The 44,527-nt window shown below is 49.9% G+C and carries 34 protein-coding genes and 1 pseudogene; 17 read left to right on the top strand and 18 right to left on the bottom strand.

The window, feature by feature from the left end; translation table 11 throughout:
• Positions 1–126: 126 nt before the first annotated feature.
• Together DEF47_RS00175 and DEF47_RS00170 are read right to left on the bottom strand one after the other, a co-directional pair.
• On the bottom strand, positions 127–567 hold the full coding sequence (locus DEF47_RS00175) for a PaaI family thioesterase (RefSeq protein WP_012189037.1): 441 nt from the start codon (positions 565–567) through the stop codon (positions 127–129).
• 91 nt (positions 568–658) lie between these two features.
• Complete coding sequence (locus DEF47_RS00170; RefSeq protein WP_012189036.1) at positions 659–1,921, bottom strand: MFS transporter; 1,263 nt, start codon at positions 1,919–1,921, stop codon at positions 659–661.
• A gap of 551 nt (positions 1,922–2,472) precedes the next feature.
• Between DEF47_RS00170 and DEF47_RS00165 the strand changes: the two genes are divergently transcribed.
• From DEF47_RS00165 to DEF47_RS00150, 4 genes are all read left to right on the top strand, one after another.
• Entirely contained in the window at positions 2,473–2,964 is a 492-nt protein-coding gene (locus tag DEF47_RS00165) for a hypothetical protein (RefSeq protein ID WP_012189035.1), read from the top strand.
• Between the two features lie 101 nt (positions 2,965–3,065).
• Complete coding sequence (locus DEF47_RS00160) at positions 3,066–3,452, top strand: MerR family transcriptional regulator (RefSeq protein ID WP_287044896.1); 387 nt, start codon at positions 3,066–3,068, stop codon at positions 3,450–3,452.
• Between the two features lie 109 nt (positions 3,453–3,561).
• Positions 3,562–3,951: a hypothetical protein gene (locus DEF47_RS00155; protein WP_012189033.1), complete on the top strand. Its 390-nt coding sequence runs from the start codon at positions 3,562–3,564 to the stop codon at positions 3,949–3,951.
• Positions 3,952–4,015: 64 nt separating this feature from the next.
• Positions 4,016–4,765, top strand: coding sequence for a DsbA family protein (locus tag DEF47_RS00150; protein WP_287044895.1), 750 nt, complete (start codon positions 4,016–4,018; stop codon positions 4,763–4,765).
• Between the two features lie 46 nt (positions 4,766–4,811).
• Here the strand turns inward: DEF47_RS00150 and DEF47_RS00145 are convergent, their stop codons facing one another.
• Both DEF47_RS00145 and DEF47_RS00140 read right to left on the bottom strand, forming a co-directional pair.
• On the bottom strand, positions 4,812–5,591 hold the full coding sequence (locus DEF47_RS00145; protein WP_012189031.1) for a hypothetical protein: 780 nt from the start codon (positions 5,589–5,591) through the stop codon (positions 4,812–4,814).
• 157 nt (positions 5,592–5,748) lie between these two features.
• Positions 5,749–6,936: an MFS transporter gene (locus DEF47_RS00140; protein ID WP_012189030.1), complete on the bottom strand. Its 1,188-nt coding sequence runs from the start codon at positions 6,934–6,936 to the stop codon at positions 5,749–5,751.
• A gap of 98 nt (positions 6,937–7,034) precedes the next feature.
• Between DEF47_RS00140 and DEF47_RS00135 the strand changes: the two genes are divergently transcribed.
• Positions 7,035–8,123 carry a LacI family DNA-binding transcriptional regulator gene (locus DEF47_RS00135; protein WP_012189029.1) on the top strand — a complete coding sequence of 363 codons (1,089 nt, stop codon included), beginning with the start codon at positions 7,035–7,037 and terminating at the stop codon, positions 8,121–8,123.
• A gap of 57 nt (positions 8,124–8,180) precedes the next feature.
• Here the strand turns inward: DEF47_RS00135 and DEF47_RS00130 are convergent, their stop codons facing one another.
• A complete protein-coding gene (locus DEF47_RS00130; protein ID WP_012189028.1) occupies positions 8,181–9,053 on the bottom strand; it encodes a slipin family protein in 873 nt (290 codons plus the stop codon).
• Between the two features lie 18 nt (positions 9,054–9,071).
• The gene (locus tag DEF47_RS00125) at positions 9,072–10,382 is read right to left on the bottom strand and encodes an NfeD family protein (protein ID WP_012189027.1); all 1,311 of its coding nucleotides are present in this window, start codon (positions 10,380–10,382) and stop codon (positions 9,072–9,074) included.
• Between the two features lie 264 nt (positions 10,383–10,646).
• On the opposite strand from DEF47_RS00125, the gene DEF47_RS00120 reads away from it, so the two are divergent.
• Positions 10,647–12,137, top strand: coding sequence for a serine hydrolase (locus DEF47_RS00120; protein WP_012189026.1), 1,491 nt, complete (start codon positions 10,647–10,649; stop codon positions 12,135–12,137).
• A 25-nt stretch (positions 12,138–12,162) separates the two neighbouring features.
• A complete protein-coding gene (locus DEF47_RS00115; RefSeq protein WP_012189025.1) occupies positions 12,163–12,396 on the top strand; it encodes a hypothetical protein in 234 nt (77 codons plus the stop codon).
• On the opposite strand, the gene DEF47_RS00110 is transcribed toward DEF47_RS00115, so the two are convergent.
• Together DEF47_RS00110 and DEF47_RS00105 are read right to left on the bottom strand one after the other, a co-directional pair.
• A complete protein-coding gene (locus DEF47_RS00110) occupies positions 12,383–13,420 on the bottom strand; it encodes an HD domain-containing phosphohydrolase (RefSeq protein WP_012189024.1) in 1,038 nt (345 codons plus the stop codon). The genes DEF47_RS00115 and DEF47_RS00110 overlap by 14 nt on opposite strands.
• Positions 13,413–17,555 (bottom strand): PAS domain S-box protein, encoded by a 4,143-nt coding sequence (locus DEF47_RS00105; protein ID WP_012189023.1) that lies wholly within the window; start codon positions 17,553–17,555, stop codon positions 13,413–13,415. Before DEF47_RS00105 ends, DEF47_RS00110 begins: the two co-directional genes overlap by 8 nt.
• 167 nt (positions 17,556–17,722) lie before the next feature.
• Here DEF47_RS00105 and DEF47_RS00100 point away from each other — a divergent pair, with 167 nt between their 5' ends.
• Positions 17,723–19,894 (top strand): putative glycosyltransferase family protein, encoded by a 2,172-nt coding sequence (locus DEF47_RS00100; RefSeq protein ID WP_012189022.1) that lies wholly within the window; start codon positions 17,723–17,725, stop codon positions 19,892–19,894.
• Here the strand turns inward: DEF47_RS00100 and DEF47_RS00095 are convergent, their stop codons facing one another.
• The 3 genes from DEF47_RS00095 to DEF47_RS00085 all read right to left on the bottom strand — a co-directional run bounded on the left by DEF47_RS00095 (position 19,895) and on the right by DEF47_RS00085 (position 22,457).
• Complete coding sequence (locus DEF47_RS00095) at positions 19,895–20,353, bottom strand: hypothetical protein (RefSeq protein ID WP_012189021.1); 459 nt, start codon at positions 20,351–20,353, stop codon at positions 19,895–19,897.
• Positions 20,354–20,464: 111 nt separating this feature from the next.
• Positions 20,465–21,100: a lysophospholipid acyltransferase family protein gene (locus DEF47_RS00090; RefSeq protein WP_012189020.1), complete on the bottom strand. Its 636-nt coding sequence runs from the start codon at positions 21,098–21,100 to the stop codon at positions 20,465–20,467.
• Between the two features lie 19 nt (positions 21,101–21,119).
• Entirely contained in the window at positions 21,120–22,457 is a 1,338-nt protein-coding gene (locus DEF47_RS00085; RefSeq protein WP_012189019.1) for a DnaJ domain-containing protein, read from the bottom strand.
• A gap of 167 nt (positions 22,458–22,624) precedes the next feature.
• On the opposite strand from DEF47_RS00085, the gene DEF47_RS00080 reads away from it, so the two are divergent.
• Genes DEF47_RS00080 through DEF47_RS00070 form a run of 3 tightly spaced genes read left to right on the top strand, consistent with a single transcriptional unit; the run spans position 22,625 to position 27,369 of the window.
• On the top strand, positions 22,625–23,326 hold the full coding sequence (locus DEF47_RS00080) for an ABC transporter ATP-binding protein (RefSeq protein ID WP_012189018.1): 702 nt from the start codon (positions 22,625–22,627) through the stop codon (positions 23,324–23,326).
• On the top strand, positions 23,323–25,872 hold the full coding sequence (locus tag DEF47_RS00075) for an FtsX-like permease family protein (RefSeq protein ID WP_012189017.1): 2,550 nt from the start codon (positions 23,323–23,325) through the stop codon (positions 25,870–25,872). The genes DEF47_RS00080 and DEF47_RS00075 overlap by 4 nt, the downstream gene beginning before the upstream one ends.
• A gap of 33 nt (positions 25,873–25,905) precedes the next feature.
• Positions 25,906–27,369 (top strand): potassium/proton antiporter, encoded by a 1,464-nt coding sequence (locus tag DEF47_RS00070; RefSeq protein WP_012189016.1) that lies wholly within the window; start codon positions 25,906–25,908, stop codon positions 27,367–27,369.
• Positions 27,370–27,419: 50 nt separating this feature from the next.
• Here DEF47_RS00070 and DEF47_RS00065 read toward each other — a convergent pair whose 3' ends face one another.
• The 4 genes from DEF47_RS00065 to DEF47_RS00050 all read right to left on the bottom strand — a co-directional run bounded on the left by DEF47_RS00065 (position 27,420) and on the right by DEF47_RS00050 (position 31,224).
• A complete protein-coding gene (locus DEF47_RS00065; RefSeq protein ID WP_012189015.1) occupies positions 27,420–27,926 on the bottom strand; it encodes a YbjN domain-containing protein in 507 nt (168 codons plus the stop codon).
• 294 nt (positions 27,927–28,220) lie between these two features.
• Positions 28,221–29,309, bottom strand: a complete 1,089-nt coding sequence (dusB, locus tag DEF47_RS00060) for a tRNA dihydrouridine synthase DusB (protein WP_012189014.1) — start codon at positions 29,307–29,309, stop codon at positions 28,221–28,223.
• 82 nt (positions 29,310–29,391) lie between these two features.
• Entirely contained in the window at positions 29,392–29,970 is a 579-nt protein-coding gene (locus tag DEF47_RS00055; protein ID WP_012189013.1) for a sugar O-acetyltransferase, read from the bottom strand.
• A gap of 81 nt (positions 29,971–30,051) precedes the next feature.
• A complete protein-coding gene (locus DEF47_RS00050) occupies positions 30,052–31,224 on the bottom strand; it encodes an FAD-dependent monooxygenase (RefSeq protein ID WP_012189012.1) in 1,173 nt (390 codons plus the stop codon).
• Positions 31,225–31,405: 181 nt separating this feature from the next.
• On the opposite strand from DEF47_RS00050, the gene DEF47_RS00045 reads away from it, so the two are divergent.
• The 3 genes from DEF47_RS00045 (at position 31,406) to DEF47_RS00035 (ending at position 35,070) form a co-directional block, all read left to right on the top strand.
• Positions 31,406–32,734: a hypothetical protein gene (locus DEF47_RS00045; RefSeq protein WP_041304274.1), complete on the top strand. Its 1,329-nt coding sequence runs from the start codon at positions 31,406–31,408 to the stop codon at positions 32,732–32,734.
• 254 nt (positions 32,735–32,988) lie between these two features.
• A complete protein-coding gene (locus DEF47_RS00040) occupies positions 32,989–33,570 on the top strand; it encodes a dihydrofolate reductase family protein (RefSeq protein ID WP_012189010.1) in 582 nt (193 codons plus the stop codon).
• 48 nt (positions 33,571–33,618) lie between these two features.
• Positions 33,619–35,070, top strand: coding sequence for an MDR family MFS transporter (locus tag DEF47_RS00035; RefSeq protein WP_012189009.1), 1,452 nt, complete (start codon positions 33,619–33,621; stop codon positions 35,068–35,070).
• A gap of 80 nt (positions 35,071–35,150) precedes the next feature.
• On the opposite strand, the gene DEF47_RS00030 is transcribed toward DEF47_RS00035, so the two are convergent.
• Together DEF47_RS00030 and DEF47_RS00025 are read right to left on the bottom strand one after the other, a co-directional pair.
• A complete protein-coding gene (locus tag DEF47_RS00030) occupies positions 35,151–38,966 on the bottom strand; it encodes an adenylate/guanylate cyclase domain-containing protein (protein ID WP_012189008.1) in 3,816 nt (1,271 codons plus the stop codon).
• A 122-nt stretch (positions 38,967–39,088) separates the two neighbouring features.
• Positions 39,089–39,748: an SOS response-associated peptidase gene (locus tag DEF47_RS00025; protein ID WP_012189007.1), complete on the bottom strand. Its 660-nt coding sequence runs from the start codon at positions 39,746–39,748 to the stop codon at positions 39,089–39,091.
• A gap of 196 nt (positions 39,749–39,944) precedes the next feature.
• Here DEF47_RS00025 and DEF47_RS00020 point away from each other — a divergent pair, with 196 nt between their 5' ends.
• Positions 39,945–40,670, top strand: coding sequence for a glycosyltransferase family 2 protein (locus DEF47_RS00020; protein ID WP_012189006.1), 726 nt, complete (start codon positions 39,945–39,947; stop codon positions 40,668–40,670).
• A gap of 75 nt (positions 40,671–40,745) precedes the next feature.
• On the opposite strand, the gene DEF47_RS00015 is transcribed toward DEF47_RS00020, so the two are convergent.
• Positions 40,746–42,005 carry a cysteine desulfurase-like protein gene (locus DEF47_RS00015; RefSeq protein ID WP_012189005.1) on the bottom strand — a complete coding sequence of 420 codons (1,260 nt, stop codon included), beginning with the start codon at positions 42,003–42,005 and terminating at the stop codon, positions 40,746–40,748.
• A 235-nt stretch (positions 42,006–42,240) separates the two neighbouring features.
• On the opposite strand from DEF47_RS00015, the gene DEF47_RS00010 reads away from it, so the two are divergent.
• Positions 42,241–43,620, top strand: a complete 1,380-nt coding sequence (locus tag DEF47_RS00010; RefSeq protein WP_012189004.1) for a hypothetical protein — start codon at positions 42,241–42,243, stop codon at positions 43,618–43,620.
• Between the two features lie 135 nt (positions 43,621–43,755).
• A pseudogene (locus tag DEF47_RS00005) lies at positions 43,756–44,493 on the top strand (isocitrate/isopropylmalate dehydrogenase family protein); the annotation flags it as partial.
• Positions 44,494–44,527: the final 34 nt, after the last annotated feature.

Here is a 44,527-nt window from a genome sequence, read left to right as displayed (position 1 = left end):
GATTAAAGCCCCCTGCGTCTCCCGCCTTGAGGCGGGACGGAAGGGTGGTGATCAACAATTCATGGTGATTGATCGATGATGTGGGTAAAACCTACCCTTGATCAGCAAAAAGGGAATATGGCGAAATTAATAACCTTCAGCAATTTGCTCGGAGAGCGTTGCCCGCAGTTCGGGCGAAACCCGCATATACAAACCAGTTGCCTCAGCCACAATCGTACCATCAGGCAATTGGGCAAAACCTTCGACCTCAAGCGCTCGCCCGCGATCACGCACCATGCTGGCAGTAAAGGTAATTTCTTGATCAATCGGGGCTGGCTGGCGATAGCGAACCTCAAAACGCCCAGTCATCGTCCAAGCATCGATCAAAAATCCCACTCGACCGAGCGTTTCATCAAGAATTGTCGCGATAATGCCGCCATGCACAAAACCGGGCCAACCTTGATGAAGTGCGGTTGAGACAAATCGCGTGATCACCGTTTTCTCTTCCTCAAAGAAATCCAATTGCAAGCCACTGGGGTTATTTTTGCCACAGACAAAACATGCCTGTGAATCTAATTGGCGATTCATGAATGCTCCTTTTGCAAATATAGGCGATTATAGCGCAAAAAAACCACGACTCGCGGTGAGCCGTGGTTGCTGTTTATCTGTAGATTTAGGCTTAATTTAATTTGCGGACTACTGGATGGAAGCTAAACAGAACCGTCATCACCAGCATAATCACGCCACAGGTTGCAAACAAGGCTGGTGCACCAAATTTGTCAGCGACTAACCCAGCCACCCCATAGCCAACTGGCAATAAGGCGATTGAGCCAAGCAAGTCGATGCTGGCAACCCGCCCAAGTTGTTCGCGCTCAACCATTTCTTGCATGGTATGCGTCCAAATCAAGCCAAAGGTTGCAATCCCGATCCCGCGGAAGACCAATACGCCCAGCAAAGCTGCCAAGGCCATGGTTCCCCCAAGCATACTCACATTGAAACCAATAATCCCGACCAAGAGCGTAGCCAAACCAGCAAGAAATAAAGCTCCATAGCCCATCAAGCCACGGCGGCGCAAGCGATTACCTTTGCTCAGCCAGATCGAGGCCGAAACCGCACCCAACGCAATGCTGGCATGCGCCCAACCTAATCGTTCGCTGGGTAAATTCAAAAATTTATTAATCAAAATTGGCAGGGCGGTTTGAGCAGGAGCAGCCAGCAGCAAGTTAGCTAACGACGAAAGAATAATCGTCATCCAGAGCCATGGATTAGTGCTGACGGTTTTCAAGCCAGCCCCAACATCCTTTAAAATGCCACTCGAGCGTTTGGCCTTGGCTCGGCTGGCATCAGTCGATAACAGCGGAATCAGACACAAGCCCGAAACCAAAAATGAAACACTGTTGAATAAAAAGGCGGTTGCCGATCCACCGAAACCAACAACCAAAGCGGCAATCAATGGCCCCAAAATCAAGGTCATTTGGGCGCTCAGAGCTGTCAGTGAATTAGCTCCAGGCAGCGATTCAGCCGGCACAACATCGGGCACTAAGGCGCTATAGGCTGGTTGGAAGAACGAATCAAAAAACCCAAAGGAGATACTCGCCGCATAAATATGCCAGAGTTGCAGCGTATTCGTTAGGGCCAGAATTCCAACCCCACCCACAATCAAGGCTCGCAACATATCCGAGCTAAACATCAGCCAACCACGTGAAAAGCGATCAACCGCTGCGCCGCCAAGTAGCAAAAACACGATCATCGGCGCAAATGAGCAGATCAAAACCAAGCCCATGGCCGTTGCCGAGCCAGTTTTTTCCAAAACCCAAAGCGAGAGCGCCACTTGATACATCGTATCGCCCAAACGCGAAATCGTCTGGCCCGTCCAGAGCAAAGCAAACAAGCGTTGTTGTAAGGGTCGAAATAGGCTATTCTCCGAGGTTCGTGAGGTCATGCTTCCTCCTACAATTTCGCGCTACGATGAGCAACATCCCAACTGTTGGCTTGCTCACCTTAAATATTGTGCATGGGAGATTCAGCGTGGAACCCTTAGCCCAACAATCTTGTACTAGCTACGCCGCTCTGCGTATGATCGGCTATCGTAAGCATTGGCAGGCCAGCTACTGGCACAATTGGCAAGTATTGGCGCTTGAAAGCAGTTATCGGCGTGGATGGCTGTTCTCTCTGCCCTAGTATGCTCTTAATTCAGAAGCTGGGATGTAGGCTATGATCGCGTGGCGAATTATACCAATTTTTAACTTTTCCTGCAAGGTGGTTTTTTATCCAAGCATGGTATAGAAGTAATATCCTAAATGAAATCTGTCAGATTTATCTAGCGGCAATATTTTTATGATTAATTCATAACATGTTTATACAGCGTACAGCAATTATTTTGTTAAATGCGGTTATTTAAGCTTAATCGGCCCTGCGAACGAAGCCAAATTGGCCCACCAACCCTACAATCGAGCCAAGCAAAGCAGCTTCATAGTTCAAGGATACAAACCTATGCCATGGCAGATTGTTGAACGGAGGATCGGACGAGCGGGCACACCGCAACAACGTCAGCAGCGCCAACGCCGTTGGGATCAACGCTATGGAGTCGATCAGTGGGCAATTGGCTACCAGATTGCTGGCGAATTTGTGCTTCAAGAACATGCCATCGAATCGATTTATAATGCTAGTTATGCCGCTCATTTTGAGCAAAATCCCGCTGACTTGGCTGAACTACTGGCACTCGCCAAAACGATTTACAACCCACACGCCCAAGCAACCAATAATGTCGATCTGCAAGTGCCAGCAATTCTGGCCTATCTCAAACGTCAAAACTTGCAGTTCCAAGGCCACGAGCGCTTAGCAATTGGTTCATGGCAAGGCCAAGCTAGCCATCCCCTGAGCATTCGGCTTAGCCCATTGCACATTCAGGTGATCAACGACCCCGACACCACGCTTGAGCAGTTTTGGCAGGAGCAAAAATGTTTGGCCCAGTGGGTCGATTAGGACTTGTACATAAACATAATCAATTGCCACTTGCTTTAGAGCATACTCTAAGCTATATCATACAATCAGTAGATGTTGATATTTGTGCAGGAGTTGAATGTATGGTGATGCAACAGGTCGTTGAACAAAGCTTAACCATCCAACAGATGGCCGAAATTACTGGCCTCAGTGCCCACACCTTGCGATATTACGAACGTGCAGGCTTGCTGCACGATTTGGTTGATCGTAATCAGCAAAATGGCTATCGCTCCTATACCCAACGCCATATCAATTGGATTCATTTCATCAAATGCCTACGAGCCACGGGCATGCCAATTCGTGATATTCGGCGTTACACCGAATTGCTGCATCAAGGCGACCATACCGTGCGCGATCGTTTGAACTTGTTAAAAGCACATCGACTACGGGTTGAGCAGCAACTAACCGAGGTGCAACAACATCTTGAGGCGGTTAAACGCAAAATTAGTTATTATGAAACGCTTGATTAATGGGGATTAAACGTTCAATTAATCGCCTTAAAAATCAGCGCTTAACCTGATCTTTCATTCTCAAACTATGGTATGATCGGCGTAAGTTGATCGATTTTAGGGTTTGCTTGTGGTTAAGTTGCGCCAAATAACCAGTGTACTGGGCATTTTATGGCAGCAATTGCTCTGTTGGGCGATGGTGCTGCATCTTGGCGTGGGCTGCCCAGTCGGCTGTGTGGTTAATTGCGAAGCCCAAGCACAGCTTAAAACTCCAGTCATTGAACAACCAATCGTCTTAGAATGTACCACTGAACACTCGGTGATCCCAAGCTATGCGGTTGAGCCAAGTAGTCCTGCCAACACCGTTGTGCAGTTGGTCGCTTGGTTTCCAATGGTGTTAATTCTGCCCTCCTTTAGCCGCAACCTAGCCAGCCAACGCCAGCAATGGCTGATTCCGCTGCAACAGGCTTGCTCGTATATTGTGCTGCCCACCGCACCGCCTCCTCGTCCAACAAGCTGAGTCCATCGTTCGATTCAGATTTTGTTGATGCTGTAGATCTACAGCTTTTTCGAGGATGTGCATGATGAGTAACTCAACCCGTTCAGCCAAAGGCCACCGCCGCAACCAGCCAGCCCGTTCGTTCAAAATGTTTTATCTCGCCCTTGGGGTCATTGGCATTCTTGGAATTGGCTTTGTGCTCGTTCAATCGCTGAGCAAGCCCGCCAGCGTCAGCAATACTGGGCCAATGCCCAACCAAGCTGGTTTAAACGCGCCCGTTGGCAAAACTGCTGATAACTATTGGTACAAAGGCCAGTCCGATGCCCCAGTCAAAGTCGAAATTTACGCCGATTATGAATGCCCAGCCTGCCGCACGCTGGAACTCGAATTAGCTCAAGCCGATTTCGATGGGTTGTATGTCGAAACTGGCAAAGCTCAAGTGATCTTCCGTGAGTTTCCGCTGAAAACAATCCACAAATCGGCCCAACTAACCGCTGAAATCGCCCGCTGTGCTGGCGATCAAAATCTATTTTGGCCAATTCACAACGCCTTGTTCGATAGCCAAACTCAATGGGCGCAAAGCCTTGGGCCAAAAACTCAAATTATGGCCGCCGTCGAACAAGCAGGCGCTGACCGCCAAAAAATTGAAAGTTGCGTCGATGCCGGAACCTATACTGATGTGATCAACACTGCTTACGATGCAGCACTAGAACGTCAACTACAACAAACGCCCACGGTATTTGTCGATGGTCAACAAGTTAACTTCGAAACCGACTTTGCCAAAACCTTGATGGCAGCGGTCGATGCTAAATTGCCAGCCAATAGCAGCAATTAATTAAAAAGGCGAGCGATCCAAGCATGTTGGATCGCTCGCCAATATTTTAGGCCTGCTTGAAGAAACGAATTAGCTCGCGGGCATGCTCCAAAAATTGGCCATCGGTCGAGATTTGGGCGACAGCATGTTCAATTTCGCGGCTAATTTGGCGATGTGCTACCTCGTTATTGGTGCTCAAGCTTTGCAATTCGACGTTTAATTGCTCGATGCGGCGCTCTAAACGTTCAGCCTGTTTGACCTGCTCGCTGGCCCATGAATCGGCTTCTTCAAGGTTCAATTGCTCAATTTTGTATTCGAGTGTTGCTACTTTATCTTTGAGCAACATAATATCATCGCGGGGAAAACGCACTTCCTCATGAATCGTGGCTAGCCGTTGGGCCACATATTCATAGCCTCGTAAGGCTGGCCGCAACCCAGTTAGCAAAATCGCAGCGCCAGCTGCAATATAGCCAACGCTGCTAATATCGCTGGCGGCAACGCCATATAAGGCCACCGCCGAAACCAGATGCAACAACACTGCCCCAACTAATGATTTTTTGGCAATCGACTTGGCATAGTGCTGTTGGCTGGCTTGAACGACAATACCGCGTTGCTGCGAAATTTCAGCATCGGCCATCACCGTGCGAGCATCAAAATAGATATTCCAAGGAATGACCGTAATTGCCAAGAGCCACCAAACGCTAACAATGCCCACCAACCAATCGGTCACGTCGCCAGCCGGAATATCAAACCAGCGAGTCATAGCAAAGAGCACAATCAACAAACCTGTTAGCAGGCTGCTCATCAACAAAAAGCGGCTAAAACTTGGGCGTTGAGCAGTAATCATGGCAAACCTCCAGCGCAGCAATCAAGCGAGATAGGCTCATTCTAGCAGGCTGAAGGCTTGCCGCAATGCATCATTCGATACAGATTAAGGTGCATTTGGCGGCCAACAAAATCACCAAGCAGCAGCTGATACTTGGTGATTGAAAAACAACAAAGGTTTATTCTGCTGGTTTAAGTCGATTCAAGCCCTCAAAAATCAAGGCCATCGCCAAAGCCACCACAAACAGATAAGTTCCCAGCATTTCGAGGCCCAAGCCATCGGCCAATAAACCAAAGCTACTGGTAATCGAAGCGCCGCCCAAGGTTGCCGCAGCAATTTGAAAACCAATCGTATTAGCCGAGTGGCTTGGCCCCATGCGAGCTGGCGTTAAGGCAATAAACGAAGGGAACATTGGGGCTAGTGCCAAACCTAGCAAGGCAATCCCAATCAAGGTCAGCCAAGGAGCAACATTCAACCAGAATAACACCACGCCGATAATCGCCGCCAGCATGCTCAAACGTAACAAACTCAAAACACTGATCCGACCAACGATCACGCCCGAAAGCAACCGCCCAACCGTCAAGCTGCCCCAATAGACACTCACCCAAACCCCAGCAATGCCTGGCGGCATACCACGCGAGGTTGTGAGTAGGGTATACAACCATTGGCCTGCACAAAATTCCAAGCCCGTGTACAGGAAAAACAGCAGAATGCTCAGCCATGTCGCTGGTAAACCCAAGGTTTGCAGCATTGTGGCGCTTGCAACCGGTTCCACAGCAGCCTCAGAATGTTGGGTTTGCCATTGTTTGCGGGTAATTGCAAAGGCACTGGCTAGTAATAGTTGTGCAATCCCGACCACCACATAGCCAACCCGCCACGATTGATTGGCGCTAATAATGCTACTCATAATGACTGGGCCGCTAGCAGCGCCCAAGCCAAACGAAGCATGTAACCAGTTGAGTGTGCGTGGGTTGAAATTATCAGCAGCGTAGGTATTCAAGCCCGCATCAATCGCGCCTGCGCCCAAACCTGCTAAAATACCCAAACTCGCCATAAAAATCCAAGTTGGGGCATAACCATAGCCCAGCAAACTCACAGCGGTCGCCAGACAACTCAAGACCAACAGCCAACCAACGCCAATTTTGGTCAATACTCGCCCACTGCTAAAACTGGAAATCAAATAGCCAATCGTGCCGCTCGTAACTAACGCACCCAAGGCATCAAGCGATAAACCAAACTCTGCGCGAACCGATGGCCATGCAACCCCAGTTAGGCCATCGGGCAACCCTAAACTGATAAATGCTGCATAGGCCAAGCCAACTAAAAGCGTCGAATGCCGCCGAAGCGAAGGTGTAGAATGCGCCACGATTCAACCCATTACCTTTCTGAAACGTTTTTTCTGTAACGATTCAGAAGTATAGCATGTATAATAAAGGCTGACAATCAGTCCAAAGGAGCAGATCTGTGGCACATGATCACGAACCCGCAAAGCCCCATCGGATCACCATTAGCACCGTTGCCGCTGCTTTAGGGGTCGCTGTCTCGACCGTTTCTAACGCCTACAATCGACCCGACCAACTTTCAGCAGAGCTGCGTGAACGAGTGCTGGCAGTCGCTACCGAGCTTGGTTACCCTGGGCCAAACCCAGTTGCTCGCAGTTTACGCCAACAACGGGCTGGCGCGGTCGGGGTGCTGTTTGCCGAGCGCCTGCCCTATGCCTTTCGCGATCCGGCGGTGTTGATGGTGCTTGAAGGGATTGCTACCACGCTCGAACAGGCTGGTCTCGGCTTATTACTCGTGCCAGGTCGCGACGACGACACCACCACCGTTCAACAAGCCTTGGTCGATGGCTTTATTGTCTATTCGATGATGGAAACTGATCCCTTGGTTCAGGCTGCTCTGAAACGTCGGCTACCGACAGTGCTGCTTGACCAACCGCCCCGCCCTGATGTACCGTCGATTATCGTTGATGATGAGGCTGGCGCACGTATGGCCACCGAGCATCTATTAAGCCTCGGCCATCGCCAATTTGCAATTATCACCGATCGCTTGGTCGAAACCAATCTACGACCATCGAGTGCGCCAATAAACGTTCATGATCAGAGCAAACCAACCTTTTTCGTCACCCAATTACGCTTGCAAGGCTATCGCCAGCCACTTGAAGCAGCAGGCATCGATTGGCGCAGCGTGCCAATTTACGATTGCAACGATAACAACGAAGCCGATGGTGCAGCAGCCATCCAAATTTTACTCGCCCACAACCCACGTCCAACTGCCATTCTCTGTTTAACCGATCGTTTGGCGTTGGGGGCAATCGCTGGAGCGCAACAAGCGGGCTATCAGGTTCCGCAACAGCTTTCAATCGTGGGCTTTGATGATATTCCTCAAGCCAGTCAAAGCGTGCCGAGCTTAACCACCATTCGCCAAGATCATCGCCAAAAAGGCTTATCAGCAGGCCAAGCCTTGATTGAACTGCTGGCTGGCCAAAGCCCAACCAGCTATCAACGGCTGGCAGTCGAGTTGGTAGTCCGCGATTCGACCGCAGCAATTTAAACAGAAAACCCTGATCCTAAAGCAATTAGGATCAGGGTTTTCTGCACTATGTCAAATTTATTCGAGCGGTAAACCGGTCATTGGGTCGAACAAGCCACGGCGTGGCTCAGCAGCCGTGCGGGGTTCGTTTGGCTTTTTACCACCTTCAGAATAGTGATCATTCTGAACACCACTGTAGGCCCGATCAATAAATGGGCGAATTAAGTCAATTGGCAATGGGAAGACCAAGGTCGAATTCTTTTCGACCGCGATTTCGGTCAAGGTTTGCAAATAGCGCAATTGCAAAGTCACTGGCTCGCGTGAAATCACATCGGCAGCTTCAGCCAAACGCTTGGAAGCTTGGAATTCACCGTCGGCGTGAATGATCTTGGCGCGTTTTTCGCGCTCGGCTTCGGCTTGTTTTGCCATCGCCCGTTGCATTGATTGAGGCAATTCAACGTCTTTAATTTCAACGATATTAACTTTGATGCCCCAAGGCTCAGTTTGTTCGTCGATAATTTGCTGCAAACGATGGTTGATTTGCTCACGTTGCGAAAGCATTTCATCAAGCTCAAACTGACCAACAACTGAACGCAGGGTCGTTTGGGCAATTTGCATGGTTGCGCGAATGTAATCCATCACATTCACTACCGCCTTGCCTGGATCAATCACCAAGAAGTACAACACCGCATTCACCCGAATGGTCACATTATCACGGGTAATAACTTCTTGGGCTGGCACGTCCATCGTAATCACGCGGGTGTCGATCCGAAACATACGCTCAAGCATGGGAATCACAAAGAATAAGCCAGGCCCGCGCACGCCAACCAACCGTCCTAAGCGAAAAATCACGCCTTTTTCATATTCTGGGATAATTTTGATTGCCGAGATCAAAAAGAAAAATAAGATCACCGCAATGAAAATTAAGGCAATTCCGCCAAACTCACCCATTGTAATCACCTCCGCGCATTAGCGCCCACTATGCGCCACTCGACGCACAATCAAGGTTAAACCATCTAAACCAACAATTTCAGCCTGATCGCCTACGGTCAATACATCATCGGAACGGGCTTGCCACAAGGCTCCTTCAACAAATACCGTGCCTTCAGGCGCAACTGACGAACGAACTTTAGCAATTGTGCCAACCAAACGATCGCCGCTGGCTCCACGACCAACGCGCTTGCTGCGGCGAATAATCCAAATGCTTAGCCCAATCACGCTTGCCAGCCCAAGGCCAAGGCCTGTAATCAAGGCGCGTGAGACGATAATCCCAGGTGCTTCGGCTGGATCAACCAGCAACAAGGCACCAATCACAAATGAAGCTAGGCCACCAACCGTCAAAGCTCCGTGTGCGGTCGCAAAAATATCAATCCCAAATAGCACAAAAGCCAGAATCAGCAGCACCACCCCAACCGTGTTGAGCGGCAGTACACTGAGGCCATACAAGCCCAAGCAAATCGCGATTACGCCCAAGAAACCACCCACGCCTAAACCTGGGTTGGCCGCCTCGAAATAAATGCCCAAGCTACCGAGGCTAATCAACATTGTGGCAATCGTGGGGTCGCCCAAGAAGTGCAAAAGCCGTTCGAGCCACGTCATTTCAATTGGTTGGAAAGCACTGGTTTGGGTTTGCAGCGTCACCTGATTACCATTGGCCAAGGTTACTTCGCGGCCATCAAGCTGACGCAATAAATCAGCATCATCTTGGGCAATCAGATTAATCACACCGAGTTCAAGTGCCTCGTTGCTACCAATCGAAACACTTTGGCGCACTGCTTGCTCAGCCCATTCAGCATCCCGATCATTCGATTCGGCCCAAGTGGTGATTCGCGCAACGGCATCGTTGGTAATTTTATCGCGCAGATCACCTTCCATATCTACGCCGCTCCCATCGACTGGATGGGCCGCACCAATGTTGGTATTGGGCGACATTGCGGCAATATGGGCAGCATAGGTAATAAAAACTCCAGCCGAACCAGCATTCGCACCTTGGGGCGTAACATAGACAATCACTGGCAATTTGGCATTGAGTACAGTCTCGCCAATTTGCCAAGTTGAGGTTGTTAGCCCACCAGGCGTGTTTAATTTAATCACTAAACCTTGACATGCTTGCTGTTCAGCTTGGATCACGCTCCGTTGCAGATAATCGGCAACCGCTGGATTGATAATGCCACTGACCGAAGCCACACACATAGCATCGTCAGTCGCAGCATAACTCAAGCTTGGTAGGGTTACCAAACTTAGCCAAACAATTAAAGCTAGGATTCGCAGCTGTCTCATCGTACCTCCCTTGGCGATGCCATACAGCCTATACGGGGCAACATTCAAAATGATGCAACATTGCTTAATCCTATTGTAGCAGGCTTCGCAAGGGCTAGGCCACCCCAAGCGAGATTAACTCGATTTAAGAATTCTCACAAAATGTTCATTTTAAACAGCGAACTCTCGCTATCCGCGAAACCTGAACCTGCGGTATACTTAGTGGGTTCTCTGTGTGCTGGTTAGCCGAATCGTTCAAATCATATTATCAAGCTACATGCATCAATGAAAAAAGCTTTTTTGCTCTTTTGGGTGATGATGCTGGCAGTTCTTGCCTGTGGAATAGCGATTTACTATCTCCCAGCAAGCGCGGCAGTCACTCCCTCCAATTCATATCTTGAACGCACTGCTGCTGTTACTTCCGAGGCTGATGTTCCACCGTTGGTTTCCTCGATGCCACCAAGCGTATGGTTTTTTCCTGAACGCGCCAAAATTGGTAGTGTTGAAATTGGCGGTATGAGCGAGGATGAAGCCTTAGCCGCCTTGCAAGCAGCCTATCCCAACCCCACCTTGACTTTGACCAACCCAGTTTTGCTTGAGCCAATCAAACTCGATGGTCAACAACTTGGCTATCAGCTCGATTTTGCCCAAGCCTTACGCGATGCTCACGACCTAGCTGAAAAGCAAATTCCAATTCGCTTAGCAGTCAATGCCTCGTTCGATCAGCAATTGCTCAATCAGACGCTTGGCGAAATTGAGCAGGCGCTAGCTATCTCGCCCACGGTTGGCTATGATCGGGTGGTCTATGCCTTTGTGCTGACTCCTGGCTTGACGCTTGATCGAACAGCCTTGGTAGCCGAAATTACCCAAACCTTGCAACTGAGTCAAACTGATCCACTGTTGATTCCAACGAGTCCAGTCACGGCGAATTTGCAAGCGAGCACCGAACAACTAACGGCAGCCTTGGCCGATCGCGAGGCTGAGTGGGATGGCGTGGTTGGCATCTCAGTTTACGATATGGAAACCAAGCAATGGTTCGATTATCAAGCCAATACGGTTTTTTCGGGCATGAGCGTGCTGAAAATTCCAATTTTGCTGCAATCATTTCTTAGTCGCGAAAGCTTCACCAAAAATCAATATGCCATGATCGATCTGATGATTGGTGATAGCGATAACGAAGCTTCCAACGATCTGCTAGCCATGATCGGCGATGGCGATAGCTTAGAAGGCGCATACATCCTTGATCAAACATTAACTGATATTCTAGGCCTAGAATATACAACCTTGGCCGCCCCATTTGAGTCGATCGATTATCTTTCAAATGTCCAGGGCGTAGAAATTCCCCAACGAGGTCAAGAGGGTGCTCGGCCCTACACCGACGCAGATCCCTATGTCCGTTCATCGCCACGCGAGATGGCCCAAGTCGTTTTGGCGATTGTCGAGTGTAGCCAAGGCCAAGGGGTTTTGCTAGCAATCAAAGATAGTTTGCTCAGCCCTGAACGCTGCGCTGAAATGTTGGAGATCTTAAGTCGGAATAAAGATACCAACAAAATTGTGGCGGGTGTCGCTGAAGGTAGTTTTGTGGCCCATAAAAGCGGCTGGATCGATGATGCTCGTGCCGATGCAGGCTATGTGCGCGATCCCAACGGTGATGAATATATTGTGGCCATGTGGATTTGGCAAGACACCGACTATATTGATACACCAGTTTCTGATCCACTACTCGCCGATCTTTCGCGGATCATCTATACTGCACGCCATCCACAAATTCGCTAGTCGTCGTTTGGAAAGGGCTACTGGGATGATTGGAACAGAACCGCTTTACATTGAACAGTTGAAGGTTGAAGCCGAACGCTTGCAACGCCGTTTTGAGCAAGCAACCGATGTTGATGAATTTATTCGCGTTAGCCAAGAAGCTAGCCGCCGAATTGCTGTGCTTGCCCCGATTGCCAGCATTATTCAGCGCTATATGCTCATTTCCGAGTTGGCCCACCGCGAGTACGAAGCTCACAAGCCCCAACCTAGCGAAGCGTAGCTGGGGCATAGTGTTGCAATAATACGGGCTGTGGAGCTTCTTCAACTAATTGTAGAAACAGTGGCACTAAGGCTGGGTCAAAATGGCTGCCCGCCAAACCAGCAATATGTTCACGAATTTGTTCGACCGGCCAGCCTGCACGGTATGGTCGGTCGGACCGCAAAGCATCCCACACATCAGCCAAGGCAAAAATTCGCGCCGCTAAAGGAATTTCCTCACCTTGCAACCCACGCGGGTAGCCGCTACCATCCCATTTTTCGTGGTGACAATAGGGAATATCTAAGGCTGGCTCTAAATAATGGATTGGCCGCAACAGCTCATAGGCATAGGTTGGGTGTTTTTGCATAATAACCCACTCTTCGGCAGTCAATGGGCCAGGCTTATGTAAAATCGCATCGGGAATACCCATTTTACCGATGTCGTGTAGCAACGCCCCACGCCAAATTTGGGTCAGATCGTCGCCAGTAATTCCCAAGGCCTCAGCAATGCGCACCGTCATTTCAGTCACGCGCTTGCTATGGCCCTCGGTTTCTTTATCACGCAAATCTAAAGCCCGCGACCAAGCCTCAATGCCCGCATTATAGGCATCGATAATTTCTTGATTCAGCCGCTCGACTTGGCGGCGCTCATCTTGCAAACGTCGATAACGATTCAAACGCGTAATCGTTTGCAAACGGGTTTTTAGTTCAAGGCTATCAATTGGTTTGCTCAGAAAATCGTCGGCTCCAGCGCGTAAGCCTTGCAAACGCGATTCACGATCATCCAAGGCGGTCACCATAACCACCGGAATTTCGGCGAGCAATGGGTTAGCCCGAATTTGGCGGCAAACTTCAAATCCATCCATATCCGGCATCATTACGTCAAGCAAAATAGTATCTGGCAATAATTCGAGGGCTTGGGCAATCCCCGATAGGCCATTTTCAGCAAAAACTAAGTGATAACCCTCACCTTGAAGCACAGCATTCATACTAGCGCGTGCAACTGCGAGATCGTCAATGATGAGGATTGTTGCAGGATTATTCACGATCAAGACTCCTTTGTTGGTTGCACAAGGTATTAATTAATTGTTCAAGTTCAACTAAATTAAGTGGTTTATATAAAACTGTATCGGCTTGCTCGGCAAGCTGTGGTTGATCAAGAATTGCTAAAGCGCTTAAAGCTATAATCGGCAGATCATAATAACGCTTATGTCGTCGAATTGTATTAACCATCTGGAGTGCATCACCGCCAGCTAATTGTAAATCGAGCATCAATAAATCAATTGGCTGATTGGCAATTGCTTCATAGATATCGTGTTGGTTGTAGACTAAGTTGACATTCCAGCCAAATTCACTCAAGAAATCGCGAATCAATAAGCTATTAGCCAAATTATCGGCAGCAAACAGAATCTGCTTGGCTTGATTAATCGGCAATTTTTGCGGCAGCTGATAGCGCGAATCGATATATTGCAATGCATTCAACAAACGAGCCTGATTTAACGGCTGATACATGCAATGCCAATGCGCAGGAATCGTCAGATCAAGCTTGAAATCTTGATCACAGAATAAAATGACTGGATGAGCGGCAGTTTGATGGCGAAGTTGCTCAAAAAGCTGTTGTGATAAGCTTGTTTGGCGTAAATCATAAATGAGCGTTTGATTGGGTTGTTGTAAGTAAGCTTGTACATCGAAATATGGTTTGCAAAAACGTAGCGCTAAACCCAATTGTTCGGCATAGGCCGCCAATTGCATATTCAGGGTGCGATCTTCGGTCACCGCCAGTAGCATCGGTTGCTCGGTTGGCTCAACAATTTCAGCATTGCCATACCATGGCAGCACTAGGCGAAACTGACTACCAACCCCAACTTCACTTTGTAATTCAACTCGTCCACCATGCAAATTGGCCATATGGTACACTAAGGCCAAACCTAAGCCAGTTCCTGCATATTGGCGTGAAAGTTTGCTATCAAGCTGTGAAAATGGCCGAAATAATTTTGGGATATCCTGAGTATTGATGCCAATCCCAGTATCCCAAACGGTTAATTCAACCTGATGGAATTGGCTATCCAACTTGACTGATAAACCAATTCGGCCACCAGCAGGTGTAAACTTCACCGCATTGCTTAATAAATTGACCAACATTTGTTTCAAACGACGTGAATCGGCGCAAAGCATCGCATCGGCGGCACATGGTTCATACAATAATTCAAGTTGTTTATTCTGAGCTAATTTTTGCACCATGCGAATGCTGGCTTGGCAAATTTCATCAATCAGCATTGATTGATGATTAATTGTAAGTTTGCCAGCTTCAATTTTGGAAAGATCAAGAATATCGTTGATCAAATCGAGTAAATGGCGGCTATTTTCATCAATTTGTTGCAATGCTTGTGCTTGAGCTTGGTTTAATGCTCCATATTGGTCGTAGCGCAAGGCTTCAGTAAAGGCTAAGATTCCAGTTAAGGGTGTACGCAGTTCATGGCTCATACTAGCCAAAAATTCATCTTTAAGCCGTGCTGCTTTGGCTAGTTCAGCATTGGCAATGCTCAATTCATCGGTTTGTTGCTGCAAGGTTTGTTCAATCCGCTTGCGCTCGGTAATATTGCGAATCACCATCACGACCTCATCATTAGCACTTGGCGCAATCCGCGCCTCAAATACGGTATTCCCCTTGGGCAAGGTCAGTTCATACTCAACATTTTGGGTGCTATTGGTCTCAATCGCCCGTTGAGTAGCGCTCATAATATTCAGAATTTGCGGTTGCGGCTGATGATTATGGGCATTCGCCCCAATCATGGCATCTTGGGGCAAAAAGAGATCCGAGGGATCGTTGGTGTGATAATCTAAAATCTCGCCCTTGAGCGTAAATCGAATCATCAAATCGGGCATGGCTGCTAGCAACGCTCGATTTTTGGCTTCGCTCTGGCGCAGTTGCATTTCGGCATGCTTGCGTTGAAATAACGTGCCCAATTGGGTGGCAATCACTGAAATCAAATTAGTGGTGCGTTCGTGATCAACCCCACGACTACTGCGAAAAAATTCCAAAATTGCCACAACTTGATCATTAGCCAAAATTGGCACAGCAACCGCCGATTGAAGCCCAACTTGCTGGGCTAATTCGTAGCCACGTTGATTAAGATTGCCTTCAGTCCAATGATCGTGCTCAATCGCATAATTGGCTGAGTGTTTGGTTTGCCAGACCCGCCCAGCCAAACCAGCACCTTGCGGTAATTCCAAGCTTTGAAGATACGTATAAAAATGTTGAAAACGTTCGTTGCTGCTCCAGCGAATCGGGGCAAGCGCCAAGAAATCTTGGTTGGCATCTGGAACCCAGGCTACACTCAAATCCCAGCCAATTGCTGCACAGATGTTGCGCAACACCACTTCAAGCGCACTATTAAAATCAGCGGCCTCACTGACCGAGCGGGTTGTACGATAGAGCAAATGAAATTCTTCTTCGGTGCGTTTGCGGGCAGCGATATTATTGCCAATCAGCAAAAAGCCTTCGAGCACATCGGCATGCAACAGTGGCGTGATGGTTAATTCAAGCGGAAAGCGTGAGCCAGAACGGTGGATAGCTTGCCATTCGTGAGGCTCAGCCACACCACGCCGCGCCTCGGCCAGCAAAATATCCAAATCGGAATAGAACAAGCCACGATTACGATGTTGCTCGGTCTCCCAGCGATACCTCAAATCGGAGCGATCAAATAATTTAGTCGGGAAGGGACGGCCTAATAATTCAGTTTCTTGATAGCCAAACTCAAATTCAGCCGCGCGATTAAAGCCGCGCACCACGCCTCCAGCATCAAGCGAAATAATAATTGAAGGTGCATGTTGAATCATAGTGCGCTGAAACCGATACGATTGAGCTAACTCTTGGGTTCGTTCGATAACACGTTGTTCAAGCTGCTCGTTCAATTGCCGAATTTGCTGCTCTTGTAATTTACGTTCAGTAATATCGCTTGCCACGCCCAATAATTGTGAAACTGTACCATCAGCATCGATTACAAAAGGGGTCATACGTAGAGCAAAATAGCGATAGATGCCTTCTGGTGAGCGTAAGCGACATTCAAAATCAACAATTAATTGGGGATCGCTGCTAGTAACTGTACGTCCTTGTAGGACTTTGCGGATGATAGCATGATCGTCAGGGTGGAATAGGGGCCGAATGGTGTTCATATCACTAGGATCAATGTTGAAGCTTTTGAACCATTGGCGGCTCACTTCGTTGGTATAGATCAACGAGGCCGAAGCACGATCGTAAATAAACAGTTGCGATGGCAAGGTATCGGCAATTTTTTGAATAAAATGCTGCTTGGCTTGGGCCGCCGTTTCAGCTTTTTTCAAGGCACTCAGATCATCAGTGATGCCAACAAAGCCACAGAGCACGCCAGCTTCAATTACTGGCGAAATGCGCAACCGCAGCCAAATTAATTGATTCAGCTTGGTATGCAAACGCACCGTTTGATCAAACAAAACGCTAGGAATCGGCTGTTGATTGACTGAAAGCGCCAAATTGTGCCAAAAACTCTCGCTATCTGAGGCATCTTTAGGGTGTAAAAATTCCATCCAAGCATCACCCAGTACATCTTCGAGCTTAACTTCAAGCATATGCAAGAGCGCAGTGTTGGCATAGACACATTGGCCTTGGGTATCGCAGAAAAAGACCCCATACGGAGCGGCCTCGTTAATTGCCCGATAGCGAGCCTCGCTGCTGCGCAACATCACTTCGGCCAAACGGCGGCTGCTAATATCGCGGCCCGAAATATTAACCCCTTGCACCACTCGCTGTTCATCGAGAATTGGCGCAAAGTGAAATTCATAGTAACGAGTGGCCCCAGCATAGTGATGCACGAATTCTTGAGCAAACGCCTCACCTTGCAACGCGCGGCGATAGGCTTCATTCCACGGCTTAGCAATTGGTTTAGGCAGATGCAACATGCTCATTGGCTGGCCCAGCTCAATATGTTGGTCGTACCATTGATGCAAATAATCATGAAAGGTGCGGTTGCTCATAATTAAATGCTGACTACTATCAATCGACCAAATCAGGCTCTCAGTATGGTCAATCAAGGCTTGGAGTTTGGCAGTATGGCTGCGAACATGCTGAAGTTCGGTTTCAAGCAGGCTGACTTGTTGCTTTAATTGGAGTTCCAGCAGCGATTCATTGGCATAACAGGTCATGACAGCAATTCCTCTACAAGCTCTTGATGTCAGTTTCTCAGGCCACAATCAAGCAAACTTCCATTTCTATCGCTAGAGTACGTTTGTAAACCAACGGAGAACCTTACGAATACACATTGATGAAAACGATTTCAGTCCTATTATAGCTAGTGCTAAATGGGTAGAACATGGTACAACCATGGGTGACGTTCAATGCCAATTCAGCTTGGCTCTGGTATAATCGCGCAGTTATTTTGGAAATCGAGGCACACTACATGGGGCGGCGTGTTGCAAGTTGGGTCTGGGTTTTAGGGCTGTATAGCATTTTAGCGATCGGTTTAACCTGGCCGTTGATCACAGTTTGGGATAGCCAGATTCCAGGCCAAGCCCATAAAGACGGCTTAGAAGATGCCTATCAGAATATTTGGAACCTGTGGTGGATGCGTCAGGCGATCAGTCAGCCCACGAATCCATTAATAACCGATCGATTTTTTCACCCTGAAACTCCTAATTTGTACTATCACACCCTCTCACCGATCAATACCATCTTAGCCACCCCGATCACGGCGATCTGGGGGCCAATTGCTGGGTTTAACAGTTTAGTACTACTATCGTTCATCGTTGGAGCATTTGGCGCTTGGAAGTTGGCCTATGATCGGGTTGGTTCTGCTTGGATCGCCCTCCCAGCAGGGGTGATCTTTGCTTGGAACCCTTTTCATGTAGCCTCGGTGGTTGAAGACGGCCAGCTGCAAATTTTCTGTTTGCAATGGATACCATTTTATCTTTTGTATGCTTGGCGATTGGCCGAACGTGGCGATCGCCGTTCGTTAGGCTTGGCGGGGCTTTTTCTCGGCCTAACCATTTGGACTGATTGGTATTTTAGTTTGTTTTTGTTGCTTTGGACACTGGGCTTTGGGCTTTGGCAGTTTTGGCGCAGCGAATGGCCACAACGCAAACGCTTATTCATACAATTTGGCCTGCTGGGAATAATTGGGATGCTCACAGCTCTGCCGTTATTAGTGCCAATGTTAATCGAGGCCAGCCGCGCCGATTATATGCAACTCTACCCTGAAAATGATCCGGTGCGGCTTTCAGCAGATTTGGCGGCGTTTGTGGTTCCAGCTCGCTTACATAGCCTTTGGGGCCGCTTCTTCAGCGACTTGCCGAGCGCAATCAATCGACGCTTATATTTGGGGGTTGTGCCACTTAGCTTGGCACTCATAGCAACGTGGAAAACAGCCAAAGCCCGGCCTTGGCTGATTATGACGTTAATTCTGGCAATTTTAGCCTTGGGGCCAACGCTTAAACTTGCGGGCACAACCACGACGATTCCGCTGCCCTACCGTTTAATTCAGCAACTACCATTTATTAGTTTGGCTCGCCAACCTGATCGCTTTATGGTGCTAGGAATGCTAACCTTGGCAATCGCTAGCAGCTATGGCTTGGTTTGGCTCAGCAGCAAATTAATCTGGCAACGCACATTGGCGCTGGTGATCGTCGTTATGATTGGGATTGAATATCTGCCAACGCCCTTTGACATGCGCCAACCACCAATGCCCCAAAGCTTAGCCCAATTGCCCAAAACCGACGATGCTGCCCTGCTCGAATTGCCGTTTCATGAGGATTTGCCCTATCGTGATGCAGAGCGCATGTTGTTTCAAACCGTGCATGGCCGCCCAATCAGCGGTGGCTATCACTCGCGGCTGTATCCACAGCCACAATATCAATTGCCAGTGCTCCGCGATTTAGCCACGCTGAGCCAGCACCCAGAAATTGTACAAACCGCAGGCAATTGGCAACAACAATTAGCAACATTGAATTTTGGCTATATCGTGGGCTACAAGCAACAGGCAAACGGGCCACGCAACTATAGCCCCGCACAAATTGCCGAGTTTAAACAATTTGTCGAGGCTAATTTAGGGGTGACGCAACCGCTGGCCGAAGATAATTTTGTGGTGATCTATCAAGTGCCACAGGCTCAAGGCGTGCCAATTATCAATCTACGTGATGGTTGGGGCAAGTTAGAGCCAAGCGCAACTGGCAATTATCGCTGGATGGGCCAGGCAGCCAGTTTGGGCTTGATCGTGCCTGAGGCTGGTTTTTATCGTTTGCGTTGGCAGGCAACCCCGGCTGCAATTGCCCGAAGCTTACAACTTTCTTGGCACCATAATCAATTAAGCATCCCGATCAGCCTTGAGCCACGCCAATACGAAGTGCTGATTGAGCTGCCTGCGGGCCAAACCATCGTGCAATTACAAACACTTGAACCAGCGACAACCGGCGACGCAATTGCCAACAACGGCGATCAACGGCTAATCAGCCTGCAATTGAGCAATCTGCAACTGATCAGCACTAAATAATTATGGCAAGTTCTTTTTGATCATGGCATAGATTGCAGGTTGGAGCTGTGGGCGAGCTTGTTCGAGCAGCCAGCGCTCAAAAACGTGATTCGGATCGTTCAAATAGTGGGTTGAAGCGCCTTGTTCTACGGCAATGACTTCGCCAAAAACCGTCAATCGCAGCGGCATGCCAGTGCTCATAAGCTCTAGATACATACCGCTATAGCCTAAACCTGGTGGTTCGGGGCGGGTGGTAGCTGGCGTAGCGGTTTGGAGTACCTGTTGAATCGCATCAACAGCATTCGCATTCAAAAGCCAACTTGGATTAGGCATGCCTGAAAATATTTGAATATAGCCTGTGCCAGCGGTAATTGCCGATAAATCACCAAAGGCAGTTGGGGTTGGTTGATCAGGGGTTTGGGAGGCACAACTCAGCAAGATAATGCTCAAACAGCTCAATAATCCAAAACGCCAGCGCATCGTTAATCCTCACAACGTGATTAATTAAGCTAAGCCTACCAGAATCACATGAGTTAATAATTAATGCAGGGCAACAAAAACCCTCTCGCAAATGCTGCGAGAGGGTTTGATTTAGACGCTCAAAGCTTGTTTATAGAAGCCTTGCATGGTTGGCGGCAGCATCGAGGCAATTTGATGCATGGTCGTGTCCAAGGCGAGTTGGCGGCCTTCGTGGCCCTTAATTTTACGATCAACCACAATTGGCGCAGCATAACGCACAATCACCGTTGAGCGTCGCCATGGCCAACCCAGCGTTTTAGTGCCAATCACGGCGGCTGGCACAATCGGCACATTCGCCAGTTGGGCCATGGCGATAATGCCATGTTTGCCTTCTAAAAGCTCGCCAGAACGCGAACGCGTGCCTTCAGGCAAAATAATTAATGGCTGACCCGATTGCAAGACGGCTTTACAACGGGCTAAAGCCTCGCGATCAGCCTCACCCCGCCGCACGGGAATGCCGCCAACCGCCGTGGCAATTCGCCCAAGAATCGGCAATTCAAACAATTCTTGCTTACCGAGCGCTCCAATCAGATGGCCAGGCGAACCTAAGGAAAGCGCCACAGGGTCCCAATTGCTCACATGATTCGAGGCCAAAATATAGCCACCAGTCGCCGGAAGATGCTCTTGACCTTCGACAACGAGACGAGCACGCATCCCCAACAGCACACGGCAAACAAACCGTACAATTTGATAAATTAATGGCACCACGGCGCAAACCTTCTAGCAGCTAGGGCAAAGCACGAAGTCGTAAGTTATCAAAGTAGACATCGGCACTACTGTTGCCAGCTAACACAAAACCATACGCTCCACCCGGGAACGCAGGCAAAACAACTTCTCCAAGATAGGTATCATTCCAATAGAGATGGGTTACTGCACCACGCTGGGCAATCACCAAGCGACCTGGGCCGAGGCCTGAACCAGAAGCCAAGAGCGTGGTCTGAGCCGCAAAGCGTTGTTGAAAAGCCCATGTTCCATCGGCGGCAATAATAAAGCGATAGTAATTATTGCCATCAATAAAGCCCATCATCAAGCCACCACTACCACTGACCGCCTCAACATCCACTGCCAAAACGACATTTTGGGCAGGCAAAGCTGGGCCAAACGACCAAACCGAGCCAACCCCAGCGACCATGGTCATATGATAGCGACCATTGATAAACTCAAAATTCCAGTTGCCACCATTACCAACCGGCCATGTCCCGCCGTCCAAATTATCAGTGACAAGAATTGGTCCACTCAGATCGTCTGGTAAGGGAGCAGGTGTATTGCTTGGGGCAGCAGTTGGTTCGCTGGTCGGGCTGGGTTCGAGCGTTGGCTCAACAGTCGGCTCGCTGGTCGGGCTGGGTTCGAGCGTTGGCTCAGCTGTTGGTTCGCTGGTCGCCTCAAGCGTTGGCTCAAGCGTTGGTTCAACCACAACCCCTTCATCACTTGTTGCAGTTGGGTTGCTAGCAACCTCGCCTTCAACCGTGACGGTTGGTAGCTCAACAGCGATTAATGCAGTTGCCGTCACATTTGGATTGGTTGCGTTGGTATTTGAACCACCAAAAACCCAAACAGCACCAATCAAGGCCGCAACGCCAACACTACCGCCAATAATCGCCACAGCCTTTTTGTTGACTGGGCGTTTGGCTTTGGCAGGTTGGTTGCGTTTTAATGCAAATTCAGCGCGATAGAGCAAATCGGCGCTATCACGATAAAAAGGATCAGCATTTTGAATTTGGCGAAAAATATTGGCAGCACCAGCAAAATCATTGGCAGCGAGCAAACTACGGCCATGCTCGTAAAGCTGAGCCAACCGCTCAGGATTACCAACTGGCTCAGGAGTTGCCGCTGCGCTCGGAGTTGCCCGCCGAACAGGCTTGTCTTTTTGGGTCAAACTATAGGCTTCGGTAATCGCTGAAGCTCGTTTGCGGGCATATTCTTGTTCGTTGGGGCTAGCACTGCTCCAACGATCAGGGTGATATTTGGCAATTTCTTGGCGATACGCCCGTTTGATTTCCTCTGGCGGAGCGCTTCGCGTCACGCCAAGCAGTTCATAGGAGTCAAGCTGTTCAAAATCGTACACGAGCACTATCCTCTGTTCGCTGGTGGTTCTCGGCGATTATACCATGCCGATCAAGATCATTGTGAAAATTTGGGCAATGAACGCAAATCAGTGTTACAGTTTAAGCGCAATGCCTCAATTCCCTAAGCCCTAGCATAGCACATCTGGTGCTGATTAAGTAGGAATATATGCCAGAAATATTAATTAATCTTGACCATGTTACAAAATCGTTTCAAGAAGCGGGCCAAGCGCGGCTGGTGCTGCGCGATATCAATGCTCGAATTCAGCAGGGCGAAGTGATTGCCTTGCTTGGGCGTTCTGGTTCGGGCAAATCGACCTTGCTGAATATTTTAAGTGGCATCGATGCGCCCAGCTCAGGCCGAATTACAATTAACGACATTGAGCTGGGCCAGCTCAACGAGCATCAACGCACGCTATTTCGACGGCAAAACATTGGCTTTGTGTTCCAATTTTTCAATTTGATTCCAACCCTCAGCGTCGAAGAAAATGTGCTGTTGCCGCTGGAATTAGCAGGTCGATTAACTGCCGCTCAACGTGAACGCGCCTATGAATTGCTGCGCCGCGTGCATCTCTTTGATCGTCGCCATGTTTACCCCGATAAGCTTTCGGGCGGCGAACAACAACGAATTGCGATCGCCCGTGCTTTGGCTCACGACCCACTGCTGATTCTTGCCGACGAACCAACTGGTAATTTGGATGCCACGACCGGCCAAGAGGTGCTCAATTTGCTCGATGAGATGAGCCGCCAAGCTGGCAAAACCCTGTTGATGGTCACCCACTCGCTCGAAGTCGCTCGCCGCGCCGATCGGTTGTTGAGCATGGTCGATGGGCAGTTGGTCGAACATAGCTTGGCTGAGGTTGAACTATGAAGTTGCTCTATCGCAGTAGTTTGCGCTATTTACTCCGCCACCCCGCCCAGGTTTTGCTGGCAATTTTAGGCGTGGCCTTGGGCGTGGCGGTGGTGATCGCGATTGATTTAGCCAATGGCAGTGCCCAACGGGCCTTTATGCTCTCCACCGAGAGCGTCACTGGCAAAACCACCGATCAAATTCTGGCGGGGCAAAATGGCTTGTCCAGCGATTTATACGCTCAGTTGCGCACTGAATTAGGCTTATCAGCGGTCGCGCCAGTCGTTGATCGCACAATCAGTCTGCCCAATCAGCCAGGCCGTTCATTTCGTTTATTTGGCATCGACCCATTTGCCGAACAGCCGTTTCGACCATATTTGGCAACTCTCTTCAATAACCAAACCGATCTGCAAGCGCTATTGACTGAGCCAAATACTGGCTTGATTTCGGCGCAAACTGCCCAAACTCTTGCTTTGACCGTCGGCCAAACCCTTGAAACGCGGATCGACGGCCAGCGCCGCAACATTACGATTATTGGGTTGATCGCTGGAGGCGATCAATTAAGTCAAGAAGCTTTGGCCGATTTGATTTTAGTTGATATTGCGACCGCGCAGGAGTTAGTTGGTCAACCAGATCGGATTAGTCGCATCGATTTGATTTTGCCTGAGGAGCAACGCAGCGCAATCCTTGAGCAAATCAAGCCGTTGTTGCCTGCTGATGCGACCCTGACGACCCCCGCCGCCCGCAGCGAAACCCTGCAACAGATGACCCGCGCCTTTGAACTCAATTTACAAGCACTCAGTTTATTGGCCTTGATCGTCGGGGTTTTCCTGATTTACAACACCATGACTTTTTCGGTGGTGCAGCGGCGTGGTTTGTTTGGCATTTTGCGCTCGTTGGGCGTGACACGGCGCGAACTATTCAGCCAAATTCTGATCGAGGCCGCCGTGATTGGCACCATCGGGGCAATCCTCGGGGTGCTATTGGGCATCGTGCTTGGCCGTGGTTTGGTGCGACTGGTCACCCAAACGATCAACGACCTCTATTTCAGCGTCAATGTACAAAACATTGCGATTGACAACATCCAATTAATTAAAGGTTTTGGGCTGGGCTTGGGCGCAACCTTGATTGCCGCCAGCATTCCAGCACTTGAAGCTATGTTCTCACCGCCACGCACGGTGCTACGACGTTCCTCAATCGAAGAACGAATTCAACGGATTGTGCCACGCTTGACCTTGGCAGGCTTGGGTTTAGCAGGTTTGGGCGTGGCTTTGCTGCAAATTCCATCGCGCAGCTTGTTCCTCAGTTTTTCAGCCATGTTTGGGGTGATCATTGGCTGTGCCTTGTTCACGCCATTTGTCACCTTGCAGATGATGCGATTGTTGCAAATTCCACTCAACCGCATGTTTGGGCTGCTTGGTAAGATGGCCGCTCGTGATGTGGTTGCCGCCTTGAGCCGCACTGGCGTAGCAATTGCTGCCTTGATGGTGGCGGTTTCGGTCACGGTTGGCGCTGGCACGATGATTGGCTCGTTTCGCACAACGGTCGTTCGCTGGCTTGATCAATCGTTGCAGGCTGATGTGTTTGTGTCGGCTCCCAGTTTGAGCGCTAATCGTGCTGACACCGCGATTGATCTACGCTTAGTCGAACAAATCGATCAATTACCCAGTGTTGCCTCGATGACGACCCTGCTGAACTTACGGGTCGAAAGTGAGCTTGGGCCAGTTCAATTAGCCGTCGCCAATTATCAAGATTCAAGTTTGAGTCGGCGGGCATTGAGCTTTATCACCGATGCTGAGCAGGCTTGGCAAGGCTTTGCCGAACAAGGCCAAGTTTGGGTTTCCGAGCCATTTAGCTATCGTTATGGGCGAGGGCTTGGCGATAGTATCACCTTACAAACCGAACGCGGCCCACAACAATTTACGATCGCCGGAGTGTACTACGATTATGCCTCGGATCAAGGCTACATCTCCATGAATCGGCGTGATTTTGCCAAATATTGGGATGTTGATACGGTGCATTCGATCACGATTTGGCTGGCTGAGAACGCTGATAGTGCCACGACGATCAGTCAAATTCAGGCTTTAGCTGCACCAATTCAAGATTTGAAGGTGCAATCGAACCAAGCTTTGCGCCAAAGCACCTTGGAAATTTTCGACCGCACCTTTGCAATCACGGCAGTTTTGCAGTTATTGGCCACAATTGTTGCCTTTATCGGCATTTTAAGCGCATTAATGGCCTTACAATTAGAACGAAGCCGCGAACTTGGAGTTTTACGCGCCAATGGCATGACCCCACGCCAATTGTGGTTGAGCGTGCTCAGCCAAACTGGTTTAATGGGGCTAACTGCTGGATTATTGGCCTTGCCAGTCGGCTTGATTTTAGCGGTCGTACTAGTCTATGTGATCAATAAACGATCATTTGGCTGGACGATGCAGCTGATTCTCGACCCCAACTTATTGCTGCAAGCCTTGATTGTAGCAGTTGTGGCAGCGCTGTTGGCAGGCTTGTATCCAGCGTGGAAAATGGGGCGTACCTCGCCAGCGTTGGCGTTGCGGGAAGAATAGCATTCGGGCACAGGCGTGCTCAAAAGGAGGCCAATGAGCACAGAAAGCATTTTTGTCATCGCCGGAAGTTTGGTGCTAATTAGCATTATTGTCAGCACCTTATCGGATCGCTGGGGGATTCCGGCCTTGGTGCTGTTTATGGGCATTGGCATGCTCGCTGGCTCTGACGGCCCTGGCGATATCAATTTCGATAATGCGGCAGTTGCCCAAGTAGTCGGGATTGTCGCGCTGATTTATATTTTGTTCTCGGGTGGCCTTGAAACCCATTGGCATCGAATTCGAGCAGTCATTGGCCCAGGCTTATTGCTAGCCAACATTGGAGTGGTGATTAGCGCCAGTATGGTAGCAGCAATTGCAGTTTGGCTGTTTGATTTGCCACCAGTTGTTGGCTTATTGTTGGGGGCAATTATTTCCTCAACTGATGCCGCAGCCGTGTTCAATGTGCTTCGCACGCGGGGAGTACGCCTGCCTGAGCCAGTTGAATCGCTGATCGAGCTAGAATCGGGCAGCAATGATCCAATCGCCGTGTTTTTAACGATTGGGCTGACGAGTTATCTAACCAGTAGCGGCCATTCGGTGGGCGCGTTGGCCATCGAGTTTGTGCTCGAAATGGTTTTAGGGGTGGTGATTGGTGGGCTTGGTGGCTACCTAATCACATGGCTGATCAATCGGTTACGTCTGCAAGATGGGCTTTATCCAGTCTTGACCTTATCGATGACGATTATGGTGTATGGGGCGGCCATGTTGGTGCATGGCAATGGCTTCTTGGCGGTGTATGTGGCAGGTTTGGTGGTTGGCAATCGGCCAATTATTCACCGCCGCAGTTTAATTCGCTTTCACGAGGGGATTGCCTGGCTGATGCAAATTGCCATGTTCTTAACTTTGGGATTGTTGGTTTACCCATCACAACTTGTCCCATTAATTGGCAAAGGCCTGTTGCTGGCAATCTTTTTGATGTTTATTGCACGACCAATCAGCGTGATTGTGGCACTCGGCTGGACGCGCTTCAAGTTGCGCGAACGCTTGATGATTAGCTGGGCAGGCCTACGCGGAGCTGTGCCAATTGTGTTGGCAACATTTCCATTGATAGCGGGAGTTCCCCAAGCCAACGATATGTTTCATTTAATTTTCTTCGTCGTGCTGGCCTCAGTTACGGTGCAGGGAATGAGCATTGGTTGGGTGGCTGATCGGCTAAAACTCAATTCACATGATATTCAAATCAACAGCATGCCCTTGGATTTTATTCCTGAGATCAGCCCTGAGAGTACCGTTTACGAGGTGGTTGTGCCTGATGATGCCCGTTTAGCTGGGCGCAACATTATGGAATTGCAACTGCCACGCGGCGCGTTAGTTGTGCTAATTCGGCGTGGGCGTGAGACGATTGTGCCCAGCGGCAACACGCGGGTTCAAGCCAACGACAAAATTCTGATGTTGGCCGATCAACAGGCGCTTGAGGTAATTAACCAACGCCTAAATATTGCCAACCAAGCTGCATAATGCCAAACACTGACCCCTTGCTCAACCATGTGGGCAAGGGGTCAAATCGGCTATTGTTCGATGACGGTAATCGCTTCGGCAGGCGTTTTCTCGCCATACATCACCATCATCAAGCCCGGGAAATAGCGATTCATCAAGTGAACCGATGGATAAATCGCGTTACGAATCCAAATAAAGGTCAGCGTTTCATCTTCAAAATCGAGGCTACTCTTGAAGCGAACTTCACCATCGCTAAAATCAAGCTCGAAATTCCCAATATGCAAGCCATAGTTAGCGCGAATCAAATATTCGGCCACCAACTGGCGCTTATCTTCAGGAACTTTCATCGGAGCGTAGGCATAAATTAATAATTGTTCTTGTTCAAGCTTAATTTGGGCCAAACAACGAATATCAACATTTGCGCCTTGATAATGCATGCGATAGGCTGGACGATCTTCGACACGTTGCGGAAACCAGCCATCTTCTTCAAGAAACAGCCCTAAAGTGCTGAAACCACGCCAGCCAGCGGCCTGTTCATGTTCTGGGTCAAGTTCAGGACGGTATTCTGGTTCTTCCATGAGCCACCTCGCATTGAGCATAACACACAGCAACGCTGTGCTACACCGGTTTCTTGCACATTATACCTGAGCCGATTGTCCATGTCATTGGTCTTTCTGCTGATAGTATCGCTCATCGGTGTGTCAGGGGCTGTCGCAATGATCCACGAAGGACACGAAGGGCCACGAAGTTTAGAACCGCTAGGGCTGTTTCTCGCCACGAATTGCCCGAATACAATAACAGGTTGTTGACTTTTGCCTTTTGACTTCATCGCACGACGCTGACCCCTAACCGCTAGCCTCTGATCCCTCGGCCTAATTATTCGCGCCGTTCTCGCAACCTTCTTTGATCACGGCGATTTCGTCGGGCACTTCGACCGCCTCGACCGCGCCGCTGATAAATGGCTCAAAAAAGTTGGCAATAATCGCTTTGGCGGCTTCAATTTCGTTGGCACGTTGTACATCGCGGCGCAATTGGTTGCTAGCATACAAACCAATGCTGAATTGACCAATCAGTTGTTTTAGCTTGCCAAGGGCTTGGCGCTCAACCATAGTTTCAGCACACATATCAACATAGCGCACCAGCAAATCACGTTTATCGCTTGGTGTTGGCACAAATATGGGTTCGCCTGCCCGCAATTGAGCAATTTGGCGAAAAATCCATGGATTGGCCATGGCAGCTCGACCAATCATCACTGCTGCAACCCCAGTTTGCTCCAAACGCGCCAAAGCATCGGCTGGTGTGCGCACATCGCCTGAGCCAATCACCGGAATCGAGACTGCTTGCACAACTTCAGCAACCCGCGACCAATCGGCATCGCCGCTGTAGCCTTGCACTTTGGTACGTGGATGCAAGGTAATCGCGGCACAACCAGCATCTTCAGCAATTTTAGCGGTATCAATATAATTTAGCGATTGCTCATCCCAGCCAGCCCGAAATTTGAGCGTAAACGGAATGTTGATCGCTGCATACACGGCTTTGAGCATTTGCTGCATTTTGGGCAAATCTTTGAGCAAGGCCGAACCATGGCCGCCACCAGTGACTTTGGGCGAAGGGCAGCCACAGTTTATGTCAATTACATCGGGGCCAAGTTCTTCAACAAAGCGGGCGGCGGTTGCCACCAAATCGGGGTCGTTGCCCGAAAGTTGAATCGAAATTGGCCGTTCTTCGGGCAGATAATCCAGCAAGCGATGGCGTTTCATGGCCTTGGGCGAAACACTGGCAGCATTGGTCATCTCAGAAACAACCAAGCCACAGCCACCCAACGACAACACCAGCCGCCGAAAGACTGAATCGGTTACGCCAGCCATCGGGGCCAGCACCATGTTTGGAAAAATGCGCATTGAGCCAAGTTGAAATGATTCGGGCAATGCTTGGGTCAGAGTATCAGGCATAAGCTGCATCCATGTAATTTCGTTAATATGACAACAACGCCAGCATCAACCTGACGCTGGCATTGAAAAAGCCGTTTTTTGTATTATACGCCTATTCGCTAAGACTAGGATCAGTCAATTCGCGAATGACCCGACATGGATTGCCCGCCGCAAAGACATTCGCCGGAATATCTTTGGTCACTACACTACCAGCGCCAATCGTGGTGTTATCGCCAATCGTCACGCCTGGGCAGATGATCGAGCCGCCGCCGATCCAAACATTTTTGCCAATCGTCACCGGAAAGCCTAATTCCGGCCCTTTGATCCGTTCACTCGCGATCAGCGGATGACTGGCAGCATAAATTTGCACCGCTGGGCCACACATCGTGTTGTCACCAATCGTAATGTAGTTACAATCGAGAATCACACAATTGGCGTTGAAAAAGACATTATTGCCCAAACGAATGTGCGCCCCGTAATCACAGAAAAATGGTGGCTCGATCCAAACATTTTCGCCAATGTGCCCAAACCATTCACCCAGCAACGCTCGCGATTGCTCTGGCTGACCTGGCTCAATTGCATGAAATTGGCGACTCAAGCGGCGGCTTCGTAGCGAAAGCGCCTGTAATTCAGGATCAAAGGCTGAATATAATTCACCCGCCAACATTTTCTCACGTTCAGTTTTGCTCATTGATGCTCATCCTCAATAACGACATTGTTTAAATTTTAGCATACTGAAACGTTTTTGAAAATGATTCAGCCCTACGAACGATTAAGCCAGCGCCAAAACACTATCAAAGCCAATCCGTTTACCAATCGAGCGGGCCAAAGTTGGAGTAAAGGCCGCCCGTACCACGAAGCGGCTGACTTGCACGCCCAACCACGTCCGTGGCACGAAGGTCAAGGCGACTCTTCGTGCGCCAGCTTGTTTGCGCTCGACAAAAGGCCGCATGCGTCGCTCATAGGCCTGGAAAGCGGCTTGATGATCAGCAGTTTTGGCCAATTCTTCGGCTAGCACATACGCTCCGCCCATCGCTGTGGCCGCGCCTTGACCTGAAATCAATGTCAAACAATGCGCGGCATCGGCCACCAAGGCCACCCGCCCTTGCGACCAACGCGGCATGCGAATTTGGCTGATCACATCGCAATAAAAAGCACTTTGCTGATTGATCGAATCGATCAATTGGGGCACGAGCCAGCCTGCATTACGATATTCAGTTTGAAGCATGGCTTTGCGTTGATCAGGCGCTGGCAATTGGGTTTGCTGGCTCCGATAGGCCAGCATCATCAAAAAACCGCCACGCCGATCGGGGTAAATGGTCGCTTGGCGTTGTGGCTCGATCAACATCGTGGCATTCGCGCCATAATTCTCAAGTTGCGGCACTTTGAAGGTCGCAAACGTATAGCCCAAGGGGTGGGCAAACTGGCTTTCGGGGCCAAACAGCATGTGGCGCACCTGCGAATGAATCCCATCAGCGCCGATCACCAAATCAAATTGCTCAACCCGACCATCGTTGAAGCGCACTTCAACATACTCAGCATACTGCTCTAAGCGCACAATTGTGGTGGCATAACGCACTGGGAGATCGCTCGGCAAGGCATTGGCCAAAACCGCCTCTAATTCAGGGCGCATCAGGTGCAGCATTGGGTGAGGCAAAGCTTCGCGCAAAGGAGCCAAGGGTTGTTTGACAATCGTTTGGCCTTGGCTATTTTTGAGCACCATTGATTCAACTGCAATTTGGCGGCCTTCGAGTTCGGCCAAAATGCCCATACGTTGAGCCACATCCCAGCCACTGCCACTAAAATCGATGCCATAGCCCTCGTCGCGGCGTTGGGCTGCTTGCTCGATAATCGTGGGTTGCTCACCATGTTGCTTCAGCCAATAACCCAGCGTCAAGCCCGCAATCCCCCCACCTACAATCAAAATTCGGCGTTTGTGCTGCATCGTTCTATCCTCATCAATAATTGACTGACTAGTCGGTATATTATTGAGTATAAAGCGCTTTTAGAGACTGTCAAGAGTGAAATTGACAGGAGCACGACGATTTCACTATGGCAATTAATCACCGATTCGTTGATAATCTAGCAGTAGCTATCCAGATATTGGGCACATAGGAGTTTCGTTGATGCAAGCAACTCAATATTCATCAAATCGATTCATTCGGCTGATTGGCGGCTTGTTACTACTTAGTACGTTTGGGCTAACGAGCAGTTTACTCAAGCCTTCGGCAGCAATGGAAGGAGTGCCAGCAATTGATCCACGGCTCAATCTGACCCAACGGGGCGGGGTTATCACGATTGGCAATACGCTAGGCCATGATTGTGCGGCGGGCGTTCCCGCTCCAATAGTGGGTGCAGTTGGTACGTGTGGTACAAATACGAGCGATTCAGGCGTTGACATTTATTGGCGAGCCGATTCGCCTGCTGTCAGCCAAGCTGAAGCGAATACCAGCCTCAATAATGCCCAGGCTCGCAGTAGTGCAATGCTCAATATTCCGGTCGGGGCCAGCGTAACCCATGCCTACCTCTATTGGGGAGCGCGTTGGGGTGGCGTAACACCAACTGGTGCTACGCTTGAATTTAATTGGGGCAATAGCCAGAACGTCACACCCATCAGTACAGTTATCAATCCAAATTCATTTTATCAAGCGGTCGCAGATGTTACCAGCTATGTTCAAACGCATGGCTCCGGAGCCTATCGTGCCAGTGGCATTCTCGCTAATCCGTTTATTAACACCAATGATACTAACGCCTTTGCCGCTTGGTGGTTGGTAGTGGTCTATGCTGATGCAAGCCAACCCAATCGAACGATCATTCTCCACGATGGGCTGGATCAAGTATTAATTGGCAGCTCAATTACCAATACATTGAGTGGATTCAATATTCCCAGCAGCAGCACAACCAACCTTACGATTGTGGGCTACGAGGGAGATAACTCAAGCGCCGGTGACCAATTGCTGTTTAATGGTAATAGCGTTAGCAATGCGCAAAACCCTACCGATAATATGATGAATAGCACTCGTTCATATTTAGGCAACCCAGTTTCAAGCGCAGGCGATTTGCCACAACTAACCGGAGCAGCCAACAGTATGGGTGGGTTTGACCTTGATACCTTTGATGTTTCAGCATGGACTAGCCCAGGCCAAACCACAGCTAGCATAACCACTGGCTCCACTAGCGATATGTATTTCGTTGGGGGCTTGATTTTAGCGATCACTTCGTTGGTTGCCGATACTCCAACGCCCAGTAACACCCCAACCAACACCCCGACGAATACTTCTACTGCAACGAACACGCCGACCAACACACCAACGAATACCGCAACCAACACGCCGACCAATACCGCGACCGCAACGAGTAGCCCAACCAATACTCCAACCAGCACAGCGACCAATACTCCCACACCAAGCCTATGGCGAACCTTCTTGCCAATCGCAATTCGCTCAGCTGAATAAGTATATTGAAGCTAAAAGCCAACAGCCGAGGCAAAACCTCGGCTGTTGTGGTTAACAGCGTTAGCTCAAAAATTCAGCTAGCGCTGTTCGATCATGTCCATGCCCAATTGAGCATCGATCTGTTGGTTTGTTGGGCGAGTATAGACCCCGAGACTGATGGCTTGCGAGTTGCTTGATGGTAGCATGCGAGTCTGCATCGTGTGGCAGATAACGCTACTTATCCAGCGGATGAATAGCCTAAGGAGCGTAACTATATGCGTCAGTTAATCTATTTCATCGCCTGTACGGCTGATGGATTTATTGCGCGTGAGGATGGCAGTTTCGATTTCTTTCCCATGCAGGGTGGGCACATGCAATATTTGCAGCAGGAATATCCTGAAACTATCCCTAGCCATTTGCATGCGCTGCTAGGAATTACAGCTGAGCCACGCCATTTTGATACCGTCGTGATGGGTCGGCACACCTATGCAGTTGGTTTGAGCGAAGGCGTTACCAGTCCGTATGCCCATTTGCGGCAATATGTAGTGTCACAATCAATCACCACCAGCCCAAGCCCAGATGTAACCTTAGTTGCCAATGACCCAGTTGACTTGGTGCGCAGACTCAAACAAGAGCCTGGGCAGAATATCTGGTTGTGTGGCGGCGGCTCGTTAGCCAGCGCCTTAATCGGCGAGATCGATCAACTGATTCTGAAAGTTAATCCCGTCATCCTTGGTCAAGGGATTCGGCTTTTTGATCGGCTTGATGCTCCAGTTCAGCTCGAATTGCTTGAACAGCAAACCTTTGATGGCGGCGTTGCACTGCATCGCTATGCCGTAGCTCATCATCGTGATTAAATTCAGCTCATCCGCTAGGCTTTACGGCGGGTTATCAAAAGGAATTCTATGCGCGTAGAGACAACCCATGCCAGCGCCGTTGCAACCAGCACCCGCGAAAAAGGCATTATTTTAACCTTGTTGATTGCGACCTTTGTCGTGATTCTAAACGAAACGATTATGGGTGTGGCTTTACCCCGCTTGAAGGACGAATTCCAAGTCGAAGCAAGCACCGTGCAATGGCTGACCACAGCCTATCTATTAGTTATGGCGGTCTTGATTCCCACAACCGGCTTTCTGATTCAACGGTTTAGCACGCGAACGCTGTTTCTTACGGCCATGGGTTTATTTACCTTCGGGACTGTGGCAGCGGCAGCAGCGCCTGGATTTGAAGTGCTCTTGGTTGGTCGGGTATTCCAAGCAGCGGGCACAGCGCTAATGCTGCCATTGCTCATGACAGTTATTTTGGTGCTAGTGCCGATGGAGCGGCGCGGAGCTATGATGAGCACGGCCAGTATGGTGATTTCGGTGGCTCCCGCGATTGGCCCAGCCCTATCAGGGTTAATCATCCAAGCGCTTTCGTGGCGTTTTATGTTTATTTTCGTGATCCCAATTGCCCTAGCGGTGCTGGCCTATGGCTACCTACGGTTGGTGAATGTGGGCAAACTTCAAGCAGCCAGCCTTGATCGTACCTCGATTCTCTTAGCAGCAATAGGCTTCGGCGGGCTAGTCTACGGCTTTAGTCGGGCGGGCGAGCCTGGCAGTAGCCTAACCGAGCCAATTGTTTTGGCAGCGATCGGAATGGGCTTAGTTGGGATCGCATTGTTTGCATGGCGACAAACCCGACTTTCCAGTCCATTGCTTGACCTGCGCGTTTTTCGCTTTCCCATGTTCACGCTGAGCGTCGTATTAATGATGGTTGTGATGGTGACATTATTTGCCTCAGCGATTCTATTGCCCTTCTATTTCCAGCAAATTCGCCAGTTTAATACCCTGCAAACCGGGCTTTTTTTGCTGCCTGGCGGGGCATTGATGGGATTCAGTGGGCTATTCGTAGGTCGGATCTTTGATCGATCGGGGCCACGAATGCTCGTGATCGGGGGCATGGTACTGGTTGTCTTGGCACTTTGGCAGTGGACGTTCTTGAATGCCACAACCTCAGTGATCTGGCTTCTCAGTCTCCATGTAATCTTCAGTTTAGGCCTTGCCTGTTTGTTCACGCCAATTCTCACAACTGGACTTAATCAATTGCCCCAAACCTTGCACTCCCATGGCACAGCGATCTCCAACACACTTCAGCAAGTTGCCGGAGCAATTGGAACGGCCTTATTAATCACGATTATGAGTGCTGGTCAAGCTCAGCCAGGGCAAACCATCGCGCCTAATCCATTGGCTGATTTGACCATTGGCATCCAAAATGCCTTCGTGGTGGCAGCTGGAATAGCCGTGGTTGGTTTGGTGTTAGCGCTTTTTCTGCGTCGCACGGGCGAACCAAGCGGAGAGCCAACATTTATTCACTAATGGCACTGAATAGGCATGTTGGAGCTAAAAATCAACAGCCGAGGCAAAACCTCGGCTGTTATAGTTAACATCTGCTTGCGCTAGCTCAACCACTGGGCTACCCGTTGTTGCAGCGCATCCATGCCTAATTGACCATAGATGGTGTAGGCTTGCTGCCAAGCCGCTTGGGCTTTGGTTGGTTGTTGTTGGCGCTGCCAATGCTCGGCCAAGGCCAGCTGAATCGCCGCAACTTCAGCTTGCGAACCACTAGCTTCGGCCATGCTCAAGGCCTGTTCAAAGCAGTTTAGTGGGGTAGTTGGCAAGCTTGGCGGCAAGAGGATTGGCACATTCAATTGGCTCAAGGCACTGCCCAAAACCCGCAGTGCCGCGCATAATTCGAGGGTTTGTTGGCGTTCGCGAGCAGCATGATGCGCTTGGATAATATGGCGAATTGCCTCATCAGGATAGCCCAAACCAATCGCCGCCTCAGCCCGAAAACGATAGGTTTCCGCGATCCCATACCACGTGGTCGAACGAGCGAGTTCAAAAGCCTCGTTCAAGGTGGCAATCGCGGTTTCATACGTGCCAAGCCCCACCAATGCGCCGCCCAAATTACTCAAAAACATGATTAACCGTTCAGGATTGCGCAACTCGCGGCCAATGACCAAGGCTTGTTGATATAGCTCGACGGCATGCTGAAAATCGCCACGATGACGAGCAGCCTCGCCCATCACATTCAACATGCGCCCTTCATCTTCGCGCTGGCCGAGTTGGCGGTGTAAGGCGAGGCCTTCGGAAAATAGCTGCTCGGCTAGAGCAAATTGGCCTTGCAGCACATTCATATAGCCATGAGTTTTCAGTGCCAAAGCCAAACTATGGGCATCATTGGCTTCACGGGCAATCGCCACCGCCGCATGGCTGGTTTGCCAAGCCTGCTGCAATTGGCCTTGATAGCTGGCAATCCAACTCATGCGCATCAAAATTTTGCAATGGGTCGGCTGGTCATGGGCTTGTTTGGCATATTCCAAGGCTGGTTGAATGCTTTGCAGTGCATCGTTATGCAAACCTTGACTGCTTTGGACATCGGCAATTTCACACCAGACGCGAGCCAACGCTGAAAGTTGCTGTTGCTGTTGGGCTTGGTTCAGCAAACGCCGATAAATTGCATCGGCCTCGTGCCAACGCCCAGTATGTTTGTAGATTTCGCCCATTGCAAAGAAAATATCGATGGTTTCATGGGCGGCGAGCAAGGGCAAACAGCGTTCGTAATAGCTCAAGGCCACATCGGTGGCATAGCGTGCCGCCGCCGCATCGCCAGCCTTGCGAAAATAGTTGCGCTGTTTATCAAGATTATTGCTCATGCCATAGTGGTGCGCCAACAAATCGGCAGCACCTTCCACACCATAGGTTTCAACCAAATAATCGCCAACCTGCTCGTGGAGCGCGGCACGCGTGGCCAATGGCAAGCTTTGGTAGGCAACTTCTTGGGTAACCACATGTTTAAACAGATATTCAAGCTCAGGCTCATCGCGATCAAGTGGCGTAAGATCCATGCGGCTCAGAGTGTTGAGTTGCTGCTTAACTTGCTCGGCACTGCCCAATTGCGGGTACGCGCCCCAGAGCCAATTGGCTTTGAATAAACGACCAATCACGCTGGCAACTTTGAGCGTATGCTTGGTCGCCTCTTCAAGTTGGTCGATCCGGCTGATAATCAAGCGGTGTAAGCTATCGGGCAACTCCAGTTGAGCCACGGCCTTGGGATCGCTCAAATCGGGCTGGCGTTCAACCACCAAATTAATCAATTCTTCAATATAAAATGGGTTGCCCTGCGCCCGATCGGTCAGTTTGCTAACCAACTGCTCTGATGGTGCTTGGCGATTGCCGAGCAGTTGTTTGATTTTGAGTCGCACTAATTCAGCAGTTTCGTCGAGCGTAAATTCTTGTAATTCGATTTCGTGCCAATGTTCAAGCTGGCGTAACTCGTGCCACATCGTTTGATCACGCTCGGCGGAAGGTCGATAGGCCAGCACAATCAGCACGGGCACATCGCGAATCGCCTTAGTAATTCGCGCCAACAAATCGTTCGAGAGCGAATCGATCCAATGGCAATCTTCGAGCACCAGTAATAACGGCGTTTCATTGGCACGGTAGCGCAAACAATCCACCAGCAGCGATTCTAGTAGCATCTTGCGCGACTTAATATCCAGCAATTTGGTCAAGGATTGATCGGGAATCGGCAGGCGTAGAGCGCTCGCCAGCAGCGGCATCCAATCTAATAAATCTTGATCGATCAGGGCTAATTGCGCCCGCAACTGCAACATTTGCAAATCGAGCGGCCACTCAGGATCAACATTAAAAAACGAGCGCCACAAATTATGCCACAACAAATAGCTAATGGTTGTGCCATACGAAAGGCACTCGCCGCTATACACCGCCACTCGTTGCGCCCGCGCAATCCGGCGAATTTCGGCCACCAGCCGCGATTTGCCCATGCCAGCTTCGCCCGTAATCCCCAACACTTGGCCATGGCCCTGCTTGATGCGACTCAGCAATTCGCCGACAGATTGTAACTCTTGGCTGCGCCCGACCATTGGCAAAGCATAAATTGGCTCTTGGCCACGAATCGCCGTCTGGCGTAAATCGGTTAATTCGTGTAACTCGACCAATTCGCTGCGGCCTTTGACTCGAACGGCTGGCAAAGGCGCAGTTAAAAAGGTTGAGCTAAGGGTTTCTTGGGTAGCTTCGGTCAGCAAAATTTGGCCTTGACCAGCTTGCTGCATCAATCGCGCCGCCAAATTGACTGTATCGCCAATCACGGTATATTCTTGGCGACGCTCCGAGCCAATCAAGCCACAAAAGACAAATCCTGTGTTGATGCCGATACGAGCCTCAAACTCAGGTAAGGCGCGAAGCTCTAAGGCACAGTGCGCCGCCCGATCACTATCATTTTCGTGGGCAACTGGTGCACCAAACAGCACCAAAAAGCTACTACCTTTATCGCCAATTTCAACTTTATTCAGATAGCCATCATAGCGCTCGACGATCCGCAGCACTTCGCGAAAGTAATGGTTGAGCCGTTCGGCGGCAAATGGATCACGATCATAATCGGGGGCATCGAAATTGACAAACAATAGCGTAACTGAGCGGCGCTCGTTGATAAACGCGGTACGACCTTCACGCACTTGTTGGGCAATTGTGGGGTGCAAGTAGGCATCGAATTGGGCAGGTGGATGCGGGGTGATTGGTTCAGGCCAGCGAATTGGCTGCGCCCGCACGCTTTGCTCAAGCCCAAGCACCTTGGCAAAACGCTGATCGAGCGTTTCACGCTTGAACTGCTCGCAATCCAACGAGGCATAATCAATAATCACATCGCCAGAACGAGCCTGATTTTCGGCCTCGGCAGAGCGTAACAACGCCGAGCCACCCACCACCGCAACACAGCGCTTCGTCGGATCGCCGACCGTGGTATAGAGCACATGGCCTGCGGCAATCCCAATTTTGAGGGTCAAACGCCATTTGGTTGCTTGAATTTCGATTGCGCCCAATTGCTCCATCAGGCTTTGCATTTCGAGGGCACAACGAACAGCGCGAGCAGCGACCCGTTGAGTCCGTTGCGGCTGATTAATCGGAAACAACGCCGTAATGGCATCGCCGCCAAATGTGCTGATCATGCCGCCAAAGCGCTCGATCACATCAATTAATGGGGCAAAACAGCGATTTAATAAGCGGGTTAGGGTTTCAGTTCCATGCGAATCGTGTTGACCAAGCGCCTCGCTGAGAGGCGTAAAGCCCGCGATATCGGCGAAAAGCACCACAGCTTGGCCATGTTTGGTCGTTTGGGTTGCAGAAGAGGCCCGTTGATCAAGCAATCGTGGGACAAGATACGGCGGCACATAAGCAAACCAGCGTGCTTGCATGGAGCAACTCCTAGGCCCGTGAAATCATCGCGCGAATTACGCTTGCTCCTAGTATAGCCCGTACCATAGTCCTACGCAAATGCTGAGGCCAGTATTTTAGCGCCAATCAGCCTTCAATCCACTTAAATTGCAGCTCTCGCAATTAAGCTTGAGTCATCGTTACTTGGCGAGTTCAGGCGGGTTGAAACTGGGTAAACCTGCATTTTTTCACCAGCAAACGGCGTTAGTAACGGCAGCAGATCAGCCACATCAGCATTAGGATTGAGCCAATCACGCTCGGTTTCTGGCTCAAGAATCACCGGCATGCGGTTATGCACCGCTGCCGCCATCGAATTAGCCGAGGTTGTAATCACGGTAAACGTGGCTAGGGGAGTAGTGCCAGCGTTCCATTCTTCCCACAGACCTGCCATGGCAAATGGTTGAGCATCTTCGAGCACAAAGCGCATGGGTTGCTTGCCATTGGAAGTTGCCTGCCATTCATAATAGCCATCGGCTAGCACCAAACAGCGACGTTTGCGCAATGGCTCGCGAAAACTAGGTTTTTCTAGGAGTGTTTCGGCGCGAGCATTAATCATTTTATGCCCAATGCTGGGATCTTTGGCCCAATGTGGCACTAAACCCCAACGTAACCATTGCACACTTTGCGGATCACGATTGAGAATAACTGGTAAATTCTGGCTTGGCGCTGCATTATAGTGAGCTTGCCAATCGCCCGCCACTTGCACCCCAAAACGTAAGGCAATTTGCTGCCCATTCGCAGTGATCGAATAGCGTCCACACATCGCTTTAACTCCTTTGTAATCGCCCAAAAGCTACTATCAGTTACCCTAAACTTAAGTATACCTTTAAAAACCTTAAAAGCAAACACATATGTTCGTTTTTATTGCGGTTAAAGGCTTTATGCTACAATAGTTGCTTGCAAGCCCATGCGTGGAGGGCTGCACTTAACCCTATCTGCGAACAATGGGAGTTCTCAACGTGAAAAGCATCACGGTGGCCTTACCCGCCTATAACGAAGCTGAAAATATTCCGGCCATGGTTGAGGAAGTGGTCAATACCCTCGAAAGCCTTGGCCGCGCCTATGAAGTTATTGTCGTCAACGATGGGAGCCGCGATAATACTGCGGCGGTTGTGCGTGACCTAGAAGCCCGCTATCCGCATGTTCGGTTGGTCGATCATGCGGTGAACCAAGGCTATGGCGCTGCGGTCTGGACAGGCTTGACCAGCGCAAAAACCGATTTGGTCTTTTTTACTGATGCTGATCGTCAATTTGACCTTGGTGAGTTACCCAAATTGCTGGCCAAAATTGATCAAGCCGATTTGGTGGTTGGCTATCGCTCACCACGCCGCGACCCGCTGATGCGCCGCTTAAACGGTTGGGGCTGGAGCCGTCTGGTCACCTTGTTGTTTGGCTATACCGCCCGCGATATTGATTGCGCCTTTAAATTGATGCAACGCCATGTCGTTGATACGCTCAAAACTGAGGTTCAATCACGTGGGGCTACGTTTAGCGCCGAATTTTTGGTTCGCGCCAAACGGGCTGGCTTTCGCTTTGAAGAAGTTGCGATCAATGGCCATCGCCCACGGGTAGCAGGCAACCCGACCGGAGCCAAATTGAGCGTGATTTTGCGAGCCTTCCGCGAATTGATTGCCGTTCGCAGCGAATTAGCCCGCCAAGAACAAACCAAAGCCAAACATATTTAACTTTCGATCTGCAACAGTCCCACACTCCATTGATTAAGTGTGGGACTGCGATTTTAGCGAGCGGCCCATTCACCACTAAATTGATTCAAGCACATTCAGCATACGATCAATCTCAGTGCGCGTGTTGTAATGGGCTAAACCAACCCGCACCATCCCCCCTTGATCAAGCAAGCCTAAGCGTTCGACGGCTCGCAAGGCATAATAATGGCCATCCCAAACACAAATTCCCTCATTACCAAAGGTTTTGGCAATTGCTTGGGGCGTAACTCCAGCCTTGCGAAATGCCACGGTGGGTACGCGCAAATGGCCACGTTCAGGCTCCAAAATGCCATACAATTGCACACCTTTAAGCGTTTGCAACGCTTGAATCAAATATTGGCCAAGGCTCTGCTCGGCTTCAGCAATCGCATGCATTGCGGACAACAAGACGGCCCGTTGACCAACCGTTTCGCCAAGCAGCTGATCGTAGCGCTCCATATAACCCACACCTAAGCCACCGAGATATTCCAAGGCTCCGTTGATGCCCGCTTGGCCTTCAAAATTTTGCGTGCCAGTTTCCCAGCGACTAGGCAAAGTTTCGGGGGCAGGTCGCACTTTATAAGCAAACAGGCGCTCTAGATGTTCGCGTTTGGCCCAGAGCACCCCAACATGCGGCCCAAAAAATTTATAGGCCGAACATGCCACAAAATCGGCATCAAGCGCTTTGACATCGCATGGAATGTGGGGCACGCTCTGAACCGCATCAACAAAACACAAAGCACCAACAGCATGGGCTTGTTTGACAATCGTTTGAACATCATTAATTGTGCCAAAGGCATTTGAGGCCCAACCAACGGCCACCAATTTAGTGCGCGGCGAAAGATAGCGCTCAAAGTCACTCATCACCAGGGTGCAATCAACAGGATTAATATCCACAAAGTGTACGATAACCCCACGTTCTTCAGCAGCCAGCAGCCATGGCGTAACGTTGGCATCGTGGTCAAGCGTGGTCAGAATAATCTCATCGCCAGCTTGCCATTCGCGAGCTAGTGAACGACTGAGTGCAAATGTGAGCGAAGTCATGTTGGCTCCCAGCACAATTTCATCTGGCTCACCGCCAAGCAAGGCCGCCAACCCTGCATGACATTCGTCAATGACGGCATCGGTGCGCTGGCTGGTGATAAAAGCACCATGGGTATTGGCAACCGAACGCCGCAAATAATCGGTCATCTGGCCAATCACTTGTTGGGGCACTTGGGTTCCACCAGGATTATCAAAAAAAACTAAGGGTTTCCCCGCGTGAGTCTGGGTTAACGCTGGAAAGTGACTACGAAATGGCGCTAAATCGACCGTCATGGTAACTCCTTGGCAACTATGCTAGGTCGCATACAAGCAGGCTAGCCAGCAAAACAAGCTTTATCATACAAGATCTGGCTAAGCCCGATTTTGCAGCAATTAAAGGAAGATCGCAAAAGCGGGTTAATCCCGCAACCCAAGCACTAAACCGTCGGATCGAGACTTGCCAAAAGCCCTAACTATCGGTATACTCAGATTTGAGTTTCTCATTTTAGATTAATCCTAAGGAGGAGGTATGCTCCCACGTTCGACCGTGCGGCGCAGCATGGCATTAATCATTCTAGTAATGCTTTTAACGCTGGTTGTCGCCCGACCCCAAGCTTCTAATGCTGCCGACCCACCAACTTATTATGCTGAAACCGGTCACTACCTTGGTGGTGGTTTCCGCGATTACTGGAATGCCAACGGCGGCTTACAAATTTTTGGCTACCCCATCACTGAAGAATATCGCAACGCACAGGGCAAAACCATTCAATGGTTTGAACGTGCTCGCTTTGAGTTAGCCAGCAATGGCTCAGTCGAGTTAGGGCTTTTGGGGCGTGAAGCAACCGTTAATCGGGTGTTTCCGCAAATCCCGCCCCGCGAAAACGATGCCAACCACCGCTACTTCCCCGAAACCAGCCATATGATTATGTGGGGGTTCAAAACCATTTGGGAAACCAAAGGTGGTTTAGGCGTATTTGGCTATCCAATTAGCGAAGAAATGGATGAAATTCTCGCTTCGGATAACAAATGGCATATCGTTCAATATTTCGAGCGTGCTCGCTTTGAATTTTGGCCCGATTACCCTGCGGGGCAACGGGTTGTCGTCAGCGATCTAGGTCGGCGGTTGGCTCCCCGCGAGTTAACCACGCCATTGCCACCAGGCAGCCCTCCAGGCAGTACCCCTCCTGGCGCACCTGGGTTGCCACCAAGCAAAGATGCGATCGTTACGCCAAGCTCTGGGCCTGAAGGGACAACCTTTGGCTTCAATGGTTTTGGCTTTGTCGCCGGTGAAGAAGTGGTTTTGTGGTTGACCTCACCTGATGGTACAGTCTACCCGGCCAATTCAACAACCTATGCTGATATCGATGGGTCGTTAACCTCATCAGGTATTTATGTCACAATCAGCCAAGGAGTTGGGGTTTGGGCGATTACCGCCCAAGGTCGGCTCAGCGGCCATGCCAGCATTGGCTATTTTGAAGTTACCCGAGCACCTGAGCAGCCACTGCCCGCCGACTATAATGCACGGGTTGACCCTCGTGAAGGTCGGCAGGATACGATTTACAACTTCTATGCAGGCGGGTTTGTTCCAGGCGAAGTAGTTGCGGTTGGTGTACTCAACGAATATGACGAACTCGTAACCGAAGTTATTGGCGTTTATGCTGATGGTAATGGCTCAATCGATTATGCCAATATTCGCTTTGTGCCAAACAATTCCTTCGATCCAGGTATTTATGAAATCTATTCCACCAGTGAAAGTGGCCGTGAAGCCTATGCCTTCTTGCGTATGCGCAGCAATAGTGTGACCAGTGTCTCGACCTTAAGCATGCGTCAAGCGCGAACCACCAGCGGTTCATTAGGCCGTGGCGATGGGCTAGCCAGCGAAGGCAATATCGATTTCTTCCAGAAATAGTTAACAAACCAAGCTTGATCAAAGGGATGAGCAAATGCTCATCCCTTTTTTGTCGCTTCAGCCCGCAGGATGCTATAATGCTGCTACGGTTCGACCGTACAAATGCAGGGGCTTTTGAATCGAAAGGATCAATCAATGGCTCATCGGGTTACCTTGATTCGTGGTGACGGAACAGGACCAGAACTTGCCGAAGCTACACGCCGGGTCTTAGAAGCTACAGGCGTGGCTTTTGATTGGGATATTCAGGATGCAGGGGTCGATGTAATGGAGCAATTAGGGACTCCATTGCCCGATTCCGTGCTCGAATCAATTCGTTCAACCAAAGTGGCGTTAAAAGCGCCGATTACCACCCCCGTTGGCACAGGTTTTCGCTCAGTCAATGTGGCGATTCGTAAAGAACTCGACCTCTATGCCTGTGTTCGGCCATGTCGTTCCTACCCTGGCGTGCGCTCGCGCTTTGAAAACATCGATCTTGTGGTTGTGCGCGAAAACACCGAAGATCTCTACGCTGGGATCGAGTTTGAGCGTGGCACTGATGAAGTAGCCGAATTGCGCAACTGGTTGCTGCAAAAACGCCCAAATGCCTTGATCAAAGAGCCAGGTGGTATCTCAATCAAGCCCATGTCGGTGCCTGGCTCAGAGCGAATTGTGCGCTTTGCCTTTGAATATGCCCGCGCCAACAAACGCAAAAAAGTCACGGCAGTGCATAAAGCCAATATTATGAAGTTCAGCGATGGCTTATTCTTAGAAGTTGCCCGTGAAGTCGCCAAAGAGTATCCCGATATCGAGTTCGATGATCGGATTGTCGATAATATGTGTATGCAGTTGGTGCAAAAACCAGAACTCTATGATGTGATGGTATTGCCCAATTTGTGATAGTGCTGGCGAACCCTGTTTGTGCGGTGCA

Origin of the sequence: Herpetosiphon sp. (genome assembly GCF_003512625.1) — a bacterium.
GTDB lineage: Bacteria > Chloroflexota > Chloroflexia > Chloroflexales > Herpetosiphonaceae > Herpetosiphon > Herpetosiphon aurantiacus.
The sequence above is the reverse complement of the archived record's forward strand: the minus strand, read 5'-3'. Positions and strand labels throughout refer to the sequence as shown.

Excerpts from the sequence above, each read along its gene's own strand:
- DEF47_RS00050 (WP_012189012.1), bottom strand. The coding sequence starts at position 31,224 with ATGCAGCACAAACGCCGAATTTTGATTGTAGGTGGGGGGATTGCGGGC.
- DEF47_RS00095 (WP_012189021.1), bottom strand. The coding sequence starts at position 20,353 with ATGCGCTGGCGTTTTGGATTATTGAGCTGTTTGAGCATTATCTTGCTG.
- dusB (WP_012189014.1), bottom strand. The coding sequence starts at position 29,309 with ATGCAGCTTATGCCTGATACTCTGACCCAAGCATTGCCCGAATCATTT.
- DEF47_RS00120 (WP_012189026.1), top strand. The coding sequence starts at position 10,647 with ATGAAAAAAGCTTTTTTGCTCTTTTGGGTGATGATGCTGGCAGTTCTT.
- DEF47_RS00105 (WP_012189023.1), bottom strand. The coding sequence starts at position 17,555 with ATGACCTGTTATGCCAATGAATCGCTGCTGGAACTCCAATTAAAGCAA.
- DEF47_RS00055 (WP_012189013.1), bottom strand. The coding sequence starts at position 29,970 with ATGAGCAAAACTGAACGTGAGAAAATGTTGGCGGGTGAATTATATTCA.
- DEF47_RS00175 (WP_012189037.1), bottom strand. The coding sequence starts at position 567 with ATGAATCGCCAATTAGATTCACAGGCATGTTTTGTCTGTGGCAAAAAT.
- DEF47_RS00080 (WP_012189018.1), top strand. The coding sequence starts at position 22,625 with ATGCCAGAAATATTAATTAATCTTGACCATGTTACAAAATCGTTTCAA.
- DEF47_RS00065 (WP_012189015.1), bottom strand. The coding sequence starts at position 27,926 with ATGGAAGAACCAGAATACCGTCCTGAACTTGACCCAGAACATGAACAG.
- DEF47_RS00035 (WP_012189009.1), top strand. The coding sequence starts at position 33,619 with ATGCGCGTAGAGACAACCCATGCCAGCGCCGTTGCAACCAGCACCCGC.
- DEF47_RS00130 (WP_012189028.1), bottom strand. The coding sequence starts at position 9,053 with ATGGGTGAGTTTGGCGGAATTGCCTTAATTTTCATTGCGGTGATCTTA.
- DEF47_RS00160 (WP_287044896.1), top strand. The coding sequence starts at position 3,066 with ATGGTGATGCAACAGGTCGTTGAACAAAGCTTAACCATCCAACAGATG.
- DEF47_RS00100 (WP_012189022.1), top strand. The coding sequence starts at position 17,723 with ATGGTACAACCATGGGTGACGTTCAATGCCAATTCAGCTTGGCTCTGG.
- DEF47_RS00115 (WP_012189025.1), top strand. The coding sequence starts at position 12,163 with ATGATTGGAACAGAACCGCTTTACATTGAACAGTTGAAGGTTGAAGCC.
- DEF47_RS00040 (WP_012189010.1), top strand. The coding sequence starts at position 32,989 with ATGCGTCAGTTAATCTATTTCATCGCCTGTACGGCTGATGGATTTATT.
- DEF47_RS00075 (WP_012189017.1), top strand. The coding sequence starts at position 23,323 with ATGAAGTTGCTCTATCGCAGTAGTTTGCGCTATTTACTCCGCCACCCC.
- DEF47_RS00045 (WP_041304274.1), top strand. The coding sequence starts at position 31,406 with ATGCAAGCAACTCAATATTCATCAAATCGATTCATTCGGCTGATTGGC.
- DEF47_RS00165 (WP_012189035.1), top strand. The coding sequence starts at position 2,473 with ATGCCATGGCAGATTGTTGAACGGAGGATCGGACGAGCGGGCACACCG.
- DEF47_RS00170 (WP_012189036.1), bottom strand. The coding sequence starts at position 1,921 with ATGACCTCACGAACCTCGGAGAATAGCCTATTTCGACCCTTACAACAA.
- DEF47_RS00010 (WP_012189004.1), top strand. The coding sequence starts at position 42,241 with ATGCTCCCACGTTCGACCGTGCGGCGCAGCATGGCATTAATCATTCTA.
- DEF47_RS00015 (WP_012189005.1), bottom strand. The coding sequence starts at position 42,005 with ATGACGGTCGATTTAGCGCCATTTCGTAGTCACTTTCCAGCGTTAACC.
- DEF47_RS00125 (WP_012189027.1), bottom strand. The coding sequence starts at position 10,382 with ATGAGACAGCTGCGAATCCTAGCTTTAATTGTTTGGCTAAGTTTGGTA.
- DEF47_RS00025 (WP_012189007.1), bottom strand. The coding sequence starts at position 39,748 with ATGTGTGGACGCTATTCGATCACTGCGAATGGGCAGCAAATTGCCTTA.
- DEF47_RS00070 (WP_012189016.1), top strand. The coding sequence starts at position 25,906 with ATGAGCACAGAAAGCATTTTTGTCATCGCCGGAAGTTTGGTGCTAATT.
- DEF47_RS00030 (WP_012189008.1), bottom strand. The coding sequence starts at position 38,966 with ATGCAAGCACGCTGGTTTGCTTATGTGCCGCCGTATCTTGTCCCACGA.
- DEF47_RS00145 (WP_012189031.1), bottom strand. The coding sequence starts at position 5,591 with ATGATTACTGCTCAACGCCCAAGTTTTAGCCGCTTTTTGTTGATGAGC.
- DEF47_RS00150 (WP_287044895.1), top strand. The coding sequence starts at position 4,016 with ATGAGTAACTCAACCCGTTCAGCCAAAGGCCACCGCCGCAACCAGCCA.